Annotated in this window: 43 protein-coding genes, 1 tRNA gene, 1 other RNA gene and 1 riboswitch (1 of these 46 only partly in view); of the genes, 25 read left to right on the top strand and 20 right to left on the bottom strand. The window is 56.3% G+C overall.

The genetic code is table 11. The features are described 5' to 3' along the window. Window positions 1-82: 82 nt before the first annotated feature. The 4 genes from dnaX to BCS37_RS01505 all read right to left on the bottom strand — a co-directional run bounded on the left by dnaX (window position 83) and on the right by BCS37_RS01505 (window position 3,790). On the bottom strand, window positions 83-1,924 hold the full coding sequence (dnaX, locus tag BCS37_RS01520; RefSeq protein WP_069179825.1) for a DNA polymerase III subunit gamma/tau: 1,842 nt from the start codon (window positions 1,922-1,924) through the stop codon (window positions 83-85). Window positions 1,925-2,000: 76 nt separating this feature from the next. Beyond that, an RNA gene (gene ffs, locus BCS37_RS01515) (signal recognition particle sRNA small type) lies at window positions 2,001-2,100 on the bottom strand. A gap of 33 nt (window positions 2,101-2,133) precedes the next feature. Beyond that, window positions 2,134-2,224 (bottom strand) — tRNA-Ser (locus BCS37_RS01510). Between the two features lie 132 nt (window positions 2,225-2,356). Next, the gene (locus BCS37_RS01505) at window positions 2,357-3,790 is read right to left on the bottom strand and encodes an alanine/glycine:cation symporter family protein (RefSeq protein WP_069179824.1); all 1,434 of its coding nucleotides are present in this window, start codon (window positions 3,788-3,790) and stop codon (window positions 2,357-2,359) included. Window positions 3,791-3,985: 195 nt separating this feature from the next. On the opposite strand from BCS37_RS01505, the gene pyk reads away from it, so the two are divergent. Both pyk and BCS37_RS01495 read left to right on the top strand, forming a co-directional pair. Next, window positions 3,986-5,401, top strand: a complete 1,416-nt coding sequence (gene pyk / locus BCS37_RS01500) for a pyruvate kinase (RefSeq protein ID WP_069179823.1) — start codon at window positions 3,986-3,988, stop codon at window positions 5,399-5,401. A gap of 90 nt (window positions 5,402-5,491) precedes the next feature. Continuing rightward, complete coding sequence (locus BCS37_RS01495) at window positions 5,492-5,863, top strand: RidA family protein (protein ID WP_069179822.1); 372 nt, start codon at window positions 5,492-5,494, stop codon at window positions 5,861-5,863. Window positions 5,864-5,936: 73 nt separating this feature from the next. Here BCS37_RS01495 and aroF read toward each other — a convergent pair whose 3' ends face one another. Continuing rightward, window positions 5,937-6,971 carry a 3-deoxy-7-phosphoheptulonate synthase gene (gene aroF / locus BCS37_RS01490; RefSeq protein WP_069179821.1) on the bottom strand — a complete coding sequence of 345 codons (1,035 nt, stop codon included), beginning with the start codon at window positions 6,969-6,971 and terminating at the stop codon, window positions 5,937-5,939. A 14-nt stretch (window positions 6,972-6,985) separates the two neighbouring features. After that, window positions 6,986-7,843, bottom strand: a complete 858-nt coding sequence (gene pheA, locus BCS37_RS01485) for a prephenate dehydratase (RefSeq protein WP_069179820.1) — start codon at window positions 7,841-7,843, stop codon at window positions 6,986-6,988. A 151-nt stretch (window positions 7,844-7,994) separates the two neighbouring features. Here pheA and BCS37_RS01480 point away from each other — a divergent pair, with 151 nt between their 5' ends. From BCS37_RS01480 to BCS37_RS01470, 3 genes are read left to right on the top strand one after another with little or no spacing between them, the layout of a single operon-like run. Beyond that, a complete protein-coding gene (locus tag BCS37_RS01480; RefSeq protein WP_069179819.1) occupies window positions 7,995-8,567 on the top strand; it encodes an HD domain-containing protein in 573 nt (190 codons plus the stop codon). A gap of 2 nt (window positions 8,568-8,569) precedes the next feature. After that, window positions 8,570-9,346 (top strand): class I SAM-dependent methyltransferase, encoded by a 777-nt coding sequence (locus tag BCS37_RS01475; protein WP_069179818.1) that lies wholly within the window; start codon window positions 8,570-8,572, stop codon window positions 9,344-9,346. Further along, complete coding sequence (locus tag BCS37_RS01470) at window positions 9,333-10,634, top strand: glucosaminidase domain-containing protein (RefSeq protein WP_069179817.1); 1,302 nt, start codon at window positions 9,333-9,335, stop codon at window positions 10,632-10,634. Before BCS37_RS01475 ends, BCS37_RS01470 begins: the two co-directional genes overlap by 14 nt. Before the next feature lie 194 nt (window positions 10,635-10,828). Here BCS37_RS01470 and BCS37_RS01465 read toward each other — a convergent pair whose 3' ends face one another. Further along, complete coding sequence (locus BCS37_RS01465; protein ID WP_069179816.1) at window positions 10,829-11,137, bottom strand: hypothetical protein; 309 nt, start codon at window positions 11,135-11,137, stop codon at window positions 10,829-10,831. An 885-nt stretch (window positions 11,138-12,022) separates the two neighbouring features. Here BCS37_RS01465 and BCS37_RS01455 point away from each other — a divergent pair. The 5 genes from BCS37_RS01455 to BCS37_RS12185 all read left to right on the top strand — a co-directional run bounded on the left by BCS37_RS01455 (window position 12,023) and on the right by BCS37_RS12185 (window position 14,502). After that, entirely contained in the window at window positions 12,023-12,667 is a 645-nt protein-coding gene (locus BCS37_RS01455; protein ID WP_069179814.1) for a hypothetical protein, read from the top strand. A gap of 549 nt (window positions 12,668-13,216) precedes the next feature. Then, window positions 13,217-13,684 (top strand): colicin E5-related ribonuclease, encoded by a 468-nt coding sequence (locus tag BCS37_RS11970; protein WP_159057704.1) that lies wholly within the window; start codon window positions 13,217-13,219, stop codon window positions 13,682-13,684. Window positions 13,685-13,706: 22 nt separating this feature from the next. Further along, a complete protein-coding gene (locus tag BCS37_RS01450; protein ID WP_069179813.1) occupies window positions 13,707-13,994 on the top strand; it encodes a hypothetical protein in 288 nt (95 codons plus the stop codon). 51 nt (window positions 13,995-14,045) lie between these two features. Continuing rightward, entirely contained in the window at window positions 14,046-14,243 is a 198-nt protein-coding gene (locus BCS37_RS12190; protein ID WP_237142725.1) for a ShlB/FhaC/HecB family hemolysin secretion/activation protein, read from the top strand. Between the two features lie 25 nt (window positions 14,244-14,268). Beyond that, complete coding sequence (locus tag BCS37_RS12185; protein ID WP_237142739.1) at window positions 14,269-14,502, top strand: hypothetical protein; 234 nt, start codon at window positions 14,269-14,271, stop codon at window positions 14,500-14,502. Window positions 14,503-14,698: 196 nt separating this feature from the next. Here the strand turns inward: BCS37_RS12185 and BCS37_RS01440 are convergent, their stop codons facing one another. From BCS37_RS01440 to BCS37_RS01430, 3 genes are all read right to left on the bottom strand, one after another. Continuing rightward, window positions 14,699-15,625: a hypothetical protein gene (locus BCS37_RS01440; protein ID WP_069179811.1), complete on the bottom strand. Its 927-nt coding sequence runs from the start codon at window positions 15,623-15,625 to the stop codon at window positions 14,699-14,701. Window positions 15,626-15,800: 175 nt separating this feature from the next. Beyond that, window positions 15,801-16,235 carry a flavodoxin gene (locus BCS37_RS01435; RefSeq protein ID WP_069179810.1) on the bottom strand — a complete coding sequence of 145 codons (435 nt, stop codon included), beginning with the start codon at window positions 16,233-16,235 and terminating at the stop codon, window positions 15,801-15,803. A 99-nt stretch (window positions 16,236-16,334) separates the two neighbouring features. Further along, window positions 16,335-16,901 carry a DUF3793 family protein gene (locus tag BCS37_RS01430; RefSeq protein WP_069181517.1) on the bottom strand — a complete coding sequence of 189 codons (567 nt, stop codon included), beginning with the start codon at window positions 16,899-16,901 and terminating at the stop codon, window positions 16,335-16,337. Window positions 16,902-17,182: 281 nt separating this feature from the next. On the opposite strand from BCS37_RS01430, the gene BCS37_RS01425 reads away from it, so the two are divergent. The 5 genes from BCS37_RS01425 to BCS37_RS01405 all read left to right on the top strand — a co-directional run bounded on the left by BCS37_RS01425 (window position 17,183) and on the right by BCS37_RS01405 (window position 22,793). Further along, window positions 17,183-18,235 carry a methionine ABC transporter ATP-binding protein gene (locus BCS37_RS01425; RefSeq protein ID WP_069179809.1) on the top strand — a complete coding sequence of 351 codons (1,053 nt, stop codon included), beginning with the start codon at window positions 17,183-17,185 and terminating at the stop codon, window positions 18,233-18,235. After that, complete coding sequence (locus tag BCS37_RS01420) at window positions 18,204-18,857, top strand: methionine ABC transporter permease (RefSeq protein WP_069179808.1); 654 nt, start codon at window positions 18,204-18,206, stop codon at window positions 18,855-18,857. Before BCS37_RS01425 ends, BCS37_RS01420 begins: the two co-directional genes overlap by 32 nt. A gap of 205 nt (window positions 18,858-19,062) precedes the next feature. Then, window positions 19,063-19,875 carry a MetQ/NlpA family ABC transporter substrate-binding protein gene (locus BCS37_RS01415; protein ID WP_069179807.1) on the top strand — a complete coding sequence of 271 codons (813 nt, stop codon included), beginning with the start codon at window positions 19,063-19,065 and terminating at the stop codon, window positions 19,873-19,875. A 115-nt stretch (window positions 19,876-19,990) separates the two neighbouring features. Then, window positions 19,991-21,238, top strand: a complete 1,248-nt coding sequence (locus BCS37_RS01410) for an O-antigen ligase family protein (RefSeq protein WP_069179806.1) — start codon at window positions 19,991-19,993, stop codon at window positions 21,236-21,238. A 40-nt stretch (window positions 21,239-21,278) separates the two neighbouring features. Then, window positions 21,279-22,793, top strand: coding sequence for an MATE family efflux transporter (locus tag BCS37_RS01405; protein WP_237142724.1), 1,515 nt, complete (start codon window positions 21,279-21,281; stop codon window positions 22,791-22,793). Between the two features lie 28 nt (window positions 22,794-22,821). On the opposite strand, the gene BCS37_RS01400 is transcribed toward BCS37_RS01405, so the two are convergent. Then, on the bottom strand, window positions 22,822-23,922 hold the full coding sequence (locus BCS37_RS01400) for a hypothetical protein (protein WP_069179804.1): 1,101 nt from the start codon (window positions 23,920-23,922) through the stop codon (window positions 22,822-22,824). Window positions 23,923-24,100: 178 nt separating this feature from the next. Next, a riboswitch (cobalamin riboswitch) is annotated at window positions 24,101-24,275 on the top strand. 402 nt (window positions 24,276-24,677) lie between these two features. Here BCS37_RS01400 and BCS37_RS01395 point away from each other — a divergent pair. Further along, window positions 24,678-27,056: a TonB-dependent receptor plug domain-containing protein gene (locus BCS37_RS01395; protein ID WP_442984037.1), complete on the top strand. Its 2,379-nt coding sequence runs from the start codon at window positions 24,678-24,680 to the stop codon at window positions 27,054-27,056. A gap of 12 nt (window positions 27,057-27,068) precedes the next feature. Next, window positions 27,069-38,816: an autotransporter outer membrane beta-barrel domain-containing protein gene (locus BCS37_RS12095; RefSeq protein ID WP_069179802.1), complete on the top strand. Its 11,748-nt coding sequence runs from the start codon at window positions 27,069-27,071 to the stop codon at window positions 38,814-38,816. A 96-nt stretch (window positions 38,817-38,912) separates the two neighbouring features. Here the strand turns inward: BCS37_RS12095 and bioA are convergent, their stop codons facing one another. The 5 genes from bioA to BCS37_RS01365 all read right to left on the bottom strand — a co-directional run bounded on the left by bioA (window position 38,913) and on the right by BCS37_RS01365 (window position 43,949). Continuing rightward, window positions 38,913-40,256: an adenosylmethionine--8-amino-7-oxononanoate transaminase gene (gene bioA / locus BCS37_RS01385; RefSeq protein ID WP_069179801.1), complete on the bottom strand. Its 1,344-nt coding sequence runs from the start codon at window positions 40,254-40,256 to the stop codon at window positions 38,913-38,915. Between the two features lie 11 nt (window positions 40,257-40,267). Then, window positions 40,268-40,948, bottom strand: a complete 681-nt coding sequence (gene bioD / locus BCS37_RS01380; RefSeq protein WP_069179800.1) for a dethiobiotin synthase — start codon at window positions 40,946-40,948, stop codon at window positions 40,268-40,270. A 78-nt stretch (window positions 40,949-41,026) separates the two neighbouring features. Next, window positions 41,027-41,563, bottom strand: a complete 537-nt coding sequence (locus tag BCS37_RS01375; RefSeq protein WP_069179799.1) for a biotin transporter BioY — start codon at window positions 41,561-41,563, stop codon at window positions 41,027-41,029. 253 nt (window positions 41,564-41,816) lie between these two features. Further along, window positions 41,817-43,127 (bottom strand): metallophosphoesterase family protein, encoded by a 1,311-nt coding sequence (locus BCS37_RS01370; protein WP_069179798.1) that lies wholly within the window; start codon window positions 43,125-43,127, stop codon window positions 41,817-41,819. A gap of 78 nt (window positions 43,128-43,205) precedes the next feature. Further along, window positions 43,206-43,949, bottom strand: coding sequence for a metallophosphoesterase family protein (locus tag BCS37_RS01365; RefSeq protein ID WP_069179797.1), 744 nt, complete (start codon window positions 43,947-43,949; stop codon window positions 43,206-43,208). A 201-nt stretch (window positions 43,950-44,150) separates the two neighbouring features. On the opposite strand from BCS37_RS01365, the gene purB reads away from it, so the two are divergent. Together purB and BCS37_RS01355 are read left to right on the top strand one after the other, a co-directional pair. After that, complete coding sequence (gene purB, locus BCS37_RS01360) at window positions 44,151-45,443, top strand: adenylosuccinate lyase (RefSeq protein ID WP_069179796.1); 1,293 nt, start codon at window positions 44,151-44,153, stop codon at window positions 45,441-45,443. A gap of 26 nt (window positions 45,444-45,469) precedes the next feature. After that, window positions 45,470-46,756, top strand: a complete 1,287-nt coding sequence (locus BCS37_RS01355; protein WP_069179795.1) for an adenylosuccinate synthase — start codon at window positions 45,470-45,472, stop codon at window positions 46,754-46,756. Between the two features lie 66 nt (window positions 46,757-46,822). Here BCS37_RS01355 and BCS37_RS01350 read toward each other — a convergent pair whose 3' ends face one another. Genes BCS37_RS01350 through BCS37_RS01340 form a run of 3 tightly spaced genes read right to left on the bottom strand, consistent with a single transcriptional unit; the run spans window position 46,823 to window position 48,799 of the window. Continuing rightward, window positions 46,823-47,431, bottom strand: coding sequence for a DNA glycosylase (locus BCS37_RS01350; RefSeq protein ID WP_069179794.1), 609 nt, complete (start codon window positions 47,429-47,431; stop codon window positions 46,823-46,825). Between the two features lie 8 nt (window positions 47,432-47,439). Continuing rightward, on the bottom strand, window positions 47,440-48,423 hold the full coding sequence (locus BCS37_RS01345) for a YeiH family protein (protein WP_069179793.1): 984 nt from the start codon (window positions 48,421-48,423) through the stop codon (window positions 47,440-47,442). Window positions 48,424-48,436: 13 nt separating this feature from the next. Next, window positions 48,437-48,799: an arsenate reductase family protein gene (locus BCS37_RS01340; RefSeq protein WP_069179792.1), complete on the bottom strand. Its 363-nt coding sequence runs from the start codon at window positions 48,797-48,799 to the stop codon at window positions 48,437-48,439. A gap of 229 nt (window positions 48,800-49,028) precedes the next feature. On the opposite strand from BCS37_RS01340, the gene BCS37_RS01335 reads away from it, so the two are divergent. Then, window positions 49,029-49,487 (top strand): Hsp20/alpha crystallin family protein, encoded by a 459-nt coding sequence (locus BCS37_RS01335; RefSeq protein ID WP_069179791.1) that lies wholly within the window; start codon window positions 49,029-49,031, stop codon window positions 49,485-49,487. Between the two features lie 79 nt (window positions 49,488-49,566). Here BCS37_RS01335 and BCS37_RS01330 read toward each other — a convergent pair whose 3' ends face one another. Then, a complete protein-coding gene (locus BCS37_RS01330; protein ID WP_069179790.1) occupies window positions 49,567-50,457 on the bottom strand; it encodes a LysR family transcriptional regulator in 891 nt (296 codons plus the stop codon). Window positions 50,458-50,592: 135 nt separating this feature from the next. Here BCS37_RS01330 and BCS37_RS01325 point away from each other — a divergent pair, with 135 nt between their 5' ends. The 5 genes from BCS37_RS01325 to BCS37_RS01305 form a co-directional block, all read left to right on the top strand. Beyond that, complete coding sequence (locus tag BCS37_RS01325) at window positions 50,593-51,978, top strand: aspartate ammonia-lyase (RefSeq protein WP_069179789.1); 1,386 nt, start codon at window positions 50,593-50,595, stop codon at window positions 51,976-51,978. 171 nt (window positions 51,979-52,149) lie between these two features. Continuing rightward, window positions 52,150-53,424, top strand: a complete 1,275-nt coding sequence (dcuC, locus tag BCS37_RS01320) for a C4-dicarboxylate transporter DcuC (RefSeq protein ID WP_069179788.1) — start codon at window positions 52,150-52,152, stop codon at window positions 53,422-53,424. A gap of 15 nt (window positions 53,425-53,439) precedes the next feature. After that, window positions 53,440-54,567, top strand: coding sequence for a M20/M25/M40 family metallo-hydrolase (locus BCS37_RS01315; protein ID WP_069179787.1), 1,128 nt, complete (start codon window positions 53,440-53,442; stop codon window positions 54,565-54,567). Window positions 54,568-54,589: 22 nt separating this feature from the next. Then, a complete protein-coding gene (locus BCS37_RS01310; protein WP_083205749.1) occupies window positions 54,590-55,903 on the top strand; it encodes an amidohydrolase in 1,314 nt (437 codons plus the stop codon). Window positions 55,904-56,072: 169 nt separating this feature from the next. Then, window positions 56,073-56,161 carry the beginning of a tyrosine-type recombinase/integrase gene (locus tag BCS37_RS01305; protein ID WP_069181515.1) on the top strand. Its footprint extends 964 nt past the window's final position, so the window shows 89 of its 1,053 coding nt (coding positions 1-89); its start codon is at window positions 56,073-56,075; its stop codon lies off the right edge, out of view.

The raw sequence follows: 56,161 nt of genomic DNA, 5'->3' as shown, positions 1-56,161 counted from the left end.
AGAGAGGACGAAAAAGATACGCCAAGATGGCTGTGCCGAATTTATCAGGGCTTCCTAAGCCTAACAAAAAGCATCCGCAACGTCAAGTGTCCGCATCGGGCGGCAGTTCGTCCGTATCGAACATTTCCGCCTCCTCATCCGCCGTCGGCTCGTACACCTCGTAGGGAGCATCCTCTTCCACCGAAGGCGTGAGCGGTGCCGTTTTCGGCGCGCGGTGCTCGGCGGGCGCAGTGACCTCCTCCACGCGCGCACCGTCGCCCGCGATCTTCAACAGTTCCGCAACGGGCGCGGGATACTCCGGTGTCTTCGCCGCAGGCGGTACGGACGATGCCTCCTCGTCCTCGCCGCCCGTACAGACAACGGTGAGAGGACGCCCCGCAATCTCCGCCATAACCTCCTCAAAAACGGCGCGGTGCCGCTTCGTAATGTAGTCGCGTGCCATGTCCGTCGCGGGGCGAATAAAGAAATGTGTCTCCGTTGCCCCCTCGTAATCAGCGCCTGAAAGCAGAGAGGCAGCAAGTTTGTGCCGCTCCTTCATCCGCACCTGAAACTTCTTCCAAAGCGCACCGTCGAGGCGGCGCGGTGCGCCTGCCGCAGCCGCGCCGGGATTTTCACTCCTTGCAATGCGCTTGGGGGCTGCGCTTTTCTGCGCCAGCTGCACCGCAGCAGTCGGCGCAGCTGGCGCGGCAAGTGCTGCACCGCTGCCTGCTGCACCGGCCTTTGCCGTACCGCCAGCCGCGAGCCGCGCCGTCAGCCGCCGCACCTCCTCTTCAAGGCGCGCAATGCGTGCCGTATCTGCAGAATGCGAACCGACAGCGACCGTCTCCGATCCTCCGACCTCCGATGGACGGCAAAGACCGATCAGCATCGCCTCGACCGCAATGCGCGGCTGCAGCGAGGTGCGTATCTCCTGCATTGTTTCGTTCAATGTACGCAGAATATCCATGATTTCATCCTGCGTAAAGTGCGCTGCCGTCTCCTGCAGCTGTTCCGCCTGTCCGCCTGCAAGTTCCGCCGCACCGAGTGCGCCGCCCACACCTGCGATCATCAGGCTGCGGAAATACTGTGCAAGTTCCGCGAGGATCTGCTTCAAATCACGCCCGTTTTGCAGGAGTTCACCGAGCTGCGTGAGGAGCGGTGCCGCTGTGCGATCTGCAATCTGCAGTGCCATCTTCTCAATCCATGCGTGCCCGACAAGGCCAAGCGCCTCCTGTACGCGCTCTGCCGTAAGCGTTCCCTCCGCGAGTGCCGTGCACTGGTCAAGAATCGAGAGTGCATCGCGCATTCCGCCGTCCGCCTGCACGGCAATGATCCCAAGCGCGTCTCCCTCTGCCGCTATCTCCGATTCCCTGCAGACGTGAATCAGGCGATCGCGGATCTCCGTTACCGTAATGCGGTGGAAGTCATAGCGCTGGCAGCGCGACTGGATCGTTGCAGGCACCTTGTGCGGCTCGGTCGTCGCAAGGATGAAGAGGACGCGTTCAGGCGGTTCTTCCAGCGTTTTGAGCAGCGCATTGAAGGCCTCCGTCGTCAGCATATGCACTTCGTCGATGATGTAGATTTTATAATGTCCCGCCGTCGGCGCAAACTTCACCGACTCACGCAGGTCGCGGATCTCGTCGATGCCGCGGTTGGATGCCGCGTCAATCTCGAACACATCCATCGACGAGCCGTCACTGATGCTGCGGCAGGAGTCACAGACACCGCATGGCGTGAGCGTCGGACCCTCGGCGCAGTTCAGCGCGCGTGCGAGAATCTTTGCCGTGCTTGTCTTCCCTGTACCGCGCGGGCCCGTAAAGAGGTAGGCGTGGCTCGTCTGCCCCGTCGTCACCGCACGTGCAAGCGTGCGGCTGATGTGCTCCTGCCCCACGAGATCCGCGAACGTCTCCGGACGCCAACGGCGATAGAGTGCAACATAGGACATGAGAACCCTCCCAACGAAAAAAGCAGCCCTACAGGGCTGCACTGAATTTCACGCGATTTCTCCCACGGCAGGCCACAGTTCCCAGGCGTCCTCGCGGCACATGGAACGATCCGCTTACCGCTGCTTCCTTCCGGACCTGACGGGGTTCACAGGGCCCCATTGCGCGAGACCAAGGCACTGCAGCCCGCCCTGAGAAAAATCAATAAAAATGGCGGAGAGTGAGAGATTCGAACTCTCGGTACGGTATCACCGCACACACGCTTTCCAGGCGTGCTCCTTCAACCACTCGGACAACTCTCCACGGTATTCAAAAAAACTATTCACTTCTGCAACGCTTGCTAGTCTAGCACGACTCACGCCCCCTTGTCAAGAAAAAAGAGAGATCGCAGCGCCCAACGAGAGGCATCCGATCTCTCTTTTGCCATTCTGATATCAATGTTTCTGCGGCTTGAACTGATCCTCACCCCACGCCGTAATGCCCTTCTGGTCAGGCATGATGGAGGCATCGAATACGGGGTTCTTTCCCGCCGCTTTCTGCGCAAAATAGTCCGCAAGCGCAATGCGCGCGAGCGGTGCGAGACGCGCGATGGCATAGAGGTTTGTGAGGCAGATCATCGCCATGAAGAGGTCGGCGAGGTTCCACACGAGGCCAAAAGCCGCCACACATCCAAAGAACACCATTGCGACAACAGCGAGACGATAGACGAAGAGTGCAGGCTGCGTATTCTTTGTTATGAAGTGGATGTTGATCTCACCGTAGTAGTAGTTTCCGACGACGGAACTGAACGCAAAGAGGAAGATGAGCAGCGCGAGCAGACTGGATGCCCACGTACCAAAGACGCTTGCGAGGGAGTCCTGCGCAAGTGCGATTCCCGTAATATCACCGCCAATCGTGTACTGTCCTGTGAGGAGCACGATGAATGCCGTTGCCGAGCAGACGATCCACGTATCGACGTAGACACCGAACGCCTGCACGAGCCCCTGCTTGACCGGATGCGTAACATTCGCAGTCGCTGCTGCGTTCGGGATCGATCCCTCGCCCGCCTCGTTCGAGAAGAGTCCGCGGCGGATGCCCGTGAGGATGACCGTGCCGATACCGCCGCCAACTGCCGCCTGCGGATTGAACGCATCATGCAGGATGAGCGCGAACATCGCCGGAACCGCATCGATGTGCAGGACGACAATGGTGAGTGCGATGAGGAGATAGAGCCCTGCCATGACAGGCACGAGCACAGAGGTGAACACCGCAATGCGGTGCATTCCGCCGAAGATAACCGCACCCGCAAGCACGGCAAGCACGCCCCCCACCACCCATGTGTCAATGGCAAATGCCTTTTCCATCGAAAGTGCAATCGTATTTGCCTGCACGGAGACGTAGATCAGGCCGAACGTGACCGAGATGAGCACAGCAAAGAGTTTTGCGACCGCAGGCTGCCCGAGGGCATTCTGGATATAGTATGCCGGCCCGCCGTGAAAGAGTCCGTGTCCACGCGGAACCTTGTAGATCTGAGCAAGTGTACTCTCAACAAAGCCGGTCGCCGTCCCGATAAAGGCAATGACCCACATCCAGAATACGGCACCGGGGCCTCCCGTGACGATGGCAATCGCAACGCCCGCGATGTTGCCGACACCGACGCGTGAGGCGGTACTGACGCAGAACGCCTGAAATGACGAGATCGCCTTGCGTCCGCTTGGGCGCCGTCCGAGATCCCCTGCGAGCAGGCGCACCATCTCCGGCAGCATGCGCAGCTGAACGAGTCCGGTGGAGATGGTGAACCAGAGTCCACAGCCGACCAGCACGACGATGATGATATAAGTCCACAGGAAATCATTGATCGTGCCGACCATCGAATTGAGAAAATCCATAAAACCATCCTTTTCTGAAGAGAATAGATTCCATAATAATAGAGAGGGACGCGCTTTGTCAAATTGCATTCATGTATTCTTTCATAGCTGTGGGGATTCACGGAGAATTCTGCAGCCGATTCTTTACTTCTCACGTAAAAGAGTGTAGAATATTAACAGTTATTAAGTTTCAGGGATAAAAGGCGGGGATATCATATGCTGAAAAAGACGAAGATTATATGCACACAGGGTCCGGCGACAGATCCCGAGGGAATTGTCGACGCACTCATCGAAAATGGAATGAACTGCGCGCGCTTTAACTTCTCGCACGGCACGCACGAGGAACATCTCACACGCATCAACAAGGTGCGTGCGGCGGCGGAACGCTCGGGCAAGGTTATTTCGCTCATCCTCGACACGAAGGGCCCGGAGATGCGTCTCGGCGAGTTTGCCGAGGGCAAGGTGCAGCTCGAGAAGGGGCAGAAGTTCACGCTAACCCATGACGATACACCGGGCGATGCGACGCACGTCAGCGTCAACCACAAGAACCTCTACAACGAGGTAAAGCCGGGCGACACGCTGCTCCTCTCGGACGGTCTCGTCGGACTTGTCGTCGATGAGATTCGCGGCAAGGACATCGTGACAACCGTGCAGAACTCAGGGCCGATGTCCACGCGTAAGCGCGTGGCGGCGCCGGGTGTCGAGCTGGGGCTGCCCGCGATCTCCGAGCAGGACGAGCGCGACATCATCTTCGGCATTCAGAACGATATGGACTTCGTAGCGGCCTCCTTCATCCAGCGTCCGGCAGACGTGGAGGAGATCCGGCATCTGATCGCGAAGCACGGCGGTCACATGGAGATCATCCCGAAGATCGAGAACCTCGCAGGCGTCAACAACTTTGACGAGATTCTCGCGGTCTCGGACGGCATCATGGTCGCACGCGGTGACCTCGGTGTCGAGGTGCCGGCAGAGGACGTGCCCGTCATCCAGAAGGAGATCATCCGCAAGTGCAACGCGGTAGGCAAGCCTGTCATCGTCGCAACGCAGATGCTCGAATCCATGACAACGAATCCGCGCCCAACGCGTGCAGAGGTCTCGGATGTCGGCAACGCGATCTTCGACGGCGCGGACGCAATCATGCTCTCGGGCGAGACAGCAAGCGGCGACTACCCTGTCGAGGCAGTCAAGACGATGAGCACGATTGCCCTGCGCATGGAGCAGTCGCTCGAGTACGACACGATCATCCGTGCGCGCAGCATTCGCGAGCGTTCCTCCGTGACCGATGCCGTCTCGCACGCAACGGTACAGCTCGCCTATGAGACGAGTGCCGCCGCGATCCTCACGCCGACCCAGTCCGGCTACACGACACGCGTTGTGTCGAAGTATCGCCCGAAGGCGATGATCGTCGCCTACGCACCAAGCCCGATGATTGCGCGTCACATCAACCTGCGCTGGGGTGTCTACCCCATGCAGGGACGCAAGTGGACGAGCGTCGAGGACATGATCGAGTCCTGCACGCGCGGCGCACTCTCGCACGGCTACGTCAAGGAGGGCGACAAGGTCATCATGGTCGCGGGCATGACCTACAACGAGGGCGGCTCCGTCGCCGTCCGCGTCACGACGATCCAGTAAGCACATTTGGCAAATGACGAAAGGAAGCCGCTTGTATCCGAAACGGCTTCCTTTTTTGAACAAAGATGTCCAAGATGAAAGGAAACTATGATGGAAGTCATTCACAGCGACAACGCACCCGCAGCCCTCGGCCCCTACAGTCAGGCAATGCGCGTCGGCAACCTCGTCTACGCCTCGGGTCAGATCGGCATCGACCCCTCTGCGGGCAAGATCACCTCGGATACCGTCGAGGGACAGGCGGCGCAGGTCTGTGCGAACCTCAGAGCTGTCCTCGCCGCCGCCGGCACCGACCTCACGCGCGTCGTCAAGACCACTTGCTTCCTCGCGGACATGGCGGACTTTGCCGCATTCAACGATGTCTATGCACGCCACTTCACGAGCAAACCCGCCCGCTCCTGCGTTGCGGCAAAGGCTCTGCCCGCAGGCGCCCTCTGCGAGATCGAAGTGATTGCCGAGGTGTGAGGCGATATCTCGCACAAGACATAAACAACGGGACGATTCGTGTGAATCGTCCCGTTGTTTATATCTGTCTGCTTTACTCCATCACCATCGGCTCGATCGCCTCATCCCGCATGAAGCGGCCGAGTTTCTGCACGCTCGTCATGAGGTCATGATAGTTTTCCGGCGTGAGCGACTGCGGACCGTCGGACAGCGCACGCGCGGGGTTCGGATGCACCTCGATGATGAGGCCGTCCGCACCGGCTGCAATGGCGGCAAGGGACATCGGCTTGATCATGCGCCACTTGCCCGTGCCGTGGCTCGGATCGGCGATGATCGGCAGATGCGAGAGATGTTTGACTGCCGCAATCGCACTGATGTCGAACGTGTTGCGCGTGTATGTCTCATAGGTGCGGATGCCGCGCTCGCAGAGGATCACGTTCGGATTCCCCTCGTTCATGATGTACTCGGCGGCGTTCAGCCACTCGTCAATGGTCGCGGCAAGACCGCGTTTGAGCATAACAGGCTTGCCCGCACGCCCGACAGCCTTCAAAAGGCCGAAGTTCTGCATATTACGCGCACCGATCTGAAGGATATCCGCATAGGCAGCCACTCTGTCGACCGCCTCAACCACGGTCACCTCGGTCACCACAGCGAGCCCCGTCTTTTCCCGTGCCTCCGCGAGATATTTCAGCCCCTCTTCCTCGAGTCCCTGAAATGCATACGGCGAGGTGCGCGGCTTGTACGCGCCGCCGCGGATGAACTGTGCGCCGCCCGCCTTCACGAGTTCCGCCGTCTCCATGAGCTGCTCACGCGACTCGACTGCACAGGGGCCTGCCATGACAACAGGCGTACCGTCACCGATCTTCACCCCGCGAATATCGATCACCGTCGGCGCAGGATGGAACTCACGGCTCGCGAGCTTGTAGCTCTTGGAGATGGAGACGGTGGTCTCAACACCGTGCATGGCATCAAGCGGGGTCGCGGCAAGCTTCGTCTTATCGCCAATGACGCCGACAATCTTTTGGCGCGCCCCCTCCATAACCTTTGCCTCCAACCCCTTCTCCTTGATTGCACGAATGACACCCTCAATATCAGCCTGCGTTGCATCCGAATTCATAATGACGATCATGTTATCTCTCCTTACTATTCATTGTGCGCCGTATGCACGGGAAACACGCCGAGAACCTTCAGCCAGACGCTCTTCTCTGCGACAGCATTGATGGAGTCGCGTACGGCATCCGCATCGCCGTGCGCATCGAGATCGAAAAAGAACATATACGCGCCAAGCTCCGTCCGCGCTGGACGCGACTCTATCCGCGTGAGATTCACGCAGCGCCGTGCAAACTCACCGAGCACATCGTAAAGCGCCCCCGCGCGTGCACCGTCGATCTGGCAGACGAGGAGGACGGTGTCATTCTCCTCCGCGGGCGGTGCGGCCGTACCGTCGCGCACGACCTCGAAGAAACGCGTACAGTTCGAACCGCGATCCTCGATCCTGCCTGCGATTTCGACCAGCCCATTCAGCTCTCCTGCACGCCTCGTACAGATTGCTGCCCAGCCCGCATCGAGGGATGCCGTACCGACAATCTCAGCCGCACGTGCCGTGCTCGCAGTCTGGATGATTTCTGCATGCGGACAATGCCTCAGGAGGAAGTCACGGCACTGCGCGATGGGCTGCGCGTGTGAATAGACCGCGCGGATATCTCCGTCTGTACGCCGCCCCATCAGATAATTATGCACGGGCCAGATGACCTCACGGCGGACGCTCAGAATGTCCGATCGTGCGAGCGTATCGAGCGTCACGGCAATCGCGCCCTCGAGCGAGTTCTCAACAGGCACGAATGCGGCATCCACCGCCCCCGTCTCCACCGCATGCAGACATTCGCCGATATCGCTGAAGCAGACAATCGCACAGTCGAGTCTCTGCCACTCCACGAGATAGAGCGCCGCCGCCTCGCTGTGCGTCCCCACAGGGCCAAGTACGCCCATTTTCTGTCCCACACGCATTCCTCCCTACGGACATCTACTATACTATATGCGCGTCGTGTTGACAAGGGCGACGAAAAACACTTTCATTTCATACTCATTTCCTCTCCACATCCGTCTGTGCTATAATAGATATAATTTCTCAGACGAATGAAAAGGAGCATCTATGTCCCCCAAAGAATATCTCGCCGTCATCCACTGCATCGCAGGACTCAAAGAGCGTACGCGCCACGCGTGGATGAAGTCGGGACGGCAGGAGAGCGTGGCGGAGCACAGCTGGCGGATGGCGCTGATGGCATACTTCCTGCACGATGCATTCCCCGCCGCCGACCTCACGCGTGTCCTCCTCATGGCGCTCCTGCACGATATGGGTGAGGTCTTTACGGGCGACATCCCGACATTTGAAAAGACGGACATCGACCGTACGTATGAGCATCACCTGCGTGACGAATGGATCGATTCGCTCCCTGCCCCCTATGCGACAGAGGTGCGCCGCCTCTTCGCCGAAATGGATGCGATGGAGACCGAGGAAGCGAAAATCATCAAGGCACTCGACCGCATGGAGGCGGTGATCACCCACAACGAGGGAGATCCCTGCACATGGCTGCCGCTCGAATATGATCTGCAGCACACGTACGGTGTAAAGGAGGCAGCATTCTCCCCCATACTCAAAAACCTGCGCGCAGAAGTCAACACCGAAGTGGATGAAGTGATCGCATCTCTGGCGAAGGAGGAATGACCATGAAGACAAACTACGGCAACTGGATCTCCACGCCGATGATGAAAACCCTCGCAGCAATCGCGTGCGTACTCTACGTACTCACCGCGCTCTATGCCTTCATCTATGACCGTGTGACTGCGCCCTTCTTCATCCTCGCCATTCTCTCCTTTGCTGCGACATTTGTCGTCCTCTATATGTACTACTGCCGCTGCGTCTTCTCCTTCGAGGGCGGCGGTCTCATGCGGCGCATCCACACCTATCTGCTCGATCAGCTGCCGTGGGACGGTCTCGGCAGAGTACTCGAGGTCGGCTGCGGCTCGGGCGCACTCAGCATTGCCGCAGCAAAGCACTTCCCACTCGCCGAGGTGCAGGGCATCGACTACTGGCCACCGATGTGGAATTACGGACAGGCGCAGTGCGAGGCGAACGCCGCCATCGAGGGCGTCGCGGAGCGCTGCACATTTCAGCACGGGGATGCGGCGAAGCTCGACTTCCCCGACAACCATTTCGACGCTGTTGTCAGCAACTTCGTCTTTCATGAAGTACGCACGCAGAAGGATAAATTCATGCTCGTCGAGGAGGCCCTGCGTGTCCTGAAAAAGGGCGGTGCATTCGCCCTGCACGACACCTTCGGGAACAAGGATATGTACGGCAACATGGATGAATTCGTCGCCTATCTCAAAGAGCATGGCATTGCCGATGTATCCTACCTCCCAAATACCGAGCGAAACATCCCCATGCCCGCACCCGTCCGTTTTATGCTGCGCGGCATTGGAATGCTTTATGGAACAAAGTAACGAAAGGAAGAGATCCGTGTCTTTGCGAAATACCGCTGCTGCGTGCGCCGCAGCCATCCTCCTCTGTGTCCCCTCACTCACAGGAGCTGCAGAAACAACCGTGCCCATCCCGCGTCCTGCATTTCCCTCCTCCATACCGCAGCATATGACAGTAGATGCAAAGCTCGCCGCAGCACTTCCTTTTATCTCGCCCGCCGCAGATTCTGACATCCTTCAACTGCCCGTTCCCGCGTCTGCCTCGGTCACAATCGCAGGAGAGGCAACGGCAACCGAGGAGCAGATGCTCGCCTACCTCCTGCGCCGCAACCCGAAACCGAAGCTCACGGGTACGCCAGAGGAGCTCGTCCACACCTACTACGAGGAGGCGGAGCACGAGGGCGTGCGTCCCGATCTCGCACTCGCACAAGCGTTCAAGGAAACAGGTTTCTTTGTATACGGCGGCGATGTTGACTGGAGACAAAATAATTTCTGCGGGCTTGGTGCCACCGGAAACGGCGCGAAGGGGCTCTCCTTCCCCGACATCCGTACGGGCGCACGCGCCCACATTCAGCACCTCCTCGCATACAGCCGCAAAGAACGTCCGACGAAACCAATCGTCGACCCACGCTATGACCTCATCCGCACAAACCGCCCCGATATCTACGGACGGCTCACGCGCTGGACAGACCTCAACGGCGTCTGGGCAGTCCCCGGCAAGAACTACGGACAGGAGATCATCGTCATCCGCGACCGCGCACGGCAGCCCGATGGCTCCGATGCATCTCTGCACGCTGCGAACGCACACATCATGCAGGCAGGCGATGCTGAGGGCTACATCTATCGCGGGCTCGTCTATCTGCATCGCAGTGCCTACGTCGAGGCGCTTGCCGACTTCACCGCCGCACAGAAGCGCAACACAAAACGTACCGAGCCCTACCTCGGCATCGCGCTCGCCCATGCAGGCGCAGGAAATATCAAAGAGGCGCGGCGTGCCTACGAAGTCTATCTGAAAATCGCCCCCGACGATGCCGCCGCCCTCCATAATTACGGTCTGGTTCTCCTCGCAGAGAACAATCCCGCAAAGGCAGCTGCAGCTCTGCGCGATGCCATCCGCCGCGCGCCAACAAATGCAAACAGCTACAGTGCACTCGCCGTCGCCCTCATCCGTACAAAGGACTACACAGGCGCATGGAACACTCTCGCGGACGGTGCAGCCATCGCCCCCGCAAACACGGACATCCTCATCAACCAGATCCTTATGCAGGCGTGCCTCAAAGATGTGGGCGACAAGAAACACAAGAAAAAATAAAGGAATCACTGATAAAATGAAGCTCCTCAGATTTGTGCAGGTTTTTTCCGAACAAGAATACAAAACGGACGCATAGGATGAAGTTCGGGCGTAAAAGATGCCCAAAGACAGTGCGGATGAATTTATCAGTGCTTCCTAAACGGAGTCTGTGAAAAAAAGTCTGTAAATCAGGTCTTCTAAGATGTGTACAAGTGTTAATCAGGCAATCTGTTCGGATACATGATCGCCAGTTCGCCTCGGATTTTCCCCAGTTCTTTATCTGCCTTCAGTAGCGTTGCAGATACCTGGTTGATAGGATCAGCAGGAGTGTTCGTTGAAGCAACAATTGTGACTAACATTATTATTGTTGAAACAGCAAGTGATAAAGAAAACCGGAAAGAGAACCCATGAAATATGCTATTTATCTTTATTTCCTTTGGGCAGCCGGAAAAATGGCATATTTCTATTACTACAAGAAATTTGAAAGAAAATACCGTTATCGGAAATGGTATGTATTCAGCCATTGGTTTTCCTGCTTCATGCTTTCCGTTTCATGCTTCTGTATGGCGCTGGTTTTCGAGGCTTGGTAGGAAGGGATCGAGCGTACAAAATTCCTTTGGATGGGGCCTGCGATATTCACCTTTATATTGGGAGCAGTTTTCTTCTTTGAGGCAAAAATTGTCTTAGAGGAAGAAAAGTTTCGCCGTGAAGAACAGCCCTTGGAAGAATTGTCTTATTATCGCGATAGATACTGGATACGGCTTAGAAGTATATTGGCTTTATTGAGTGCTATTTTTATGGGTGGAGGTGTGTTCTTTACGTTAGGTATCCCGTAATCAGTATAGGGATATACAAGTAACGGAGACAAACGTCACCATCACCGAGAACAAATTCAGCTCTGCAAGCATCAGCTGAAAAAATAAATTTCATCATCCCAAATGAATGGGGACAATATTTATATCGTATTCTTTCCCCATAAGGGATATGGTCGATGGCACATAGGAGCTTGATGATCTTTATCTTCAGGCATGGCAAGATATAAAGGGTGAAATCGTTGATTTATTTGATTCTAGGTGTTTTTCAAACCAAGATTTTTTCTCATTACTCAGGTCAGATATGTACTATATCGTATCTGGTAAATTCAGTTTAAAATCGCCCCACGAAAACAGAAAGGATAATCTGAATGCACCTTATTTAGAAGTCATTGTAACAGACAGCGTATATATAGATATCTCTTCTGTTGATGACAAGATATTATTCGCCTTGTATACGAATGCCGTGAAACAAGGATATGAGGATATTGAAACAGATGAGGAATTCCATTAATTATAGAAAACCGAGCGAATTTACAGCCCTTACTATGGACAGCAGAAATTCAAGGAACTGTTTCCTTGTCGGAGGATTGACCTATGGTGATAGATCGTATCAAAAAGATAGTTCTCCGCGGAGGCAAGCTGTGCGGCGCTTTATTAAGTGTATGGATCCTTTATCAGGTTCTATTCGGATTTAAATATTGGCTGAATACATGGTTTGCTCCAATTAATTCACCATTTGCTTTTGAAGGATACATAGAGGCCTTTGATAAAAGCCAAATAGTTGTTTATCGTAAAGATAAACATTCTGAATTATGGGACATGCATTTGGAGGAATGGACAAGGTATGGCGGAGCGAGTAAAGTACGTGTCCTTGACGAAGAAGTCTACACATGGGAAAAGGATATGGGGTTGTTCTATGAGGAAAACAAGTTTTATGTGTATGGAAGCGTGGGGTTCTATATAATCCAATCTGAGCCGTTTCATGTTACGCTCCTGATTAATCCGGAGGTCGATCTAACCTCTCCGGACTACAAATATTTATCAAAAGCACTGGCAAAATATAGTGACGATGAATTAACCATTCTTCACAGTGAAACAGAGTTGGAGGAGAGAGATCTCCTCTTTTACGAACGAATCTTGGCATATCCCGTAATGTTGCACCAATTTGCTCATCCTCTGCCGTTGAAAAGGGAAGGCACGATTGATTATCGAAAACTGTTGTTATATTATTTTGATTAGACATGACCTAGCAGACTAAAAGGATTCCCTTGCATCCCCCACAAAAGGCGATGCAGACAGCACCACAAAAACTGCCGTCGCACTGGGAATCATCGACATCCGTGAGAATCCGATACAGGACATCTCTGCCCTCAGCAGAGATACTGCAAACGCACTCAACGAAAGAGGAGTATCAGGAAAAAAACAAAGCACAGGAAGAAAATGAACAAGCAGAAAGAGAAGCACTTATAAGAGAGGGAAAATCCTCCGATGAAATTGCCGATTTCTTCAACAATAAGCGCTACCCAAATCATGTTACGCTTAACGGGGATGCGTATTATCGTCTGGGAGAAACAATTATCCGCCCTTATCCGACACGTCAGTTTTGGGACTTTGCAGCCGAAATAGCCTACTCAACCGACGAAAATATGTCGTTCGGCGTTATGAGAGCGTTATATAGAGGCATAACAGGACATTCCCCTTATTCCGCTAACACAAACGCTTATCATTTGGGCAGATTGACAGGCGACATTGCCTCCATGTATCGAAATCGCTTTTGGTATGGGAACAATGGGCGGAGGAATCGCTGCAGGAGCTACTGGTGTAGGTGCAGTAACAACGCCAGCACTTACAGCAGCTGGAGCAGCGGCAATAGCTCATGGTGGAACAAGTATTGTTCGAGCAAGGCAAAATCTTGCAGATGATTTCTCAAAATTTAATGCAAGTACGTCTGGAAACGAACCTACCATAAACAATATTCAATCAAAATTTAGTGGTCTTGGCATAAAAGATGAACGCTATATCAAGAAAAGGGGATGGAGTATTGATTCTATAAAAGATGTTATTAAACGTCCCCATACAACTAGAAAAGCGTTTAATAAATCAACAGGAAATCAGGCTACAGTCTATTATAATAAACAAGGAGATTATGTAGTAATAGACGACACAACTAAAGAGCTAATACAAACTAGTAAGTATGGCGATAAAAATTGGATTCCAGACAGTACAATCCAAAATCTCTATAAGCCGCATGATTAAGGTATAAATATGGAGGTTTTTTATGATTAAGCTCTTGGAAGAAAAATACCAGAAGAAAATTATCATCTACGATGGCATGTATCTATTTTTCAATAGTGTTGCAAAAGATTTTATTAGCACCTGCAAAAATCATAATATACATATAGATTCCCTAGATGCATTTTCTATTACAGGAAGAGGAATTCAACCCGCAATAAGCAACAGTATAACGTTTTCTAAAACAAGTAACTGTTGGGATGAAGCAATATTATTCTTATCAAAAGAGGAAAATTTAGATTTTTTATATGAGATATGGTATGCAGGATATTAATCGGAGTATAACAATTCATTATGACGATATATTCAAGAAGGTTCGTTGTAAATGGATATCCGTCTGCGGAAACGGAACTCACACAGCTTTCTAAACGATGTCGAGCTTCCCATTCAAGCGATGCATCAGACATCAATGGAGGTCGGCTTTGCGGAGCGGCTTTATCTGCAGCACAATACGCTTTATTTCCGTCTGGCACACCGTTTTGGTCGCGGAATGGTTGGAGGCACAGAAAGAGAAGCCCTATGATGACGCTCCAAAGACACTCTATCGGATGTGGCTGCTCGATGTGGACTTTGTGCATCCGTTCGAGTTCAGTCATTGGCCCGCAACATTTACAACATCCTTTCACGGACAGTATACGATGATGGGCGCAACAGTTGGACTCCGTGGCTCGATTGATACCGTCTCCTATGATGTCTTTGCGGGGGCGATGCCCATAAGAAAACCCGAGGGATTCCACACATCGGATGTGACGAGCGGATTCTCCCTCGGGGTAAAGTTCTAAATAAGTCTGGTAGAGGGGCATCGCCCCTCTTTTATTGTTTTATCAACATAAAGTTTAAGCTATATCTGCTCATCTAGGGTGTCAAAATCAAAACTTACGAAAATGCTCGTGAAACCAGTTCCCGTATAGCTTCTGTTTCATATAAACACAAAAAGAGTTCCTGCCGCAGCAGGAACTCCAGTGTATCGTATGTAACTCAGCTCTCGATCAGCTTCAAGAGACCCGGCTGCTCGATGTGCCACTTATCCTTGCGCAGGGAGAAGAGGGCAGGCATATCGACGACGAGTTTATCGTAGCTCTTGCCCGTCTCATACCGCGTGGCGAAGGTCTCCTTCATCCCCGCCTCATCGTGCATCTTCTGATCGTAGGGGAACATGGGGCTCGGGATAACAGCGAAGTCATTCGGCTGACCGGGGATGTCATACGCCCAGAACGTCGCCTCGTTGATATCCTCAACGCTCTCGAACTTCGGCATGGTCTTCCCGTTCTCCGTCGCCGCATGATCCGAGCAGATGAGGAGGTGCAGCGCATACTTCTCGATGAGCGGTTGACAGAGCTCCGCTCCTCGCTCGGGTGAGAAGGTCTCACGCAGCGCATGATAGTCGTCCAAGAGATCCTGCCAGATCGGCTTGCTCTCAAGCAGGGCATCGAGGTCGATCTCATCTTCCTCCGGCTCAGGTTCCGGTGCAGGCGCAGGCTCCGGTTCAGGTTCCGGCTCTGGTTCAGGCACGGGCGGGGGAGGTGCCGCTGCCGGGAGCAATCTCAGCTCCTCCATATCTGCGGCGAGCTGCTTCGCCTGTTCCTCAAGCGCCTGAAGGCGCGCATCAAATCCCTGTACCTGCTCTTTTAGTCCGGCAACTTGGATCGCCGTCTGGCTGTCCTTTGCAACAGATGCCTGAATTTCCGCCGAAAGACGCTCTGCCTCTGTGCGCAGCCACGAAACATGTCCCTCGATGACATCAACCGTACCGCCCGTCTGCCGCCATGCATAGTGCGTCGCAACACCGGCAATCGCAACACTCGCCACGACGAGGACGAAGGAAAGCAACGTCATCACATCTGCCATCATGGGGTGAATGAACCCCACCGCCTGTGCGGCGCTTGCCGCTGCCTCAGTTTCCATCGATCATCAACCCTTTCCACCCTCTCTGCTCGTAAGGAATTACGTTAAACACATATCCTTATAAATTCTCTGTCCCATCCCTAAAATCCTGCTAAAGAACTGCCCCACAGACAGAAAAAGAGCCGCCCCGCGCGAAGCGACTCTTTCGTTTGAAATCAGGCTGCCACGTAATGAATCAGCACGCGCCGACGAGTGCAGCACCGAGGTTCTTGCTGCCCTCGATCCCCTCATCATCCGGCTCATTCTCGACAATGAAGGTATCCACGAGCTTTGCGCCCGCGTCCTTCGTACGCTCGGACCACGTCTCCATCCATGCGCCGGCGCCCCAGCCCCACGAGCCGAAGAGCACGACCGGCTTGCCGGAGAGTTTGCCGCTTTCGACCGCCTCTGCGAAGAACGGCTCATACGAGCCCTCCTCCAGCTCCTCAGCGCCCATCGAGGGACAGCCGAGTGCGAGCCCGTCATAGCCGTCGATCTGATCCACGGAGAAGCTGTCTACCTCGAAGCACTCAACGTCAGCGCCCGCACCCTGCGCCCCCTCGACGACAGCCTCTGCCATCTTCTGCGTATTGCCCGTGCCGGACCAGTACACAACCGCTACCTTTGCCATATGAAATCCTCCTCACAGAATCCCGAGAGATGCAGGAGACGGATAAATTCAGCACCGATTGGGCGGGCTTCATTTTATCAGCGATTCCATTCTCTCTCTTTATACTGCCTGCACCAACTCGGCAAGGGGGCGTCCCGCCTCCAGCCGCGTACAGAACTCCTGAGTACAGGCCGAGTACTGCTCAAAGAGAGCACGTGCCTCCGCCTCGTTCGTGTAGACCTTCCAGTATCCGCTGCAGACAAAGTCCTGTCCCCGCCGTGTGATGAACCCGCGCACATCCTCCGGCGGATAGCCGAGGAAGAGCCCGATCTCAGGCGGAAGTGTCTTGCGCACGCGCATGCGCAGACGCAGGAACTCGAGCCGCTCCTCCATGCTCTCTGCGATGCGGTAGCCTGCCTCGCACAGGATCTCCTGTGCCTGAGGCGATTCAAGTGCACGCGCGACAAGCTCCGCCCGATAGAAGAGAATGAGAACGTACTCCGCGCCCTCCGCTACGCTGAACATCGAGATCCCCTTGCAGGAAAAGCAAGGTTCATAGGCCGCGAGCAGCGCATCAAAATCCTGAAAACGGCTCTTTTGGAACGACAGCAGGCTTCCCGCCGTCAGACCCGCCAGCAGGGGTGCAGCATGATAGCCGAGCAAATGCTCAAAATCTGGACAACGCATGGTAATATCCCCCTCCGCGCTGAGGCGCAACAAGCACCCCCCTAAAAATCGTTTGGCACTTCATTATATCGCAAACGATTCTCATTAGCAAGGGTTTTCTCATGGAGGAGAATGTTCTGCTATGGTCTGCATCTATTATAGCCGAGATTGCCCCCAGTGACAACAGAATCTTTTTTATTTATCAATAGCTGTATCTCATACGCGCTGTGTGTGAAAACATTGACAAAAAACTGCGTGTGTGCTACGTTTAATCCGAATCTCAGTCAAAGGAAAACGACCATATGATACACCTGAAAAACATTGTAAAGACATACGAAGGGGACATCCACGCGCTGCGCGGGATCGACCTGCGCATCGAACGCGGTACGATCTACGGCATCATCGGTCTCTCTGGCGCGGGCAAGTCCACACTCATCCGCTGCATCAATATGCTTGAGCGTCCGACGAGCGGCGCGGTGCTGATTGATGGGCGCGATCTCATGCAGATGAGTGAGCGCGAGCTGCGCGAGGAACGCCGCCGCATCGGCATGATCTTTCAGCATTTCAATCTGCTGTCCTCTGCGACGGTCTATGACAACGTCGCGTTCCCCCTGAAACTCGCAGGGAAATCGACGGATGAGATCAAGCCGAAGGTCACAGAGCTGCTCGCCCTCGTTGGACTCGGCGACAAGGCGGATGCCTACCCGAGCCAACTCTCGGGCGGACAAAAGCAGCGCGTCGGCATTGCACGTGCCCTCGCGAGCGATCCGAAGGTGCTGCTCTGCGACGAGGCGACCTCCGCGCTCGACCCGCAGACGACAAAGTCCATCCTCGCACTCATCCGCGACATCAACCGCCGCATGGGGCTGACCGTCGTGGTCATCACGCATGAGATGCAGGTCATCAAGGATATCTGCGACCGCGTTGCTGTCATCGACGGCGGTGTCATTGCCGAGGAGGGCGACGTGGTGGATGTATTCACCGCACCGCGCGAGCCGATTACGAAGGAGTTCATCAGCGTGCTCCTCTCGAACGAGCTGCCGACGGCATTTCGCGGCAACCCGATCACGCACGAGCCGTCCACGGACAGCTATATGCTTCTGCGCCTCACCTTCCTTGGGGAGAGCGCGGATAATCCCGTTCTCGCGGATATGATCCGCCGCTTCCCCGATATCGAGGTCACGATGCTCTTTGGCACGCTCGATCAAATGAAAGATCTGCCGTTCGGACGCATGATCATCGGCATGCGCGGCGCGCGCGCTGAGATCGAGGCAGCGATCACATATCTTTCCGCACAGCATTTGAAACAGGAGGTGATCGGCTATGTCCGCCGAAATTCTGCCGCTCCTCTCTAAGGCGCTGGGCGAAACGATCTACATGGTGCTCGTCAGTATGGCGATCTCAACCGCCATCGGCGTACCGCTCGGCGTACTCCTGCACGTGACGGGCAAAGGAGAAATCCTCGACGCGCCGATGGTGAACCGCATGGTCGGCGCAGTGGTCAACGCGGTGCGCTCCATCCCATTTATTATTCTGATGGTGGCGATCATCCCACTGACACGTCTCATCGTGGGTTCTGCGATCGGTACAACGGCGGCGATGGTACCGCTCGTCATTGCCTCCGTCCCCTTCATTGGACGGCAGGTGGAGACCTCGCTGCGCGAGGTACCGCACGGTCTGATCGAGGCAGCGCTCGCGATGGGCGCGACACCGATGCAGATCATCACACGCGTGCTGCTCCCTGAGTCCATGCCCGGCATTGTCAGTCAGCTCACCACCGTCATCATCGCCCTCGTTGGCGAATCGGCGATGGCAGGTGCGATCGGCGGCGGCGGTCTCGGCGACCTTGCGATCCGATACGGCTACCAGCGTTTTCGTCCCGACATCATGATCGCAACCGTCGTCATTCTCATTGTTCTCGTCCAGCTCGTGCAGCTCATGGGCAATGCCCTTGCCGCACGGCTGAATAAGAGATAATCGCATTGTTATACCCAGGGTGCGATGCCCAGAAGTGAACCCTAGTGAAGCAAGTGAGTAAACTACACATTCTGCTCCTCTGCGGATTTCTTTTGTTTAAGCGAAACGCGTTTGAAATCCGCATGTACTGCAGATACGTGTACGATCACTTGCGCAACAAGGCGTTCGCGTTGGACATCGTACGACGAACATTAAGGAGGTCTTTATGAAGAAACTACTCACTCTCGTCCTCGCTCTGAGCACGCTCGCCCTCGTCGGCTGCGGCGGCGGCGCGGACAACAGCAGTGCAAAGTCGGAGAAGGTCATCAAGGTCGGTGCCTCCCCCGTTCCCCACGCCGAAATCCTCGAGGTTGTGAAACCCGAGCTCGAAAAGGACGGCATAAAGCTCGAGATCGTCGAGTTCAACGACTACGTGCAGCCGAACCTCGCGACGAACGACAAGGAGATCGACGCAAACTTCTTCCAGCACGAGCCGTACCTCAAGAACTTCGTCACAGAGCATCCGGAGCTGAAGCTCGCGAACGTTCTCGGTGTCCACGTCGAGCCGATGGGCATTTACTCGCACAAGATCAAGAACATCAATGAGGTCAAGGACGGCGCACAGGTCTCGATCCCGAGCGATCCGACGAACGGCGGCCGCGCCCTGCTCCTCCTCGAGCGCGCAGGACTCCTGAAGCTGAAAGACGGTGTCGGTGCTGCCGCGACTGTACAGGATGTCGTGGACAATCCGAAGCATCTGAGCTTCAAGGAGATCGAGGCGCCGCAGCTGCCGCGCACGCTCGACGATGTGGACATCTCTGTCATCAACACGAACTGGGCGATGCAGGCGGATCTCGTCCCGACGCGCGATGCTCTCTTCATGGAGGACAAGACCTCTCCGTACGTCAACATTCTCGTCGTCCGTCAGGGCGATGAGAACCGCCCTGAGATTCAGGCGCTCATGAAGGCACTCCACTCCGAGGCGGTCAAGAACTTCATCAATGAGAAATACAAGGGCGCGATCATCCCCGCATTCTGAGGATGTCCGCAACAACACACAGGAGAACCGCACGGCTCTCCTGTGTTTTTGTTTCCATATATCCGCCTATATGATAGAATAGAACCGTATTTCACGATGAGAGGAAACCGCAGATATGGAACAACGATGGATCAATCCCCCCTTTTATGACCAATGGATGTACCGCATCCTAATCGGTCTTGCATTCGCTTCAAACATCTCAACGGGAGCGTCGTCGGTGTTGGTTGCACTCGGCATCCTGCTCGTACTGGTTCAGGCCGTACGCACGCGGACTTTCCCCGCGCTGGATACGGGCATGCTGAAGGCTGTCCTCATCTATCTCGGCATCTGGATCATCTGCGGCCTCGCCTCACGCGAGCCGAATATATCTGTTGCGGCAGTAGGCAGCACGGCACACCGCATCCTTCCCGTATTTCTCGCACTGCTCTGCGTACGCAGCAAAAAACAGATCGGCGGCATCATCCTCGCCTTTTCTCTTTCCGTATGCATCAACAACATAACGGCATTTGCCCAACTCTATACGCACGGCATAATGTGGCGGCCGAGCGGCTTCGTGCATACCCCGACATTTCTAGCCAGTCACCTGCTGATGGCGATTCCCGTGTTCTGCTTCTTTGCACAGCAAGAATATATGCGGCGTTTTCAGCGGCCGCTGCTCGCGCTCGCCGCCCTCTCGGGCGTACTGCTCGTTCTGACGCAGACGCGCGGCGCATGGCTTGCCGCTGCAGGAACGCTGCTCCTCTTATTCGTACTCGCGCCGAAACTGCGCCGCCTGCTGCTGATCGCAGGCGTGATCGGCACTCTGCTGCTTGGTACGGTCCTCGCGTTCTCTCCCATGTATGCATCGCGGTTTTCATCCATCTCGGATACGAAGCACACCTCGAATCGGGAACGCATCTACATGTGGCAGGCAGCCATCGAGATTTTTCAGGATTACCCTATCCTCGGCGTCGGAATGGAGGAATACGGATATTATTACAACGCCATCTACATTCCGGATGCAGCAGTTGAACGACCGACCAATCCAAACGATCCGAAGACAGGACACACGCAGCCGCACAACAATTTTCTCCAGCATCTTGCCGAAGGCGGCATCTTTGGTGCAGCGGCATTCCTCATCCTGCACGGCTATCTGCTCTGTCGCCTTTGGCGCCAGTTCCGCATGGAGCGAAAGAAGGGGCTCCCATCCTATGCCCTCATGGGGCTTCTCATCTTTGCCGGTATTCATCTGGAGGGACTCACGGACACGAACGTCAACCAAGTCTCCATCGGGCGCGAATATTGGCTGCTGATGGGTCTCATACTTGCTGCCGGAAAAATGGGCCAGCAGTTGGAGGACAAGCCCCACAACGCACAGATATAAAATCTAATCGCCCATTTTGAATACACAAAACGGGCATCATATGATAAAATCTCTCATTATGAACCAGATTCTCAACAAACTCTCTGCGCTCAAACGCCGTGAACAGATCTACGGCATCCGCAATCCGCTCACCTACGACTTTCTCCACCACAACCTGCACCATCTGCACGTTCTTCTCTTTCACAGCGCTGATCAGCAGGACTTTACGCGTGGAGCGATCCTGCGCCAACTGCTCATCTTCATGCTGCCCATCCTGCTCTCTCAGTTCCTTCAGCAGTTCTACACGATCGCAGACACGGCTCTCGTTGGGCAGGTGCTCGGTGCACAGGCACTTGCCGCCGTCGGCACGGCGAGCCTCATCCTCTCTGTGCTGGTCAACTTCTTCATCGGATTCTCGGCGGGGCTGAGCATTCTCGTTTCGCATCTCTACGGAGAAAAGGAGTATGCCCGTCTGAGTGCGCTCGTGCAGAGCATCTTCGTCACGATTGTCCTATTCGCCGTGCTCTTCACGGCAGCAGGCATCGTGCTGACCGAGCAGCTGCTCGCGGCGCTCGCCACCCCCGCCGATCTCATCCCGCAGGCAAGCCTCTATCTGCGCATCACCCTCGGCGGAATACTCGCACAGCTTCTCTACAATACGGCAAGTGCAGTCCTGCGCGCACTCGGCAACACGACGAGTACCCTGCACTACCTCGCTACCGCCGTCCTGCTCAACATCGCGCTCGATGTCCTGCTCCTGATCGCCGTTCCCTGCGGCATTGCAGGTGCGGCTGCTGCGACCGTCACCGCACAGGCTGCGGCGGCACTGCTCGCCCTGCGAAAGCTCCTCCGTCTGCGCGGCGCGTGGCAGTTTCACCTCCATCGCCCCTTCTTTCAGCCCGTGCATCTCCTGCCCATCCTCGGCACGAGCATTCCTGCGGGACTGCAGGCAGTCTTTATGAGCATCTCCTCGCTTGTCATCCAGGCCTACATCAACTCCTTCGGCTACGCGGCGATGGCGGGCATGACCGTCTACGCGCGCGTCGAGGGCTTCCTCTACTATCCCCTCTTCGCGTTCGGCATTGCCCTCACAAGCTTCATCGGGCAGAATGTCGGTGCTGGTGACCTTACACGTGTGCGGGCGGGGCTGCGGGCGAGTCTCAGGCTTGCGGGGGGCGGTGCAATGGGGATGGCACTTGTCGCGGGACTCTGTGCCCCCATGCTCATCTCTCTCTTTACTGATGATCCCGCCGTTGCCGAAAACGCGCTCGATGCCGTCTGGTACACATTCCCCTTCTACTGGCTCTACGGCATCAATCAGATCTACATCGGCGCAATCCGCGGACTCGGCAACACACTCTATCCCATGATGACCGCACTTGTCTCCTACTGCCTCTTTCGCATCGCGTGGTGCTGGGGCTGGGACATGCTCGGCCTGCACTCCATGCACATCGTCTACAGCGCCTACAGCGCAAGCTTCTTCGTCATGGCAGCGCTGCTGCATTTCGGGTGCAGACGCGCACTGCGCAGCGCACAGCAAATTTCTACAGAAAAAGGTCTTGCCGCACGCACATAGGTGCATGGCAAGACCTTCTTTTACAGAGCTACGGTGTTGCGGGTGTTTCCTCGCTCACGGCGCTGCGCCGGACCATGTCGCCGACGCGCAGGTCGTAGGTGAGCGCCTGCTTGTGCAGCGTCTCGGCACGCGCAAACTCCTCCGGCAGCCCTGTGTCGAGACCGCGTATAAAGCTTTCGTACGAGGCAATGGAGGCCTCCGTCGACGCCTTTCGTTGGGCAGCAAGATACGCAGCGCCGCGCGGAATCTCCACGGCATCGAGCTCGCGCTGATATTTTTTCAGCAAGGGGATCACATCATCCTGCAGAAGGCGGATGAGCGCCCTGCGGTGCTCGGTCGTATAGGTTCCCCACGCCGTCTCCGTCAGGTAGAGAAACTCGTACTGCGTGCTGCGAAAGACGCCGTTATAGCGGTCGACGATGGGACGCGTCGCCTCGATGTAGCGCGTAACATCGCTGCCCGCCGCCATCTGTACCGCCTCGAGGTAGGCGCGGTAGTTCACCACGCGAACGACCTGCCAGCCCAGATCGCCTTTCTCCATGCGCAGCTGCAGCGGAAACTCAAGCCCCGTCCCCTCGTCCACGACGGTCAGCATTGCTACGGCGCCGCTCCCGTCGCGCGTAACGTCTCCAATACTGAGGACGCTGGTGTCCCGCAGATGGCTGCACTCCATCAGATACTCAAAGTCGATGCCGAGCTGACGGCCTTTGAGCGCATTTACGCCCTCCGGCTCTGCCCATACAGAATTTTGGACGGCATTCTCGATCGTGTACGTCAGCCCCTCGGCAACACTCCCCTTGATGCGCTGATAAAATTTTCCGGAGGCGCTGCGCTCCGACTCCGACAGTCTCGTGTCGCGCGAAAAGAGCACATAAGTGAGGTCATCGTAGCCCGCGTCCGCAACCGCCGCGATATTCACGCGGCGTTGGAACGCCGCCAGATCATGCTGCTCCACCGCAGCAGCCGCCTGTGCGAGTGCGTACTCGGGACGCTGCATGTAGTAGCCGAGGTACCATGCAATCGCTGCAATCGTCAGGGTGATCAGCCCCGCCGCCATCTTGAATTTTCGTGCGTGTGCCTTGCGCCGCCGTGCGAGCCGCACGCGCCACGCAAATTCATCCAGGGGCATTGCCCCACCTCCCTTCGCACAAATACAAACGCTGTCATTATATCATTGAAGATTCATTTCACGCAACTATATTGAAACAACCTCGTCATAATCCATCACTCCTTAATATTAACAAAATATAAGTTATATTCTCTTATTGACAAAATTATACAAGTCGTATTAATATAAACATAAAAATTGAATATAAGAGGAAATAGGCGTCGAGAGACTTAAACTGGAATTCGGTATAAGCCGAAGCGGTCCCGCCACTGTAAGGTAGAGTCTTCACACAACAATGTCACTGGAGCAATCTGGGAAGGCGTGTGCAGACGATGACACCAAGCCAGGATACTTACCTATTTCGACATCACCGTCGGCTTTTGCGGATTTCAGAAGCCGGTACCTGCGAGCGATGGGTAGGGGATTTTGTCGATACTTCATGACAAGACATCTCCGGTTGTATTTAGTACACCGGGTTTTCTTTTCTTATGAAAAAAGTCCGTCTAAACCAATCCTGGTCGCAGACGGACTTTTTTTCATGAAAGAACCGGTTCGTCCATAACTTATTATCTATATATTTCAAAAACATAATTTATATGACGATTGGAGAGAACGGAGGCTTTCCCATGTCGGAAAAACAGAAAAAGAAGAACCTCCTCGCGGGTGTTCTATGGATGCTGCTTGCAGGTGTGTTCTGTCATCCTGCCGCTGCCGCAGAACATACTTCGGCATCTGCGGCAGGTGCCAAAGACAACGCCGCATCTGATGCTTCGCCAATGGAGATGCCGGCAACGGGAACGAATATGCCGTTGGAATACACAACGCCGGACATCACCGTCGAGGCGAAGCGTCCCGCGTGGGAGGAGATCCTCTCTCCCGGCACCGTAACCGTCATCCGCCCTGAGGAGTTCAAGGGCGAGCAGAAAACCCTGCCGGACTTTCTGAAAATGGTGCCAGGCGTGCATGTGCGTGAGGTGCAGGGCAAGGGGCAGTATACGACCGTAACCGTACGCGGCTCGACAGCAGCGCAGGTCGGAGTCTTCGTCGACGGTGTGCTGACAAACCTCGGCGGCGATGCGGCGGTCGACATCTCGACGATCCCCGTCAGCAACGTCGAACGCATCGAGGTCTACCGCGGCTATATCCCTGCACGTTTTGCGGGCACGTTCATCGGCGGAGTCATCAACGTCGTGACAAAGAAACCGGCAGAGGCGCACGGGTCTGCCGAGATCGGACCGAGCTCATTCGGCGGGAAGAAAGCATCGGTCGAGGTTACGGCACCCGTCGGCAGCGGCAGTCTGCTTTTCGGATTCAATCACGAGTCGCGTGACGGCGATTTCCCCTACCGCAGCTATGCGGCGGATCAGTTCTATACAAATACCGGAATTGGGCGGCAGATTGTGGAAACACGGGTGGAACTGCAAGGTTATCTCGCTATGACGCCGGCAGAGAGAGCCGCATATGATATTGCAAATGGCGCCGGCGCATGGCAGCAGATGGTAGATGATTGTATCCAGTGGCTCGAAGACAACGGCGGTCGCTTGGTGACAGCCGCCGACGATCCCGAGCGCCGCCGTAAATACAACGACTACAGCAATTCGGATCTTCTCGTCAAATGGCAGAATGATGACTGGATGATCAAGGGAACATACAAGACTGTCGATCGACATCTGCCGGACAGCCTCTGGGTTGATTATCGAAGCTATTTCGATATGATTCAGCCGGGGCTTCTCGTGGATAAATACGATCTCTATAAATACGACAAGCGGCATCAAAAAATCAGTGCAGCGGAGCTGCTCGTACAGCGACGCTATATAGGGAAACGCTATGAATGGGGTTGGATGATTGACTATCTAAGCCAGAGCAAGGATTACCGTGCCGAGAATATTCACGACGGTCTGCGCTATATGATTAAGATTCCCATGAGGGAGTGGAGCCGCTATCGTTCGAAGAAATACAATGTGCAGATAGACGGCACCTACGAGCTCAGCAAAAACAACATGCTCGACTTCCAGATGAACTACTCGCATGAGCGCATGAATATCGACGGCGACGGACTTGATGAGGTCATCGACGATGTGCAGGCGGGCATTGGGAATCTCTGGGCGCAGATGCGCAACCAGTTCGATCAGAACATCTTCAATGTGCAGCTGCAGGATACGATCACGCTCGATAAAAAGAAGACGTGGCAGCTGACGCCCGCCGTCCGCTACAACCGCTCGCAGATCATTGGCTACAGTCAGTTTGGACGCTTTAACCCTCTCAAAACGTACCGTTGGGTTCATCCGAAGGACAGTCAGGTCGATTCCAAGGTGACGTGGCAGCTCGCACTCAAGAAGGAGTTCAACGACCACTTTACGATGCGCATGACGGGCGGCACCTACTTCCGCCTGCTCAACATGTATGAGATCGCGGGCGACGGCGCGGGCATCATGCCGGCACCGATGGACTATAAGGGGAGCGGCGCCAAATTTCCGCAGCCAGAATACGGCAAGCAGTTCGATCTCAGTGTCATATGGGACGGCAAGTTCCTTGGCTCGGACAATCGAACAACGCTCACCTATTTCTGGCGCGACACGCAGCGGATGCTCTACCTCTACCGCGCGGGGCTCAACTACAGCTCCTACTTCAACGACATGCGCGGTAAGGCACACGGCATTGAGCTGCAGACGAATTTCCACTGGAAGAAGTTTGATCTCGATATCGAAGGCACGCATCTCAACATAGCGGCGCAGCGCAGGGATTCCTCTCCGGGGGTCCATTACGACTGGTTCGAAGTGCGTCCGACCTACCAGCCAAGATGGGAGGGCAATATCCGTCTGACCTATCGCCCGACGGAGAAATGGCTCTTCTTCGGCGAGGCGCACTATGTCTCGCAGTACTACACGCACTATGCCATCCCACAGGTCAGAGATCCTGTAGAAAAGGAACTTGCCGGCAGACCAAGAGCGGCGTTGAAGACGATCAACCTGGGGCTCAAGTGGTCGCCGAAAAAGGATATGACGCTGACCCTCGGATGCAATGATGTCTTCGACGCGGCATCCAAGCTGAAGGTGCACAGCGTGCAGCGCTACTTGAGCGAACCGAGCTGGGTAAACATCGAATATCCGCTGCAGGGACGCAGCTATTATATTAGTTTCCGCTATGAATTCTAAGGAGGAGAAGCTATGAAGACGTATCTTGGAAAACGACAACGCCTGCGTCTCGCTGCTCTCGTTGTGGGCGGACTGCTCTGCAGTACGACGGCGAACGCGGCGAACCTCGTCTCGACCATTCCATCGGACTACGGCAACAGTGAAATGGGCGCAGTCACCGGTTCACGTGTGACGACGGACATTGACGCAACGCCTCATGCAGGTGTGCTGAAGAACCTCAACCGCGATCCTGCGTCCTTTGGATTCCATCAGAAGGGCAAGAGCATGATCCTGCTGCGCCAGTATACCTACAGCACGACAGAGCTGGAGAACACCTCTCTGATCGACCCGAACTCTGCTGGTGCAGCAGCGAGTGCGGCAACCGGAAAGACGACGGCAGTACCGAATATGCATGCGGCTGCGGCAAGCGACGAGTATATCTACATGACCGGCTATGATCTCGGTCAGATCGGTGTCGTGCGCCAAAACGGCAAGCGATTGATGGAAAACAAAAGAGCTGTTGTCAACCTCAAGAATGACATCAAGCAGTACTGCGGCTACAACTTCACCGAGACGTTCAAAAACCTCGACGAAGATTCAAAGGGCGAGAAAGGCAAAACCTACACGGGTGACCCTGCAAAAGCACAGGTGCACGGTGAGGCACTTCTCGTTGATGGGCGAAGACTCTACGTAGCGGCATCCGTCAACCCGCTCGCGGGCTACGATCCCTACGACGACGGCTTCCTGATGCAGTACGACATTCAGGACGACGGCACCCTGAAGTTCGGCAGCTATACGCGCATCAGCCGCAACATCGATCAGGGACGTCTCAATAAGTTCAACGATCACATCCTCGTCTCCTGCATCGGCGGGTATCAGCACTACAACGGGACAGGCAATACGCACTATACCGCGCTCAATATCGCCAAGATCGATCAGAATACGGGGCGCATCCTGGGCACGGAGCAGCGCCGCGCCTCGATTCCGAATCACGTCAAGGGCACCGGCGAGGATATGCGTGATCTGAAGCTTCTCCCGGATGGCACCGCCTATGTCATGACGTACAATCTCAGCCCGTCCGGCAGTCAGATCAATGCGCATGTCTACAAGACGACCATGTCCAATCTGATGTCGGAACACCCAGACGATTGGCAGGAAGTCGCTGTTGCAAGCCAGCAGGAAGGCTGGTTCGGCAAGCTCAACGCCGAATACTATACGAAGCGTCTCTGGCTGGAGCTTGGTGATACTCTGCAGGCCTATACAGACGGCGATGATACGGCAAAACACATATGGCAGGCGAAGGATTTCTCCGACAACAAGGCATTCAGCCGCTTCAACAAGATCACAATGATCGAGCCAGACCGAGTCTACGGAAATACAGCATCCGTCGTCATGACACTGCCTGCGGAGCTGGGCGGCGACACGACGGCAGCAACGGTGAATGAAAATGCCGTTTGGAAGAACAGTGCTGCATTCAGTGATACAATCACGACGCAGCAGAGCTGGAACATCGATACCGTTGTCAGCATCGGCAAGGACAAGCTCGGCGACAAGTCGACGAATGTGCTGGCGGCGATTTCTGCAACGGACAGCAGGCCTCTCAATATCAATGCAGGGGAAAATATCCTGCAGCTGCAGGTAGAAAACACCGTGGGGAATCCGACGGGGATCTACGCCAGAGGAGCAGATCTCACGGTAAGTGCGAAGAAGGGCATCAACATCCTCACACGGGGAAGTGAGGGCGGAAATTCCCTGACGAATGCTGTTCAGCTCGATGCACTGAAGAATAAGGCGACAAAGCTCACCATCAATGGGCCGCTGAATATCTCCATGACGGGCGGACTTGGCGGCAACGGTGTCGCAATCCAAAAGAGTGACCGCTTCGGTGAGAAGTCCTATGAGGCGCGCCTTGCCTCGGCGATTCGCATCAACGGCAATCTGAAGATTGCAGGCACAGAGACTGACAAGTGGGGCATCCCGCTCAACCGTGAAAATGTATTCTCCCGCTTTAACAACGCTGGCATCCTCACGCAGGTCGAAAAGAGCGATGTGACCGTAGACGGTGATGTGGATATGACCGTCTATGGCAACGGCGTGACGACGAATGCCAAGGACAGCAGCGTACACATTGCAGGCGGCGGATCGATCCAGGTGCCCGCCGGTATGCGGTACAGCTACTATGCACTTGCTGCCTATCAGGGCGCAATCTCCATGAATATGGGCGACGACGGGACGAAACCCGGCAACCCCAAAGAAGGAAAAGCGCTCGCTGACGTAAAGCTCGACGGCGACCTATTTGCACTGCCCACGGGCAGACTCGACGTTGCCCTTATGACGGACAAGTCCTATCTGCACGGTCTCGTCGATAACGGCGGCACGGCGAATCTCTACCTGCAGAACGGTGCAAAGTGGCTCAACGAAGCCCGAAACGAGCGCTACTACCAGGACGATGAGGATATGGGCGCAGGCACGATGGCTGCGGTAAGAACACGGACCGGCGGAGCCGTCGGGAAGGTCTACAATGCGCAGAGTCACGTCACGAACTTTGTTGGCGGTGCGACGGAAGCGCAGCGCGGCATCATCTACCAGAAGAATGCCAATCCGCTGACGATCGACAAGTACAGTGGACATACAGCGGCAGTCTATTCGCATGATGCAGCAACGCCGACGCAGTTCAAGGGCGGCGAAATCATCATCAAAAAGGCGAACGCGGATACGAAGAATATCTTTACACTCTTTACTGACGGCGGCGGCGTAACGACAGGAAACCAGAGTGCCGTGCTCAACGCGCTTGCGAACAAACTGTCCTATCAGAGTTTTGCCGAGAACAAACTTTTGGGAAAACTCTCGATCGGCGAGAGCCTGACGACCTCCACCATCAACGGGGAAATCACCTTTGGCAACGAGACGGGAAGCTATGCGGGCGGCACTACACCGCCGAAACCGCCGAGCACGGAGCAGACGAAGACGGAGTTTACAAAACGACTCTTCGGTACGGCTTCGGATCAGGAATACGTTGATGCGAATGTTCGTCAGCCAGATGGAACATATCGATTCTCGAAGGATTCAAACATCAGCTATGCCAATACGGACGACGAGGATGCTGGCGTCATCAGTCCCACGGAAGATGTGAAGATTGATGCATCGGGTCATACTCTTACTGTTGAAACAAAGGTGCAAGGAGCACAAAAATCAGCAGCCATCAAGAATACAGGAAAAAAACTCAATATTACAGCAGATGCGCTTCGATTGTTCACGAACAAAAATGAAGTGAGTGATGCTATATTTTCTTGGGGTATTCTGAATGAGAGCGGAACAACCAATATTTCAGGGCTGACAGAAATAGACACAACCGGATATAATTCGAGCCGTGCTGTGGAAGCAACTGAAGGAACGGTAACACTCGAGGGTCTGAAAGCAAAGGTGGCAGCCTACGATGATGCGGCGGCACTTTTCACCGGCTCAACGGGACAGATCCATGTCAACGCAAAAGATGGCAGCGCAGGCAACAAGACGGTGAAGATTGACGGCAACGTGGGTGCTATGGGTGAAGCGAGCCGCATTGATGTCGCTATGGTAAACAAAGATTCTGGAGTGAATGGTCTTGCCTTTGGTAAGGGGAAGATTAACTTCTGGCTGCAAAACGGTGCTGTTTGGAACAATGAGCAATATGGCGGGACAGTGCCTGACAAAGAGGATAACCAGCTTGGGTACGATTATGATTATACCTTCGCCGGCAGCCGACTTTCCTCTTTACGGGGCGGCAACGATGCCAACAATGCGGGCGTGATCTTCCAGAAAAACAACAAGGATATCACGATCGATAATTACAGTGGCCATACACGTGTATTCTATGAGCATGATGCCGCAGCGCCAACGACAATCAAGGGCGGCGACTTCCGTATCAAGAACGCAGCGGCGGGCAGTGGCATTACACTGACGACAGACAGCAGCGGTCTCAATACGGAGTCAACGAAAGCCACAGACAAGAATCTCGTGAGCGCAACGCTCAATGCCCTTGCAAACAAGCTCTGGTACACAGCATACACAACGAATGAGCGCAACCTCACAGGAAAGGTTGAGATCGCGGAAGGTCTGACCTCTTCGTCTGCGAGTAAGCGGCTCGAAAACATCACATTTGATACGGCGAGCGGGCAAGGCCGCTATGTCTATACGCCGCAGTCGGAGGCGACGACCGACCCGATTAAGGAATCGGAGACTCTGTCCTATGATCGTCAGGCACTTGCGACAGCGCCAAATACCAAGGGTGGTCGTATTGTCTCCGGCCTCTATACGGATAACACGGCGTACGATAAGCAGCACCCGATGGTCGTCGATATGAACGGGCATAGTCTGCACATTGAGGCAAACAGTAAGAACCAAATTGCCAGTGCGATTCACGGCGGCAACAACAAGTACATTCGAATTGTGAACAGCGGTGAGAAGAAGGCACTGACCATCAAGGCATCGAATACGGATACACGTGCAGCGAACGGCATCCAGACGGAGGCGAATGGCCATATCCATATCCAGGGGCCTGTCGTCATTGAGGACGTTCATACCAAAGGATACAATGCGGCGGCGATCCAGACGAATGGAACCATCGGCTCCCCGAGTGATGTCATGATCGACGGCGATCTCACCGTGCAGTCCGTGCGGGCCGATCGTGTGGATACGAAAAACAAGGGCGCAGACGATGGGAGGAATGTGGCCGGGCTTAAAACGACAGCGGATGAGTCCAAGATCACGGTCAAGGGCAATGTCGATATTCAGAATATCAAGGGAAGCGTACTCCAGACAATCGGTGCAGACAGCGTGATAGATGTCGGCGGCGGTACGATTTCGGCTGCTGAGGATGCCGATCATATGAAGCAGTACCGTGCTGTCCGTGCTGAAAAGGGCACGGTGAATATTAACACGCCCGAAGGTGTCAGCGGGAGCAGAAAGACAAACATCACGGGCGATATATATGTCACGCGTGAGTACGGAAAGAAGGTCGTCGAATACAGCGGCGGTCAGCTTGTAGATTTTGACAAGAAGGGCATGCTGAACGTCTCGTTGACGACGGCAGATTCCTCATGGACGGGTGCGGCGACATATGATGTCAATCGGGCAGACTTCGGGACGGGCGGCTTCACAGCGCACGATGTGGGGCAGTTCAACTTGACTCTGCAGAATGGCGCACACTGGACAAATGAACAGAGATCCGGTGTTACGGACAAATGGCTGGGCAGCCGACTTTCCTCTTTACGGGGCGGCAACGATGCCAACAATGCGGGCGTGATCTTCCAGAAAAACAACAAGGACATCACGATTGATAATTACAGCGGCCATACACGTGTATTCTACGAGCATGATGTCGCAACGCCAACGACGATCAAGGGCGGCGACTTCCGCATCAAGAACGCAGCGGCGGGCAGTGCCATCACGCTGACGACGGACAGCACGGGACTCAATACGGAGTCGACAGAGGCGGCGGACAAGAACCTTGTCAGTGCAACGCTCAACGCTCTTGCGAATAAGCTCTGGTACACGGCATATACAACGAACGAGCGGAATCTCACGGGCAAGGCGGAGATCGCCGAGGGTCTGACGACCTCGTCCGCGAGCAAGCGCGTTGAGAATATCACGTTCAACGAGTCGACGGGGCAGGGCAGCTATGTCTATACGCCGCAGGCGGAAGGACAGACGAAGACGGAGTTCACCAAGCGGCTCTTTGGCACGACTTCGGATCAGGAATATATTGACGCCCATGTCCGTCAGGCAGACGGCACATACCGCTTCACGAAAGATTCGACCATCACATATCAAAACGGATCGAATATGAACCGCGGCGCGATCAAGCCGAACGCAGATGTGCAGATTGATGCTGCAGATCGCGTGCTGACGGTCAAGAGCGGCGGCAAATCCGCGAGTGTCAAGGAATCCGCCGCCATCTCAAACGATGGGAAGGATCTTGACATCGCGGCCAAAACGCTGAAACTGCTGGTGAACGACACGACCTCGGCGGCACCGCTGCAATCCGCTTGGGGCATCCGTACAACGGGCGGTACGACCGAGGTGACCGGCACGACGGAGATTGATGTCGCCGGCACAAAGGAGAGCAAGGCGGTACACGCATCCGGCGGCACGGTGACACTGGGCAGCCTCCATGCGACGACGAATGCTGCCGCAGAGGAAGCGGCGGCGCTGTATGCACAGAACAACGGCCGCATCAATGTCAACATGAATCACAACAACGGCGGCACGGGTACGGTAACGCTCGACGGTCATATCGTGGCAAAAGATGCGGCAAGCCGCGTGGATGCGGCAATCTATGGAACGTCGTCCCATCTGAAGGGCTTCGTCTATGGCGAAGGCAAGACCAATCTGTGGCTGCAGAACGGCGGCGTTTGGGAGAATGAAAAACGTGGGGCGAATGTACCGACCGGGTTTACCGGCAGTCATGTCAGCCAGCTGACCGGCGGCGGCAATGCGTCGAGGGCAGGGTTGATCTTCCAGCGGGATGAGAGAAAGATCACCATCGACAAATATTTGGGTCATACGAAGGTGTTCTTTGCCCATGATGCCGCGACACCGACAAACATCAAGGGCGGCGACATCGACATCAAGAGTGCCGTCGGCGGCAGCAGTATCACGCTGGTCACGGATCAGAGCGGTCTCAATACGAGCACGACGGCGGGGATCACAGAGAAAAATCTCGTCAGCGCGACGCTCAACGCTCTTGCCAACAAGCTCTGGTACACAGGCTATGCAACAAACGAGCGCAATCTCCTGGGACAAGTGCAGATTGCCGAGGGTCTGACTGCCTCGTCCGCAAGCAAACGGCTTGAGAATATCACGTTCGATACGGCGACGGGACAGGGCAGCTATGTGTATACGCCGCTGATTAATCCGCCGGCTTCTCAGACGGATACCGATTTCACCACCGCCATCACGGGGGATGAAGTGCATGATACTCCGTACACGAATGCCGGTGTCCGCAAGCCGGACGGGCGGTATGTCTTTACCAAGGACTCCACGATCACGAGCGGTAAGGATCTGATCGTGGCGGGCGCGTGGATGACCAATATCAGCGCTGCGATCTCAAGCGCGGATAAGGGGACGCTCGATCTCGATCTGAGCGGAAAGAACCTCACCGTCAAGACAAAGACGGATGTCAGTACGACGGGAATCTCCTCGATCGGTAAGGACTCGAAGGTCATCGTCAAGAATGCGGGCGCAATCTCGATTGATGCGGAGAGTACGAACTATGGTCAGACGGCGGCGCTCTTCGTGAACGGCGGCGGCGCGATCCACATCCGGAACGGCGGCGGCAATCTTGAGGACAAGGTGCTGAAGGTACGCGCAAACGGAAACCATAAGACGAACGTCGCCGTGATCAAGTCGATGAACGGGGTGACGGGGGTCGAGTCAAACATCACGATCGACGGGCTCGTCGATGTGCTGGCAGACGGAAATGATGCGGCAAACGGCAAAGGCGCAAACGAAGGTGTCAGCGCGGTCGCCTCGACGATTGATATCGGCGGCGGCACGATCCGTGCAATCAATGGTGCATGGGCGGCGATCCGCGCCTACGGTGAGTTTGTCTCGGACAACTATGGCACGGTCAACTTTAACGTTACGAAGGGGGCAGACGGTCTTGCCAACGGTGCCGGTACAAATCGCGCTGTCATCGAAGGTGATATCGTCACAAACGGCGGCATGGGCACGAAAGGTCGCGTCTCCGTCGGTCTCTCCACAGCAAACTCACACTGGATCGGCAACTATGCCGATACGCGCGGCTACGGCGTGACGCCAGGGGCACTCGGTGCAGTCAACCTCTTTATGAAGAACGGCTCCTACTGGAAGGGCTTCTCCAACGGCACGATGAAGGTGGAGATGAGCGGTGCGGGCACGAGCTGGACGGGCTTCAATCTTGGCGACAATATGCAGCTCAAGCTTTTCGACGGCGCGATCTGGCACAATGCCATCACACAGGAGCAGAAGAATCAGGACGGCAAAGCCGCAATCAGCAAAGTCAAGTATTTCACGGGCGAGGGCGGCTTTATCGACATGACGGGAACGAACCGCTTCCTCGCGTCGAGCAACAGCCTCAGCGGCGCTCCCGTACAGACAGGTTCTTCCTCCATTGAGGAAAAGGGGCTTGGTGAAACGGGCGATCTCACGATTGATGAGTTCAGCGGTTCGACGACGATGCTCTACCGCCATGACGTGACAACACCGACAACGATCTACGGCGGTAAGTTGACAATCGGCAAAGCAGCGGCGGGAAGTCTCGTCAGGATGGTAACAGACAACACGGGACTCAATACAGAGTCGGCAAAGTCAGCGGACAAGAACCTTGTCAGTGCGACGCTCAACGCCCTTGCAAACAAGCTCTGGTACACCGCCTATACGACGGGAGAGCGGAATCTCACGGGCAAGGCGGAGATCGCCGAGGGTCTGACGACATCGTCTGCAAGCAAGCGCGTTGAGAATATCACGTTCAACGAATCGACCGGACAGGGCGGCTATGCCTATACACCTGCGGTTGATCCGCCGCCAAGCACGGAACAGACGACAACGGAGTTCACGAAACCGCTCATCGGTACGGATTCGGATCAGGAGTATATTGACGCACATGTTCGTCAGGCAGATGGCACGTATCACTTCACGAAGGACTCGACCATCACATATCAAAATAACGTGAGTGGGGCTCGTGGGGCAATCATGCCGAGTGCGGATGTCCACATCAATGCCGCAGATCGCGTCCTGACGATCAAGAGCGGAAGCGGGATCGCGAGCGTCACACAAGGTGCTGCCATCGCCAATTATGGAAAGGGGCTTGATATCAAGGCAAAGACGCTGAAGCTCCTCGTGAACGGCACGACTTCGGCTGCTCCGCTGCAGACCGCCTGGGGCATTTTGTCTACGGGCGGTACGACGAATATCTCCGGTATGACGGAAATTGATGTCGCCGGCACGGAGCGCAGCAAGGCGGTGCAGGCTTATGACGGCACGGTGACACTGGAAGGCCTCCGTGCCAAGGCGAATGCTGCTTCCAAGGATGCGGTGACGCTTGATGTACAGGGCACGGGGCGCATCAACGTCAATGTCAAGGACGGCACGGTTGGCAGCAACGAAGTCATGCTCGACGGCAATATTACCGCCAGGGAGTCCGGCAGCCGTGTGGATGCAGCGCTTACAACCGGAACGTCATACCTCAAAGGGCTTGTCTCCGGTGTTGGGACGCTCAATCTCTGGCTTCAGAATGGTGCTGTTTGGCATAATGAGGAGTACACGACGCAGCCGACAGGATTTAGCAGTCGTCTGTCGAACTTCACGGGCGGCAGCGACGCTTCCCGTGCAGGCGTGATCTTCCAGAAGAACAACTATGACATCTCAATCGACAACTACAGCGGCCATGCGCGTGTATTCTACAAGCATGATGCCGGAACACCGACAACGATAATCGGCGGCGACCTGCGCATCAAGAACGCGGCGGCGGGCAGCGCCATTACGCTGGCAACGGATAATGTGGGGCTCAATACGGAGTCGACGAAAGCAGCAGACAAAAACCTTGTCAGTGCGACGCTCAACGCCCTTGCAAACAAGCTCTGGTACACCGCCTATACGACGGGAGAACGGAATCTCACAGGCAAGGCGGAGATCGCCGAGGGTCTGACGACATCGTCTGCAAGCAAGCGTGTTGAGAATATCACGTTCAACGAATCGACCGGACAGGGCGGCTATGCCTATACGCCTGCGGTTGATCCGCCGAAGCCGCCGCAGCCGGGACAGGATGAGCAGACGACGACGGAGTTCACAACCCCCATCACCGGTGACGCAGCTTCCGATGCGGACTATGTTGCGGGTCATGTGCTCAAGAATAATGCGTACACGTTCACCAAGAACTCGAAGATTACGGCGGCCACGGGCATTCAGGCGATACAGAACAAGCCAATCAAGGTGCAGGCCGCAGGTGCGGAACTCAAGATTCAGGCAGCGGATTATGGTGTGGATGCCGGCGCAAACAGCAAGGTTGCGATTACAGGAAAGCAGCTCACGATTGATGCGGGCAGCCGCAGCATTCGCGCAGCAGCAGGTTCTGATATTTCCGTTGCCGCAGGGTTTGACCTCAAAGGGGCAATCGAGAATAATGGCGGGCGCATCTCTCTCAACGATATGGGGCGGAAGAGCTCGTTAGTCGGTGATATCACACAGACAGCAGGCAGCTTTAACCTCAGAATGCAGGGTGTGGACTCGAAGCTCAAAGGAAATATCATCGCGAGCGGCGGAGTTCTGGATCTCTCCATGGAAGGTGCGGGCGCGACCTTTACGGGCAGTATCCGCGGTGCGGGAAGTGCACGGGAAGCGGGCACAGGTGACCGCAGACTGACGCTTGAGAACCGCACGGTCTGGAATGTTACGTCACCGTCCAACCTTACCCGGCTGAACGCAAAGCAGGGCAGTGTCATCAACTACCTCTTCAGCCATAATGAGGGTGTCAATGTCGAAAATTTCAAGGGCTCGGCGACGGTTCATTACAATGGCACGGCAACGTCCGACGGAACGCTGACCCTCGCTAATACCGGCAAGTTCCGCATTCGGAATGTTGACGGTACCGGCAATGCACTCACGATTGCGACGGATGCACACGGTGGCAGCGATACGGCAGATGAGCGAGTTGCAAAGACGCTGGCAAGGCAGTTTGAATATGTCGGCAGCAGCAGCAACATTCAGAATCAAAGGATTCGGGGGCTTTCTCTGAGTGCGCTCATTGCAGATGGCCTTGTTTCCTCCTCAAAGAGATATAATATCCTCATGGAGGCGGACGGAACATCTGGCGATGTAAAGCCTTTTGTGTCGAACATCGAGTACGGCGACTACGAGACGAAGCTCATGAAAGGTGTCAAGTCGGCGATGACCGCCTCCACGATGGCATGGCGCGCCGAGGCGAACGACCTCATGAAGCGTATGGGCGACCTGCGTCTATTGCCCAACGATACCGGGATCTGGGCGCGTGTCTATCGCGGCAAATCGACGAGCAACAAGGACAATACCGATTTCCGTATGAACTACTCCACCATTCAGGTCGGCTGCGACAAGAAGGTAGGCAGGGATTGGCGTGTCGGCGTTGCAGGCAGCTACATGAGCGGCTCATCGGCCTATGCTGCAGGCAACGGCAAGAACAAAGAGGGCAACCTCGGTGTTTACGGCACGTGGACGGGCAAATCAGGACAATACGTCGATCTCATTGCGAAGATCGGCAGACTCCAGAACGAGTACACCGTCTACAATGACTTTGGACACTATGTCAAGGGCGACTACAGCATGTGGGGCGGCTCCCTCTCGGCAGAGTACGGCAAGCGCATTTCCATGAAGGACGGCAGCTTCGTTGAGCCGCAAATTGAGCTCATCTACAGCCACATGCAGGGTACGAACTACGTCGGCAGCACAGACTATAGCGGCATGAGCATGTATGTGCACCAGAAGCCGTTCGACAGCTTCATCGGACGCATCGGCTTCGGATTCGGCAAGGAGACGGAGCGCAGCACATACTATGCGAGGGCATCGCTCTATCATGAGTTTGCAGGCGATATGCACACGGATTACTCCGACGGCTTCACGCCGAAGAGCACCATGCAGCGCGGCAAGGATACGTGGGTCGGCGTTCAGCTCGGCGGAACGCTCAAGCTCAGTGACAAGACGAATCTTTACGGCAACTTCGAGAAAACCTTCGGCGGAGATATCAAGACTGCATGGCGCATGGATGCAGGAATGCGCTGGATCTTCTAAGGAATCACTGAATTTATCGGTGCCTCCCTAAGGCAAGGAGAATTTCAATACAAGAAAAGACGCACTCATACGGGTGCGTCTTTTCGTTTGCCATATTTATCCCAAAACTTCGTCCATCGCGCGTTTCATGCGCTCCATCGCAATCTCGAGGTCAGTCTTTCCGATGTTCAGCGGCGGGTTGAAGTAGAGTACGTCGCCGAGCGGACGCAGGAGCAGCCCGTGCGTGAGTGCGCGACGATAGATCGCATAACCAAGGCGTTTCTTGCTGTCAAAGGAACGCTTCTCCGCGCGGTTCTCCACAAGCTCAACCGCGTGAATCAGTCCGATGCGGCGAATCTCGCCGACATTCGGATGTGCACCGAAACGCTCCGTCATCTGGGCCGTCAGCCACGCGGCGGTATTCTCCGCCTGCTCCAATACATTCTCCTCGTCGAGGATGTCGAGAACGGCAAGTGCCGCCGCACAGCCGAGCGGATTGCCCGCGTAGGTGTGAGAGTGCATGAACGCCTTGCCCTCGCTCCAATCGGCGTAGAATGCCTCATAGATTTTTTCTTTCACAACGGTGATCGACATCGGCAGATAGCCGCCTGTCAGGCCTTTCGAGAGACACATGAGGTCGGGCGTAATGCCCGCACGCTCGCACGCAAAGAGCCGTCCCGTGCGCCCGAAGCCCGTCGCAATCTCGTCCGCGATGAGGAGTACGTCATGCGCGTCGCAGAGGGCGCGCAGCTTTCTGAGATACTCCTCGGGATAGATGCGCATCCCCGCGCTCCCCTGCAAGAGCGGCTCGACGATCATCGCCGCCGTCTCCTTGCCATGCTCCGCGAATGCATGCTCCGCGTGCTCGATGCACGCGCAGTCACAGCTCCCGCGCTGCTTCCCATACGGGCAGCGATAGCAGTCAGGTGCCTCAATATGGATGTTGTCCATCATCATCGGCTTATACATCTCGGCGAAGAGATCCATGCTCCCGACCGAGAGTGCGCCGATGGTCTCGCCGTGATAGCCCTCCGAGAGACACATAAAGCGCGTCTTTTCCGTGCGCCCCGTCTGCTGGCAGTATTGGAACGCCATCTTGAGCGCTGCCTCGACCGCCGAGGAGCCGTTGTCGTTGAAGTGGAACTTTGTAAGCCCCGCAGGCACGAGCGATGCGAGCCGCTCCGCGAGTTCAATCGCAGGGCGATGGGAGAAATTCGCGAAGATGACGTGCTCGAGGCGGTCGAGCTGTGCCTTGATCCTCGCATTGATCTTTTCGTTCGCATGCCCGAGGAGGTTCGCCCACCACGAACTCACGATATCGAGATAGGAATGCCCGTGTACATCGTAGAGCCACGCCCCCTTTGCATGGTCGATCACCATCGGCGGCAAGTCCTCATAGTCCTTCATCTGTGCGCACGGATGCCAGATATGGCGCAGGTCGCGCTCCTCAATCGTCGGCATAGCTCTCTCCTTTACTGATACAGTGCGGCGAGTGCATCCGCCGCCATCGGCAGCTCCGCAGCGTCGTGCTCTACACAGGCAAGCACGCGCGCTCCCGTCAGTGCCTCAACCATCGTTACGTTGTCCTCCTGCATCGTGCCGCCCGTCCAGTTGTTGAAGATAAAGCCCTTCAGAGGAATGCCGCGCATCTTCAGATGCTCTGCCGTGAGAACGGCGGCGTTGATCGTGCCGAGCCCCGCATCCGCAACAACGAGCGCAGAGAGCCCGAGACGCACGACGAGATCGTCCAGAATGACGTGCTCCTCATTGTCCCAGCGCAGGGGGCAGATAATGCCGCCGCTCCCCTCCACCGTCAGATACTCCGTCCGTTCCTTCGCCGTGCGGTAGTCCTGCTCCACCTTGTCAAAGTCCATCGGACGCCCCTCAATCTGTGCCGCGAGATGGGGCGATACCGCATCACGGTAAATATAGGAGACCGTTGTATCCGCTGCCGCAAGTCCTGCGACACGTGCAACATGGAGTGCGTCACCGGGCAGCAGCGTACCGTCCGCGAGGGTCTCCGCACCTGAGAGTGCCGCCTTGTAGTAGCCCGCACCCAGCCCCGCATCACGCAGCTTCTTTACGATCAGCCCCGTCACGTACGTCTTACCGATGTCTGTGCCCGTACCCGTGATGAATAATGCCTTGCCCATCGTGTAAATATACTTCCTTTCTGCTGAACTACTCGTCTTTTGCACTATGCTGTTGTGCCGCCGAGAGAACCCGCCCCATTACAGCCACAGACCTGCCCGCTGTGTCCGCATACCGATGTATGCCGCCGCCACGCAGAGCAGAAAGTCCGGCAGAACCTGCAGCACGCCGCAGTACCAGATCGCCACCCAGAAGCCGATCGGCGCGTCGATAATATAGTTCGATGCAAAGTAGAAATACGAGATGCCGAACACATAGACCACCACCATGCCCAGAAGGCATGCCGTCAGTGCGCGGCGAAACGTCGGCACACCCGTGCGGACAAATGCACCCGTCACCCAGCCCTGTACAATGAAGCCCACGAGATAGCCGAACGTCGGCTGAAGCACATAGGAAGGACCGCCGCCCGAGGCAAAGACCGGGATCCCGACCAGTCCCATAAGCACATACGTCCCAACCGCGAGTGCACCAAGCCGCGCACCGAGCATCAACCCCGCGAGCAGCGTAAAGAGGAACTGGAGCGTATACACATCTGTCCCGACGGGAATGCGGACAAATGCACCGACGGCAACGAGCGCAATAAATAGTCCGCAAAGGATTATTTCTCGTAACTTCATAATGTTCAGATACCTCCAAGCATATTTATCGGTGAAATAAACTTGCTTTATCATACACGTTTCGTGTTTTACTGTCAACCAATTTATTTTATTTCGGTTTACAAATATTTTTGCAAAAAAGAATCCGCCCCGTAACTGCGAACGATAGGCGGAAAACTTTTCCAAATGTGTGAGCTGACCATTTACACATCAGCTCTTTTTCTGTGCTTATTCTACCACAACAATTCATTTTCAAGGCGAAGTGTGCGCCCCCCTACTTCTTCGTCACGCGCACGCGATCCATCTCCGTGCCGTCCATCAGGAAGCATGCGATCTCGATCGAGTCCCGCGTGACCTCCATCGTGAGATAGTTGTCCGTCTCGGGCTGCGGCAGCGTCACCTCGTCGAAGGAGTGATCGATCCAGAGGTTCGGATAGCGGACGTTGCCTGCGACCCCCGTGAGAATATAGAGTGGTCCCTTCTTGTCCGGAGTCTTCTCGAATCCGTAAATGTGCCCGCGATTTCGATAGGTGTGCAGATGCGCCGTAAAGACAATATCGATCGCAAGCTCGTCAAAGACAGGCATCCACACGCGCCCGTTCTCCTCGTCAATGCCCTCCGCGCGCTCGGGGCGCCCGTTGATGCGGTACTGCAGTACATCCTTGTGCATGAGGACAACATTCCACCGTTTCCGGTGCGCCTTCAAATCACGGCGTATCCACGCGAGCTGCTCCTCCAGCAGTCCGCTCTTGAAGTTGCCGATCTCCTTCGTCTGTGTGCAGAGCACGACGTAGTGCACCTCGCCGTAGTCAAAGGAGTAGTAATAGCGCTCGAATTCTCTGCTCCCATTGCGCGGGGTCTTGAAATAGTGCAGATATGCCTCGGGCAGACGCACCTTCCAGTCGCGGTTGTACGTCTCATGATTCCCCATGACAGGCGCCATTGGGATCGCGCGCTGCATCTCCTTCACCCCGCCAAAGAACTCGGTCCACTGCAGGCGATCCTCGCCGTTGTCCACGAGGTCACCCATGCAGGCAAAGAGCTGCGCATCGGTATTGCGCGCCCATGCGAGATGCGCGAGCTGCTTCCAGTCCGCATAGTCGCTCGACTGCGAATCAGGGAAGATCAGCATCTTGTACGGCTCATTCGCCGTCGGCACATAGAGCGTCTGCCAGTCCGTCGCCGCCTCCCCCGCCGTGATGCGGTATTGATACGCATTGCCCATCGTCAGCTGATCCAGTTCTGCCGTGTACTGATAGACCTCCGTGCCATCATCGGTGAAGCTGTCGTCTGCCGCTGCATAGCGGCGCAGCCCCCCTGCCCCCTGCAAACGCACCTCGACGATCTGCTTCTCGGTCGGCGACGGCCGCTCCCACATGAGGACGCGGGCATGTCCGCTGTCCGCCGCGACGACTTGCCGCAGCCGATCGACATAGAGTACGCCCGGGAACTGCTGCAGCGCCGTGTCGCGAAACAGGCGCACGGCACCGAGCTTCCAGAGCGCCGCACCGCCCGCAGCGAGGGCGCCTGCCGCCGCGGCCATCTTGATAAAGCGGCGGCGATTCATCTTCTGTTGATTGTTCATTCGTTTCTATTCCCTCGTTCTATGCTGTCATATCATACCCCTTAGTGTATGTTCTCTGTCCAATTTTCTGCCGATACCTCATGCAGACTGTATATAGCAGGAGGCAAGTTCCGTTTCCGTCAGTTTCCTGCCCGCGCCGCGCAGCGCGAGATAGTGTGCCGCATCCACGCAGCTGATCCGTCCGCCGGGAAGAAAGGATCCCGTGTCGCAAGCGATGATATTATTCGGCAGGAAAAGCGGAACATTGCGGCTCATATCGCGTCCGCCGATCGACTGGGTCGGTGTATGCCCCACGATAATGAGCTCCGTTCCACTGTAGTTATCGAAGAAATCCTCACGAATCCACAGCAAATCCTGCGAAGTTTGTTTCGCACGACGTGGGTTCACGCCCGCATGGACGAAGAGAATGCTCTGCGCTCCGTGCGTCATACGGAAGTAAAGCGGGCGCGCCTTGACGAATGCAAGGAGCTCCTCTGACTCCTCCGCAGGGAGTGCAGCGAACTGTTTCTTCGTCACCTTGCCGCCGTTCATCAGCCAGATATCAAAGTGTCCGCGGAGCGTCCGCCCCAGTCCATATTCCCGCAGGTAGCCGAGCATCATCGCCTCGTGGTTGCCGTAGAGCGCATGCACGTTCTCATAGCGCTCCACCTGTGCACGTACGAAGCGCAGTACATCCACGGGTGCCGCGCCGCGATCAATATAGTCGCCGAGAAAGACGAGCAGATCCGTACGCTCATCGAAGGCAATCTTCTTCCAGAGGGCGCGCAGCTGGTCTGCATTCCCGTGAATATCGCCCACAGCGAGAATCCGCCGAAAGGTCATCGCAGCCGCCCCTCCTTTCGGAATCGCTCAATTTATCACTGTTTCTCTTCTATTATAACGCAAAAATTCTGAAATGAACATGATAGCCCCTGGAATCTTTCCGCTGCACCGCAGTCCAAAGCCCATGATTGACATTCCACGCCGCGCGATATATGATAGAGGTGTTGCGTTATGTTCATTTACATGAGCAGGAGGAAACAGATGATAGAGCGCTATACCCGTCCGGAGATGGGACATCTCTGGTCGATCCAGAACGAGTGGCAGACCATTCTGAATGTGGAGATTGCCGCGTGCGAGGCAATGGCGGAACTGGGCGAAATCCCAGCCGCTGCCGTGCAGAACATCAAGGCAAACGCGAAGTTCGATGTCGCGCGCATCAACGAGATCGAAAAGACCACCGACCACGACATCATTGCCTTCCTCACGAATCTCGAGGAGAATGTCGGCGAGGACTCGAAGTACATCCACAAAGGCCTCACGTCGAGCGATGTAAAGGACACGGCATACTGCGTCATGATGCGCGATGCCGCCGCGATCATCCTCGATGATCTGCGCGCATTCCGTGAAGTGCTGCGCCGCCGTGCAGAGGAGTTCCGCCACACGCCGTGCATCGGACGCACCCACGGCATCCACGCGGAGCCGATGACATTCGGCCTGAAGCTTCTCCTCTGGAGTGCCGAGATCGAGCGCGACATCGAGCGCCTGATGCGTGCGAAGGAGATCGTCTCTGTCGGCAAGCTCTCGGGTGCTGTCGGCACCTACTCCAACATCGACCCGCGCATCGAGGAGCTGACGTGCAAGAAGCTCGGCATTACCCCCGTGCGTCTCGCCACGCAGGTCATTCAGCGCGACCGTCACGCCGAGTTCGTCACAACGCTCGCCATCATCGCGGGTACAATGGAGAAGATCGCTACCGAGATCCGCAACCTGCAGCGCACGGACATTCGCGAGGCAGAGGAATTCTTCAAGGCGGGGCAAAAGGGCTCGTCCGCGATGCCGCACAAGCGCAACCCGATCAACTGCGAACGCGTCTCGGGCATGGCGCGTCTCGTACGCGGCAACGCCGTCGCGGCACTCGAGGACATGACCCTCTGGCACGAGCGCGACATCTCGCACTCCTCCGTCGAGCGCGTCATCCTGCCCGACGCGACGATCAACGTGGACTACTGCCTGCACAAGCTGACGGGCATCGTCGACAAACTTCTCGTCTACCCCGACGCCATGTTGCACAACATGAACCGCACGGGCGGACTCATCTACAGCCAGCGCATCCTCACGGCACTTGTGAACAAAGGTATCCTGCGCCAGACCGCGTACGTCTGGGTACAGCGCAACGCCATGAAGCGCTGGCTCGAGAAGGAGGATTTCCGTACCAACGTCGAAAAGGACGCAGATATCTCCGCACATCTTACAAAGGAAGAGATTGACGCGTGCTTTGACTATACTTATTTCCTGCGCCATGTGGATTCCATCTTTGCGCGCTTTGATCTCTAAGGGAAAGAATTAAGGGGGACTCATCTATGTCAACCATCGTTATCACGGGCACACAGTGGGGCGACGAGGGCAAAGGGAAGATCGTCGACTACCTCGCAAGCAAGGCAGACACCGTTGTCCGCTTCCAGGGCGGCTGCAACGCGGGTCACACCGTCGTCGCGGACGGAGAGGAGTACAAGCTGCGCCTCCTGCCGTCGGGCATCCTCTATAAGGGCACGCACAACATCATCGCAAACGGCGTCGCCTTTGATCCCGAGGTATGCTTACAGGAAATGGACGCCATGGCGGCACGCGGCATTGATACCTCAAGCATCCGCATCTCCGACCGCGCCCATGTCGTCATGCCCTATCACCGCCTGATGGACGGCATCGGCGATGCACAGCGCGGCGCGGACAAGATCGGCACAACGGGACGCGGTATCGGTCCCTGCTATATGGATCGCGATGACCGCATCGGCATCCGCGTCTGCGACCTCATGGAGAAGGACGAGTTCGCGAAGAAGCTCAAAAAGAACCTCGACAATAAGAACGGGGAGCTCGCCGCCGTCTACGCCCACGAACCGCTCGACTACGAAGAGGTACTCACGGAGTACGAGGGCTACGCCGAGCGCCTGCGTCCGCTTGTCACGGACACAATCCCCCTCATCAACGAGGAGATCGCGGCAGGACGCAAGATCCTCTTTGAGGGCGCACAGGCGACCATGCTCGACATCGACTACGGCACCTACCCCTACGTCACCGCCTCGCACCCCGTCTCTGGCGGCGTCACCGTCGGCGCAGGCGTTGCACCGAAGAAAATCGACAAGGTCGTCGGCATCGTGAAGGCATACTGCACGCGCGTCGGTGAGGGTCCCTTCCCCACCGAGCAGCTAAACGCAATTGGTGAGAAGCTGCGCGAGGCAGGGCATGAGTTCGGCACTGTCACGGGGCGTCCGCGCCGTACGGGCTGGCTCGACGCCGTCGTCGTCCGCCATGCGGGTCTCCTCTCCGGCATCGACTACATGGCGGTCACGCGCCTCGATATCCTCGACGGCTTCGACGAGATCAAGATCTGCACGGGCTACAAGTACAAGGGTGAGCTGCTGAAGGGGGTTCCCGCAAGCCTCAACGTCCTCGCCGAGGTGGAGCCGGTCTACGAGACCTTCCCGGGCTGGAAGACGGATATCTCCGGCATCCGCAGCTACGACGCGCTGCCAGAGAACGCACGCAAGTACCTCGAGCGCATGGCAGAGATCACGGGCATCGCCCTCGGCATCGTCTCCGTCGGTCCCTCGCGCGAACAGACCATCGTCCTTGCCAAGGATCTGTTCTAACCATTTCTTTGTAAAAATAACGGCACTCTGTGATTTACTCACGGTGTGCCGTTTTTATTTCCTATTTTACTTCGCCACCGTAAAGCCCGCCTCAACGAAAAATTTCCGATATGCCTCGGCCTTCTTTTCGAGTTTCATTGGGTAGGCGCGCGAGGTGGACGGCAGGCGCGTGACGAGGAGGTCACGGTCACCGCAGCGCGCAGTTATCGTCGTGCCCGTCTTGAAGGCCTTTGCCTTGACCTCCGTCTCAAGCAGTGCGAGCAGGATCTCCGTTGCCTTGCCGCCCGTTGTGCAGATGCGGCGGCACTGCGGGATCTTCTCCAAAATCTCGGGCAGCTCAACCGTCTCCACAACCTTCAGATAGGCATCGGATGCATTTCCATGCGTACGAATGGCACGGCGCACACCGGGGCACGAGCCAATGCCGCGCTCGGCGAGGAACGCCTTGATCTTCTTCGCATCAAACGCCTTTTCCCCTACGCGCTGAAAATGCATCGCATCACCGAAGAACACCAGCCCGTAGACGCGCCACATATCGTTCTGGAAGTTCGGATAGTGGAACTCCATTGCCCGTTTTTCGGCAGCGGGCGGAAACGAGCCCATCATGAGTACGGTCGCATTGGGCGGCAAAAAAGGAGGAAACGGGCGAAGCTCGATTTCATGTTCATCCGTCATCGTTCACCTCACAGCAGCCCCAGTGCGTGCTGCACGATAAGTGACGTACCCGCGACCGCAATCCAGCAGACCATGCCGAGCAGGAGCGGGCGCGTCCCGTGTTTGATGAGCGACGGCAGATCCGTGTTCAGCCCGATTGCACTCATCGCGAGCACGATGGAGAACTTGCCGAGCATCCCAAGCCCATGCGAAACCTCTGCGGGGAGAATGCCCGTCGTGTTCACGATACACGCGAGCACGAAGTAGAGTACGAACATCGGGAAGATGCGCTTCAGCGAAAAACCCGTGCCGCTCTGCGCCGCGCTGCGCATCATCAGCAGCGCGAAGAACAGGCAGACCGGCACAATCATCAGCGTGCGCGTCAGCTTCACAATGGTCGCGTACGCGCCCGCATCATGGCTGTAGGCATAGCCCGCTGCAACGACCGACGACGTGTCGTTGATGGCAGTACCCGCCCACATGCCGAACCCTGCGTCCGACATCCCCCAACTATGCCCGAGGAACGGGAAGATAAAGACCGCAAGCACGTTGAAGAAAAAAATCGTCGCAATCGAGATCACGACATCCCGATCCTTCGCTCCGATCACGGGTGCGACCGCCGCAATCGCGGAACCGCCGCAGATCGCCGTCCCCGCCCCGACGAGCGCGGTCATATCGCGGTCCATCCCCAGAACCTTTCCCATCAGGAACGCCGCGCCGAACGCCGCGAGCAGCGTGAAGATCATGACGTAGAGCGACTGCTCCCCGACCTCCACCACATGAAAGAGATTCATCTCAAAGCCAAGCAGGATGATCGCATACTGCAAAATCTTCTTGCCCGTGAATTTGATCCCGCTCTCGGTCGCCTGCGGCCGCCGTTTCTTCGCGAACAGCATGCCGAGCAGAATGCCGAACACGGGACCGCCCACGATGGGGAAGTACAGCCCCAGGATATACGCAGGGATCGCAAAGAGCAGCGCATAGAGAATGCCGTCCATGTATTCACGCTTCATAAAAGCACCTCTCTCAAGCAAAAATCTCCGCCCACTCCTTCTCGCGGAACCCCGTAAGCACGCGATCCTTCGTGATGAGAAGAGGACGCTTCACAAGCATCCCGTCCGAGGCGAGCACTGCGTACTGCTCCTCCTCCGTCATCGCAGGCAGCTTGTCCTTGAGCGCGAGCTCGCGGTAAATCATACCGCTCGTGTTGAAGAAACGCTTCAGCGGCAGCCCGCTCCGCTCGTGCCACGCACGCAGCTCCTCCGCCGTCGGCTTCTCCGCCTTGATATCACGCATCGGCGCGGCGCAGCCGTGCGCCCGCAGAAACTTCTCCGCCTTTTGACAGGTCGAGCACTTCGGATAGCCGATAAACAGCACATCTTGATCCATATATCATCTCTCCTTGCATAAAATCTACTTATTTACTTTTCTATTATAGTCTCTCAAAAAAAAATTTCAATTTTTTCTTTTTGACCTATTGACTTTTTGACTATTTAAGGTATAATAACAATCGAAAGGTGATTCAAAGCAAACGCACCTTCCCAATCAAAAGTAAATGAATGGCATATCGAATACCAAACATCGAATATGCTGCAAAGACTTTAAGGAGTTGATTACCATGTTTGGACTTGTACCTTTTGCCGGACGCCGGAACCTCTCGCAGCGCGATGCCGCAAATCCGTTTGCACTCTTCGACGCGATGCGTGATTCCTTCTTCCGCGACGACTTCCCCGCCGCGAACTGGGGCGCCGCCTCGTTCAAGGTGGACGTGAAGGACAGCGGCGATCACTACGAGCTGACCGCAGACCTCCCGGGCATGACAAAGGAGGACATCGCCCTCCACTACGAGAACGGCTATCTCACGATTGCCGCCTCGCGCACGGAGTCGAATGACGAAAAGGACGATGCGGGCAACTACATCCGCCGCGAACGTCACACGGGCGAGGTCAGCCGCTCGTTCTACATCGACGGCATCGACGATGCGAACATCCACGCAGAGTTCAAGGACGGCGTACTGCAGGTGAATCTGCCGAAGACGGCGGGCGAACCCGAACGCAAGCAGATTGAGATTCACTGAGTACGCGTATTTTTCCCCATCAACAACAAAGAGCGGAGCTGCTATCAGGAAACCCCTGAGCGGCAGTTCCGCTTTTTTGCTATCCCTCTTCCTCAAGTCCCGCAGCAAAATCCTCTGCAAGCAGTGCGAGCGGCTGCGGCAGCCAGCGCTCATCGGCGGCGAGGATCTGGAGCTGCATGTCGATTTGGTAATCCGTGACATCAATGACGGCGACATGACCTGTACGCACAGCATCTGCGACGGTGACGGCGGGCAGGAGGGAGAGGCCGAGTCCCGACGCGACGAAGTCGATGATGGTTTTGCTCGTACCGATCTCGACACGGTCGCGCAGATAGAGATGCCGCTCCGTGAGATCATCCTCGAGCTTCTTGCGGTAGTTTGTGCCGCGCTGCGTGAGCACCCACGTACTGTCCACGAGTTCATGCAGGCAGACGGAGCGATTGGCGAACGGCGAATCCACCGCCGTAATGAAGGCAATCGGCGAAGGACTGTGATGCAGGATGCGCAGGCGCTCCCCCTCATGATAGGGATCGAGCAGGATCGCAATGTCGATGTCACCATGTGTGAGTGCCTTGCGCAGACGCGGCGCCGTATCTACATTGACGTGCAGGCGAACCTTCGGATACTGGCGCAGGAAAGCTCCGACACGCTGCATATAGCGCGAGGTCGCAATTGTCTCGATGATGCCGAGGAAGAACTCGCCCTCCGGCTCTCCTTCCCCACGGAACTGCATGAGGGTCTCCTGTTCGAGCGCCGCCATGCGATAGGCATAGGAGAGAAATGCATGCCCCGCACTCGAGAGGATCACACGACGCCCCGCACGAATGAAGAGTGAGGCGCCAAGTTCGCGCTCAAGTGCCTGGATCTGCTGCGTGATGGTCGACTGCGCGTAGTTCTCACGCAGTGCCGCCGCCGAAAAGCTGCCCGTCTCTGCCGCATGGATAAAGGTCTTGATGTTGCGAAGTTCCATCCGAAATTCTCCTTTCCATCATTTTTTTCGATAAGCAAATTCATTTCTTTCAATTTTACTGCATTCATTCTTTATGATATCATAAATTATACAGAAGATAAATCGTTCTACACCATTTATTAAGGAGAGATTGTTGTGAGAACCGAACACGATTTCCTCGGCAACATGGAAGTCCCCGATGATGTCTACTATGGCGTGCAGACGATGCGTGCCATCGAGAACTTCTACATCACGGGACAGAAGCTCGACCCCGATTTCATCAAGGCACTTGCCACGGTGAAAAAGGCGGCTGCACTCGCGAACATGGATACGGGACGTCTCCCGCACGAGATCGGTGACGTGCTCGTACAGGCGGCAGATGAGATCATTGCGGGCGGTCTCATCGACCAGTTCCCCGTCGACCCGATTCAGGGCGGCGCGGGCACATCCGTCAACATGAACATGAACGAGGTGCTCTGCAACCGTGCGCTCGAACTGCGCGGCGAAGCAAAGGGACGCTATGACATCATCTCGCCGAACAACCACGCCAACATGGCACAGTCGACGAACGACTCGTTCCCCACGGGCATCAAGGTCTGCCTCTCCACGAAGGGTGCGGTCTTCCTCGCCGCGCTTGACCGCCTCGCTGCGGAACTCGAGAAAAAGGCGACGGCATACCGTGCAATTCTAAAGATGGGGCGCACACATCTGCAGGATGCTGTCCCCATCACGCTCGGACAGGAGATGGGTTCCTACGCCTCTGCCGTGCGCCGCTCCATGCGCCGCATCCGCTACGTCCTGCGCCACATCCACACGATCAACATGGGCGGCACCGCCGTCGGTACGGGACTGAACGCCGAGCCGGCATACATCAAGGCGGTTGCCAAACGACTCTCCGAGATCACGGGTGAACAGTACCGCACTTCACAGAACATCATTGATGCGACGAACAACACGGATGCATTCGCCGACTTCTCCTCCGCGCTCAAGAATGCGGCGCTCGTCCTCATCAAGCTTGCGAATGATTTCCGCCTGATGGCATCGGGACCGCGCTGCGGCCTGAACGAACTGCATCTTCCGATGCGGCAGCCGGGTTCCTCCATCATGCCGGGCAAGGTCAACCCCGTCATCGCGGAGGTGCTCGACCAGGCGTGCTATCAGGTTATCGCAGGCGATCTCGCCGTGACGCTCGGTGTAGAGAACGGACAGTTCGAACTGAACGTTATGGAGCCGGTCATGGCGTTCAACATGTTCAACTCGCTCAACTACATCACACGCGCGGTCAATACCTTCGTCGACAAACTCCTCGTCGACCTGAAGCCGAACGTCGAGCAGTGCCAGAAGTGGCTGGACAACAGCGTTGGTATCGTGACTGCACTGCTGCCGCATATTGGGTATGAAAAGTCTGCCGAACTTGCACGTGAGGCATACACGACTGGCAGGCCCATCCGCGAGATCATCCTCGATCAGGGGATTCTCTCGAAGAAGGAACTCGATCACATTCTCTCGCCGCGCCAGATGACACGGCCGGGCATCGCTTAGCAATGAACGAAGGGAAGTATCATGGACGATACTTCCCTTCTTGTGCATCCTCCCTTTCTTTTTCGATAAATGGAAGGAATCCTTTTCCTTTTGTCGAAATTTATATCGTTTTGGGTTCTATGGGATCGCTGAATTTATCAGTGCTTCCCTATATCAAAGGAGGTCTTTTCATTGGCTCTTGCAGGAGGAATTATTGTCATCATCGCCTTCGCCGCCATCATCAAGAAGTACGAGGCGCGCATGGTGCTCTTTGCGGCAGGACTCCTCATGTGCATCATCGGCGGCGTCGCGGGCAATGCGATCACGACGTTCAGCAAGACGATGGTGCACGGCACACTCGTGCCCGTCATCTGTACGGTCATGGGCTTCTCGTTCGTCATGAAGCTCACGGAGTGCGACCGTCACCTCGTCGAGTCCATCTCCGGCGTCATCACAAAGGCGCGCATCATTCTCATCCCGCTCGCCGTGCTGCTGACGTGGTGGATCAACATCGCGATCCCGAGTGCGGCAGGCTGCGCAGCTGCGGTCGGCAGTATCCTCATCCCCGCCCTCATTGCGGCGGGTGTGCACCCCGCAATGGCGGCAGCGGCAGTCCTCGCAGGGACGTGGGGCAGTGCGATCAGCCCCGGTACCTCACACAACCCGTTCGTTGCAGATCTGGCGGGGACAGACGTGATGTCCGTCATCATGAATGAGGCACCCGCTGCCATTATCGCATCCTTTGTCTGTATCATTGCACTCACTGCGATTTCGGTGATCCGCAACGAAGGTCCAAGCGATGACCGCCGTCAGGCATACCTCGCGGAGCTCTCCGAGGAGGAGCAGAACCGAACGTTCAAGATCAATCCCATCTATGCGCTCATCCCGCTCGTCCCCCTCGTCATGCTCGTGCTCGGCAGCAAGCAGATCGCGATCCTGCCGCTGACGGACGTGCCGACTGCCATGATTACGGGCTCGATCCTCGCACTCATTGCAACGCGCACGAATCCGCAGGAGGTCACGAAGAAATTCTTTGACGGCATGGGCAGCGCCTATGGCAGCGTCATGGGCCTCATCGTCGCGGCAGGCGTCTTTACCGCCGGTATGGCGGCAATGGGACTGACCGGCGCACTGATCGAGGCGATGAAGGGATCGGAGTCCGTCGCAAAGTTCGCGGGCGCATTCGGTCCCTTCCTCATCGCCGTGATCTCCGGCTCGGGTGACGCGGCAGCACTCGCCTTCAACGGCGCGATCACACCGCAGGCGGAGGCGTTCGGCATGAGCATCGTCGATCTCGGTTCGCTTGCACAGATGGCGGGTGCGATTGGACGCTCGATGTCCCCCGTCGCTGGTGCGGCAATGGTCTGCGCAGGGCTTGCAAAGGTCAGCCCGATGGAGATCTCCAAGCGCAACGCGATTCCCATGCTGCTCGCAACGATTACCTTTATGATCGCACTGTTCATCTGAGAAAGGAACAGCCTCATGATCGACAAAAAGAGAGTGCTCGATGAATTCTTCGAACTCGTCTCCATCCGCTGCTCGACGCTTGCGGAACGCGAAATCGGCGACCTGCTCACCGCACGCCTGAAGGAACTCGGGGCGGCGGAGATCCACGAGGACACGGCAGGGGAAAAACTCGGCGGCAGCTGCGGCAATATCATCGCAAATTTCAAGGGAACGATCACGGGTGTCCCCACCGTCATGCTCACGGCACATATGGACTGCGTCGAGCCGTGCGCGAACATCAAGCCCGTCCTGAAGGATGGTGTCATCCGCTCCGACGGCACGACGATTCTCGGTTCGGACGACAAGGCGGGCGTGGTCGCCATTCTTGAGACACTGCGCTGTCTGAAGGAACACAATCTCCCGCACGGCGATCTCCAGATCGTCTTTACCGTCGCCGAGGAGGGCGGGGTCAACGGCTCGCGCTGCCTCGACGCGTCGCTTCTCCGTGCTGATTTTGGCTATACGCTCGACACGCACGGGCATCCCGGCATCGCGGTATTCAAGGCACCCGGCAAGAACCAGATCGAGGTGCGGATACACGGCAAGGCGGCTCACGCGGGCATCGAGCCCGAGGCGGGGAAGAACGCCATCACAGCGGCGGGCAGTGTACTCACCGCTGTCCCGCAGGGGCGCATCGACGAGGAGACCACCTGCAACGTCGGCAAGATCACGGGCGGCACGGCGACTAATGTCGTCGCCGAGTTCTGCACGGTGAACTTCGAGTCGCGCAGCCGCGACAAGGCAAAACTCGATGCCATTACGCAGCGCATCGTGGACGCTGTGAACGGCGCGATAGCAGGAACGGGCTGCACTGTGGAGATCGCAGTCAATAAAGACTACGATCCCTTTGAGCTGCCAAAGGATGCCCTCCCCATACAGTATCTGCACCGTGCCGCGGGAAAACTCGGTCTCCCCGTGGAAATCTTGGAGGAGGGCGGCGGCTCGGACGCAAATCACTTCAACACGTACGGCGTGCCGACAACAGTGCTCGCTGTCGGCATGACGGACTGCCACACGAAGGACGAGAGCATCCGCGAGCAGGATCTCTATGATGCGGCAGAGCTTGCCCTCGCCATCGTGCGCGAGGTCGCTGAGAACGCATAGAACAACGGAAAAGGGGAATACGATGGAACTGGATGCAAAGATCATGCAGATGGCAGACGAGATGGCAGAAGAACTGACGCGGCAGCGCCGGGATCTCCACCGCCATCCGGAACCGGGCTGGACAGAGTTCCGCACGGCGTCGATTGTCGCAAAGACGCTCTCGGAGCTCGGCTACGAGGTGCACATCGGACGCGAGGTCATGGAGGAGAGCGCTCGTATGGGCGTCCCCACAGCGGATGTTCTCGCACGGGAGAAGGAGCGCGCCCGCAGAGAGGGTGCCGATCCCGCGTGGCTCGACCGCATGGACGGAGGCTATACGGGTGTTGTCGGCATCCTGCACTTTGCGCGCAAGGGGCCGACGCTTGGAATGCGCTTTGACATGGACTCCAACGATGTGACGGAGACGGATGCACCCGAACATTTCCCGAACCGCGAGGGCTTTGCCTCCTGCCACGCGGGTGCGATGCACGCGTGCGGGCATGACGGGCATACCTCTGTCGGACTCGGTGTCGCGCGCATCTTCGCCGCACTGAAGGATGAGCTTGCGGGAACTGTGAAGCTCGTCTTTCAGCCCGCCGAAGAAGGTGTGCGCGGAGCGCATGCGATGGTGGAAAAGGGTGTCGTGGACGATGTGGACTACATGCTCGGCGCACATTTCGGCTTCAAGGCGAAGGAGACGGGCAGCGTCGCATGCAACGTCGTCGGCTTCCTCGCAACGAGCAAATACGACGCGCACTTCGTCGGCGTACCCGCACATGCGGGTGCCGCGCCCGAGGAGGGCAAAAACGCCGTGCTCGCGACCGCGTGTGCGGCACTAAACCTTCATGCGATCTCGCGCCACTCAGGCGGTGCCTCGCGCATCAATGTCGGCTATATGGAGGCGGGCAGCGGGCGCAACGTCATCGGTGACAAGGGTCTGCTGCGCATTGAAACGCGCGGCGCGACAAGCGCGATCAATCGCTACATGGAGCAGGAAGCCGAGCGCATCATCAAGGCAGCGGCGGCCATGTACGATGTCAATGTCACGATCGAAAAGGCGGGCGGTGCTGCCGGCGGCAACAATACGCCGGAGCTCGCCGCCTACCTTGAGAACCGTGCGAAGGAGCTTGGTCTCTTCCGCGACATCATGAGTGAGACGAACTTCGGCGCGAGTGAGGACTTCTCCTACTTCATGGAGCGCGTACAGGAGCGCGGCGGACAGGCCGCCTACATGATGATCGGCGCGCAGCTCGCCGCGGGGCATCACGACTCCCGCTTCAACTTCGACGAGAAGGCACTCGTCTACGCCGCAAAGATGCTCGCTGCCAGCGGTGCATCCATCCTGCTCGGCAAGTAACCCGATCGGCATCGAACCGCCGCGTACACCGTGTATGCGGCGGTTTTTATGTGTTTAATACCTGTTGCTAAGTTCCTCTTCACGTGCTATAATCACCTCATCAAATAAGGTGAAAGCGGGTGATGTATTGGCTGCAAACGAAAGCTTCCGCAGCGGTGAAAGTGCTGCAATGGGCGTTCCTGCACGGCGAACGGAGACTGCCCCCGGCAGCGTGCGGCGCATGGGCGAAGTCACGGCAAGTGTACGGCAGGACGCAAT

The organism is Selenomonas sp. oral taxon 920 (assembly GCF_001717585.1).
GTDB lineage: Bacteria > Bacillota > Negativicutes > Selenomonadales > Selenomonadaceae > Centipeda.
The sequence above is the reverse complement of the archived record's forward strand: the minus strand, read 5'-3'. Positions and strand labels throughout refer to the sequence as shown.

What these genes read in the sequence shown, in the direction of transcription:
- BCS37_RS01330 (WP_069179790.1), bottom strand. Translation starts at nt 50,457, where the DNA reads ATGGAACTTCGCAACATCAAGACCTTTATCCATGCGGCAGAGACGGGC.
- BCS37_RS01405 (WP_237142724.1), top strand. Translation starts at nt 21,279, where the DNA reads ATGATAAAATCTCTCATTATGAACCAGATTCTCAACAAACTCTCTGCG.
- BCS37_RS01395 (WP_442984037.1), top strand. Translation starts at nt 24,678, where the DNA reads ATGGAGATGCCGGCAACGGGAACGAATATGCCGTTGGAATACACAACG.
- BCS37_RS01425 (WP_069179809.1), top strand. Translation starts at nt 17,183, where the DNA reads ATGATACACCTGAAAAACATTGTAAAGACATACGAAGGGGACATCCAC.
- BCS37_RS01420 (WP_069179808.1), top strand. Translation starts at nt 18,204, where the DNA reads ATGTCCGCCGAAATTCTGCCGCTCCTCTCTAAGGCGCTGGGCGAAACG.
- BCS37_RS01470 (WP_069179817.1), top strand. Translation starts at nt 9,333, where the DNA reads ATGGAACAAAGTAACGAAAGGAAGAGATCCGTGTCTTTGCGAAATACC.
- BCS37_RS01430 (WP_069181517.1), bottom strand. Translation starts at nt 16,901, where the DNA reads ATGCGTTGTCCAGATTTTGAGCATTTGCTCGGCTATCATGCTGCACCC.
- BCS37_RS01365 (WP_069179797.1), bottom strand. Translation starts at nt 43,949, where the DNA reads ATGACCTTTCGGCGGATTCTCGCTGTGGGCGATATTCACGGGAATGCA.
- BCS37_RS12185 (WP_237142739.1), top strand. Translation starts at nt 14,269, where the DNA reads ATGTGGCTGCTCGATGTGGACTTTGTGCATCCGTTCGAGTTCAGTCAT.
- BCS37_RS01455 (WP_069179814.1), top strand. Translation starts at nt 12,023, where the DNA reads ATGGTGATAGATCGTATCAAAAAGATAGTTCTCCGCGGAGGCAAGCTG.
- BCS37_RS01370 (WP_069179798.1), bottom strand. Translation starts at nt 43,127, where the DNA reads ATGAACAATCAACAGAAGATGAATCGCCGCCGCTTTATCAAGATGGCC.
- bioA (WP_069179801.1), bottom strand. Translation starts at nt 40,256, where the DNA reads ATGCCGACGATTGAGGAGCGCGACCTGCGCCATATCTGGCATCCGTGC.
- BCS37_RS01505 (WP_069179824.1), bottom strand. Translation starts at nt 3,790, where the DNA reads ATGGATTTTCTCAATTCGATGGTCGGCACGATCAATGATTTCCTGTGG.
- BCS37_RS01310 (WP_083205749.1), top strand. Translation starts at nt 54,590, where the DNA reads ATGGAACTGGATGCAAAGATCATGCAGATGGCAGACGAGATGGCAGAA.
- BCS37_RS01340 (WP_069179792.1), bottom strand. Translation starts at nt 48,799, where the DNA reads ATGGATCAAGATGTGCTGTTTATCGGCTATCCGAAGTGCTCGACCTGT.
- BCS37_RS12095 (WP_069179802.1), top strand. Translation starts at nt 27,069, where the DNA reads ATGAAGACGTATCTTGGAAAACGACAACGCCTGCGTCTCGCTGCTCTC.
- BCS37_RS01415 (WP_069179807.1), top strand. Translation starts at nt 19,063, where the DNA reads ATGAAGAAACTACTCACTCTCGTCCTCGCTCTGAGCACGCTCGCCCTC.
- dnaX (WP_069179825.1), bottom strand. Translation starts at nt 1,924, where the DNA reads ATGTCCTATGTTGCACTCTATCGCCGTTGGCGTCCGGAGACGTTCGCG.
- BCS37_RS01495 (WP_069179822.1), top strand. Translation starts at nt 5,492, where the DNA reads ATGGAAGTCATTCACAGCGACAACGCACCCGCAGCCCTCGGCCCCTAC.
- BCS37_RS01465 (WP_069179816.1), bottom strand. Translation starts at nt 11,137, where the DNA reads ATGGCTGAATACATACCATTTCCGATAACGGTATTTTCTTTCAAATTT.
- BCS37_RS01435 (WP_069179810.1), bottom strand. Translation starts at nt 16,235, where the DNA reads ATGGCAAAGGTAGCGGTTGTGTACTGGTCCGGCACGGGCAATACGCAG.
- BCS37_RS11970 (WP_159057704.1), top strand. Translation starts at nt 13,217, where the DNA reads ATGGGCGGAGGAATCGCTGCAGGAGCTACTGGTGTAGGTGCAGTAACA.
- aroF (WP_069179821.1), bottom strand. Translation starts at nt 6,971, where the DNA reads ATGATCGTCATTATGAATTCGGATGCAACGCAGGCTGATATTGAGGGT.
- BCS37_RS01355 (WP_069179795.1), top strand. Translation starts at nt 45,470, where the DNA reads ATGTCAACCATCGTTATCACGGGCACACAGTGGGGCGACGAGGGCAAA.
- BCS37_RS01375 (WP_069179799.1), bottom strand. Translation starts at nt 41,563, where the DNA reads ATGAAGTTACGAGAAATAATCCTTTGCGGACTATTTATTGCGCTCGTT.
- BCS37_RS01315 (WP_069179787.1), top strand. Translation starts at nt 53,440, where the DNA reads ATGATCGACAAAAAGAGAGTGCTCGATGAATTCTTCGAACTCGTCTCC.
- BCS37_RS01475 (WP_069179818.1), top strand. Translation starts at nt 8,570, where the DNA reads ATGAAGACAAACTACGGCAACTGGATCTCCACGCCGATGATGAAAACC.
- BCS37_RS01440 (WP_069179811.1), bottom strand. Translation starts at nt 15,625, where the DNA reads ATGGAAACTGAGGCAGCGGCAAGCGCCGCACAGGCGGTGGGGTTCATT.
- bioD (WP_069179800.1), bottom strand. Translation starts at nt 40,948, where the DNA reads ATGGGCAAGGCATTATTCATCACGGGTACGGGCACAGACATCGGTAAG.
- pyk (WP_069179823.1), top strand. Translation starts at nt 3,986, where the DNA reads ATGCTGAAAAAGACGAAGATTATATGCACACAGGGTCCGGCGACAGAT.
- purB (WP_069179796.1), top strand. Translation starts at nt 44,151, where the DNA reads ATGATAGAGCGCTATACCCGTCCGGAGATGGGACATCTCTGGTCGATC.
- BCS37_RS01410 (WP_069179806.1), top strand. Translation starts at nt 19,991, where the DNA reads ATGGAACAACGATGGATCAATCCCCCCTTTTATGACCAATGGATGTAC.
- BCS37_RS12190 (WP_237142725.1), top strand. Translation starts at nt 14,046, where the DNA reads ATGGATATCCGTCTGCGGAAACGGAACTCACACAGCTTTCTAAACGAT.
- BCS37_RS01450 (WP_069179813.1), top strand. Translation starts at nt 13,707, where the DNA reads ATGATTAAGCTCTTGGAAGAAAAATACCAGAAGAAAATTATCATCTAC.
- BCS37_RS01480 (WP_069179819.1), top strand. Translation starts at nt 7,995, where the DNA reads ATGTCCCCCAAAGAATATCTCGCCGTCATCCACTGCATCGCAGGACTC.
- BCS37_RS01400 (WP_069179804.1), bottom strand. Translation starts at nt 23,922, where the DNA reads ATGCCCCTGGATGAATTTGCGTGGCGCGTGCGGCTCGCACGGCGGCGC.
- BCS37_RS01345 (WP_069179793.1), bottom strand. Translation starts at nt 48,423, where the DNA reads ATGAAGCGTGAATACATGGACGGCATTCTCTATGCGCTGCTCTTTGCG.
- BCS37_RS01335 (WP_069179791.1), top strand. Translation starts at nt 49,029, where the DNA reads ATGTTTGGACTTGTACCTTTTGCCGGACGCCGGAACCTCTCGCAGCGC.
- BCS37_RS01350 (WP_069179794.1), bottom strand. Translation starts at nt 47,431, where the DNA reads ATGACGGATGAACATGAAATCGAGCTTCGCCCGTTTCCTCCTTTTTTG.